Source organism: Clostridium sp. OM05-9, assembly GCF_003481465.1.
Taxonomy (GTDB): domain Bacteria; phylum Bacillota; class Clostridia; order Lachnospirales; family Lachnospiraceae; genus Coprococcus; species Coprococcus ammoniilyticus.
In genome coordinates, this window is sequence record NZ_QULF01000001.1 from 57,672 (window position 1) to 115,342 (window position 57,671).

Sequence of the window (57,671 nt, forward strand, 5' to 3'; positions counted from 1 at the left end):
TAAAAGAATATGGAATGATCAAAACATTTTTACCGGAAGCTACAGCGTGGGAACGTGCGGTAACTTACCGGGATAAGAAAATAAAACCATTGTTTATAGAAATGAAAAATAAGATCGGTGCGATGGCTGCACAGGTGAAAGAGCTTACAAGAGAAAGAGATAACTGGAAAAATAAGTTTCAGAAGAAAAAGCAGGAGCATGAGAACACAAAAAAGGAACTGGCAGAAGTTAAGAAGGATTATCAGAAATTATCCGGTGAGAAAGAAATGTTGCAGGGACTTGCGGACAGATATAATCTGCTTTTACGCATATTGGGGAAAGATATGGTAGAAAGATTGGTACAGGACGATATCCGGATGCAGACGGAACTTGAAGCGAAAAAACAGAAAGAGCAAATGCCGAAAAAAATAGGTGACCGCATACAATGGGCGAAAGAACGAAGTGAAGAACACAATGCACAAATTAAGAAGAATAAAGCAAAGTACAGAGGAATGGAGTTGTAAGTAGTGAAAAATATTTACAGAAACATAAAGGCAAAAATTGGCAAAAATGTTAAAAAGATTGATAAATATATTTTATGGATTTATAATTAATAAATAAGAATTTATCTGACAGGAGGCTCAAAATGAGTACATATTTATCGCGAGTTGAACATATTGGAGATTATTATAATGTTAGACCTATTTTAGAAATGATGGATGGTGGTTTTGTTGAAGTAGATAGCCAGAAATTTGGACAATATGGAACTATTACTATTGCTGCTATATATGGACAGTATAGTGAGTCACCGTTTATTCAGGATAGAAAATATGTTATGTTTTCATTGGAGGATGAAGAACTATCCCAATTAGAAAAAACATATTCTGGATATAAAATTAAAGCAGTTGATTTTATATCTAGATGTAAAACATTGGAATCTTATAGATTAAGAGAAGTTATTTATTTAGAAAAGAATTATAGCTTTGATACGTTTTACGAATGGAAGAATGAGATAATTGCGGATATATTAGAGCCAATGACAGCTCTAATATATTTAGCTAATGAAGGTCGGATTATAGGACCTTTTTCGCATGATAAAATAGAAGACAATAAATATAAATTTAGACCGGCTACAAATTGTGAAGATCCATATATTGTCAAGGAATATAGTATTGATGAATTTGATGAACCGATTTATGAATTTGATGAAAAATATTTCGGAAAGCAAAGACATTTGGTATTTGTAGAAGAATTGCCTAAGAGCATAGGAAGGATAGATTGTATTGATGACGAAAGTTTAAAAGAAATTGCAAGTAAATGTATGGCATTAACATCGGGGACAAAGCAAGCTCAAAAAGAGGTTAAGCTGGCAGTAATGGGATTGCCAGAAACTGAATTAACTGAAGAAAGAAAAAAGAGATTATTAAAATTGTTTGAAAATGGTGAAATGACCAATCAGGTTATTTCTGCTATGCCTCAAACTATATTAGATGACCCGAAAGCAATGGAAAAAATTGCGGAAAGTATTTTGAGTAATAGTAACTATACTGATAAAATTTATTCAATAGTAAAATCACAAGAGCATTTTGGAGATATTTTTTCAAAACTAGATACGGAGAAAAAAGAAAAAGTAGCAGAAGTAGATGCGTTACAAAAGAAAATTGAAATATTAAACAGTCAAATTGAAGATGAAAAAAACGGTATTAGTACAGAAGAAGTAAAGAAACTTACGGAAGAAAATGAGCATTTAAAGGATGAACTAAATAGACATCAGGTATATTTGAAGTTACAGGACAATGTTGATAATTTAAAACAAGAAAAGAGTGAATTGGAGAATGAGTATGCTCAGCTAATAAAAATGAAAGATTCCGTTTCTGTGGAGATTGCAAAAAAAGTTAATGAAGTATATACCAATGTAGCATTTGATGGGGCTTTATCTAGTATGATGTTACGTGAAGCGGCAAAATTTGAAGAAAGTGAAAAGGTAAAAAATACTCAAAAATACATTTTAAGTAAAGAAACATGCAATAATAAATCGACAATTAAAAATGTGAAAGAATTAGTTGAGTTTATATATGATGAACTTAACAACACTGCCAAAAGGGAAGTATCGTATAATGATGTTGCAAATATATTATTGTGCTGGTCACAGTCATTTTTATCGATTTTTGCAGGGGAGCCAGGAAGTGGAAAAACGTCATTGGTTTCGTTAATGGCAAATATTATGGGTCTTACGAGTAAAGATCAAAAAAGATATGCGGAAATTGCGGTTGAAAAGGGATGGACTTCAAGGCGTGATTTCATAGGATATTATAATCCTTTGACTAAGACACTTGATGCGGCTAATGGCGATATGCTTAAAGTTTTAGAAGTTATGAAGGCAGAAGAGCAAGAAAAGATAATTGATTTTCCATACTTGGTATTATTGGATGAAGCAAATCTTAGTCAGATGGAACACTATTGGGCAGATTTTATGGGTTTATGTGATATGAATAAACCTCAAAGGAGTGTATCATTGGGAGAAAATTATGTATACCCTATAGGAGATACATTGCGTTTTGTTGCAACAATAAATTTGGATCATACGACAGAGATGCTTTCACCTAGGTTAATAGATAGAGCTTGGATTATTTTAATACAGTCATCTGATATATTAATTGATGAAATAGAAGAGCCAGATTATTCTAAAGAGTATCCTATTGTTGAATATGAAAATTTAAAACAATTGTGTGACTCAACATATTGGAAATCGAAGAGTTTAGAAACAGCGATTATTGATAAGTTTAATAATATAAGAACGTGTTTTCAATATATAGGTATTAATTTTAGTCCTAGGATTATTGGAATGATAAAGAAATATTGTTTGGCAAGTAAGATGATAATGGATTTTAGTGGAAATGCTTATGTGGCATTAGATTATGCGGTGGCTCAAAAAATATTACCAATGATTAATGGATATGGGGAACAATATCAAGAGTTTTTAAAAAAATTATTATTGGAATGTGATCCGAATACAATGCCAAAATGTAATGAGATTATACAAACAATATTGAAAAAGGGTAATGTTAATATGCAATACTATCAATTCTTTACAAGATAGGTGGTGCAATAGATGATGATGCCTATAATTGAGTTGTATTATGAAGATAAGGATATAGTCCTTAAATTAGATGATACAACAAAATTAACAGATTTAAATCAAACCGCATATATAGTATACCAAGATAAGAAATATTCGCACCTTATTTTAAAGAATATTGAAAATGTAGATGAAATAGAACTTTTGGTAAATAATGAAACTATAGACATAGAATGGAAACAAACATCAGAAGGGTATCTACTAATTATTCAACGAAATAGTCCCTTGTTTTTATTAACATATGGACTTACTGAAATTGCTATAAGGATTAGCCTTATTGATGGAACAGATAAAATATATTTTTCTCCTCCGTTATCAGTTGCAATCAATAAAAAATATGAAGAAAATATAGATGCATTATTTCAAATGCTGGATATTATCTATGAAAAAAGTAATGTGTTATTACTTAAAAATAAAGATATAAATAAACAGATTAGTACAGGAAGAAGTGGATATCAAAACAAAATTGAAAAAGAAATTGAAAATTTAATATCTATAATGCGTAATTTGAATAAGAATTATGTTTATTTTATTAATAATGCAAATGTATTAACTGAGACTCAATATTCTGTAGATTCAATAGAAAAGTTGAAGAATGTTGGTGCATCCAGTATTCAGTATATAATAATGCATCCAGAAGAATTACAGAAGTCCTACAATCATCAGGGAATACAAATTTCAAGGCAAAGATATATTCCTAAAAAGACATTGGTTTCAACAAGTAGATATACTAGTGATACTTATGAAAATAGAATGATTATGGCTTTTATTTGGACTTTATATGTAGAAGCTTGTAATAAAGAAGAAAAATTGAAATGTTTTTTACGTCAAAATAGAATTGAAATGAAAACAAATCAAGAAACAGGGGAAGATTATGTATTATGTACTAGAATAATAGATCAATATATAAGATCATCATATGAACTATACGAGAAAAAATATAGAAGTATAAAAGGTGAATTGCTAGAATTGTATAATAAATACAGTAAAGTTTTGATTGAATACCCAGTTATCTTAAATAAAGTTCCAGAGCCTACGGCTGTTTTTTTGGAGATACATCATTATAGAAATACCTTTCAAAGTATGAATTTATGGTTTGGAAGGGAAAAAGATAATATCCCACATCATAATATGGTATTGCAATTTTCAAATGCAGATAAAATATATGAATACTACTGTCTATTAGGAATAGTTGATATTTTATTAGAACTAGGATTTAATGAAGAGTTGGAGAAAAGAGATACTTATAAATATAATGTCAAATATACGAAATTTTGTAATACTGAAGAGGCGAATACATTTTATTTTTATAAAGAGCAAATGAAAATAACATTGTATTATCAGCCAGTGATATATTCAGATTCAAATAAATTTGATAATAATATTGGGTTATTTAGAGTAGATAAGAGTTTTTACACACCAGATTTTATTTTAAAAAAAGAAAAAGATGGAGAAACCACATATTGTATTTTAGATGCCAAATGGAGAAACCGTAATGCCTTGCTAAAGAAAGAAAACGAAGGTGGGCTGAGAGACTTGGTTTATAAATACTCGTATTCGGTTGTAGATAAGTATTCACGACATTGCATTGATAATCTGTGGCTTCTTCAAGGTAAGGATGATTCGACTAATAGTAATTGGTATATTCATAGAAGAAGTCCGATAAGCAAACAGAAGGGTGAAAAATTTCAGATGGCAAGTGGAATTGTAAAATATACACCCCAAACTGGTAGTCTAGGATTGAGACGAGTTGTTAATAGTTTTTTAAGTGAATGAATATAAAAGACCAATAAAAATATTTATTTGAGAAGGGAAAATATAACAATTAATATGGAATTTGAATTACTAGCAGACAGCATAAAGAAAATAAATAATAAAGCTGGCAATGCAGCTAAAAGTGCAGTAAATCAATTGCTTACATTAAGAAATTGGGCAATAGGATATTATATTGTTGAGTATGAACAGGGTGGTAGTGATCGAGCTGAATATGGAACACGTCTTCTTAGAAATTTAGAAAATGAAATTTCTGAGAGAGGGATGAATGTAACATTATTTAAGGCGTGTCGGCAGTTTTATTTGCAGTATCCGCAAATTGGTTCGACAGTGTCGAACCAATTTAACTTGCCTAATTTTGAAAAAAGTTCGACAGCGTCGAACCTTTTTGTAACAGATCCAGAACAGTTAATAAATAACTTATCATTTTCACATATTCGAGAAATTATGGTGCTTGAAGATTCATTTGAAAGATTTTTTTATGAAACAGAATGCATAAAATGTAACTGGAGTGTTCGGGAACTACGTAGACAGATAAAAACAAATTTGTATGTCCGTGCAGGTATAAGTAGAAATCCAGAAGCGTTATTAAAGCAAACAGCGATTAATTCAAAGGAAAGCAATACGTTAACAATTAAAGATCCATTTACATTTGAGTTTCTTGGACTTGATGCAAAAGATGCTGTTTCAGAATCAGATTTAGAACAAGCACTTATGGATCATTTACAGGAATTTATGCTTGAACTGGGACAAGGATTTTGTTTTGAAGCAAGACAGAAACGAATAGTTATTGACGATAAATATTATTTTATTGATTTGGTGTTTTATAATCGACTGTTACATTGCAATGTAATTATAGAGTTGAAAAACGATGAATTTAAGCATGAGGATTTGGGACAGTTAAATGCATATGTTGGTTATTATAAAAAGAATGAGATGATGGCAGGAGATAATCCACCTGTAGGAATTTTACTTTGTACAGATAAAGGTTCACAAATGGTAGAATACGCTCTGTCGGGAATGGACAATCAATTGTTTGTTTCAACATATATGTTACATTTGCCAGATAAGAAGAAACTGGAAGAGTTTATGTTGAAAGAAATGGCAGAGATGGGGATGGATGTGTAATAATAAAATTTTCAAAAATCTCAGAGAAATATGGGACTATATGATACACTTGAATGATAACAGATTCATGTGATTGAAATAAGGAGAAAAAGTAATGCTATGTAAGATCGTGTATTTTGATGAAGATTCTGTGACTGATTTTGTACAAATAGTGGCAGGAGGTCAATTAGAAAAGACTACGGAATTACTTAATCAAAGTCAGGTAAATGGAAAAACAGAATTAGGGGCGAAAGCTGGAATTGGTTTGAGTGGAGTCTTTAGAGCTCTAATGGGATTTGAGGGATCGGCATCAGTAGGAGCGTCGATAGGAGCGTCATTTAATTCTAATGAGATGGCTAAAAATATTGTGAAAAATACAATATTAACAGATTTTATAGATTTGGTGGAGCAGTATTCAGCAGAAGAACAAACAGAGCCAGAGAAAAAAATAATTGAAAATTTTTCGGGGTATACAATTAGTGCCCCAAAAGATTCTTTATCATATATTGCATTGATTTCACCGTATTTATCAATGCTCAAAAGCGGATCATCAGTACCAGCAGGTGAATTTAATATTGCCATGGACAAATTGGATAATGCGATGAAGAATGCAAAAGGATATTATGAATTTTTAGGAGAAAAAGAGAGCAAAAAAGTAATTTTTAGATTTAATATTAAAGCCTTTAAAAATAATTATAAAGCTCCAGATCTTTTGAAAATGGACATGTCTATTTATGGTATTAGAGTAGGAAAAAGCAATTTAGCTAAATTAAATTTTAATGGGGAATTTGAGATGGACGAAAATTCAACATTAAAAGATAATCCGGAATATACAAAGGATAATAAAGAAAAATTGCCGGATGAGTATTATAAGGAACTAGATGTTTATGATGTGTTATTAGCAGGTGTTGAGATAAATGGTTGATAGAATTATTATTTTTTATGGTTCTAGAAGGGATTTTGAAGAGATTGTTGAACAAGAAACAGAAGATTTTGAAGAAGTAATTCCGTTTATGGAATTGATTCAACATTATAATGCACGTTTGAGACCAAATGAATCAGGAGTGGGTGAGGATGGACTGTATCATAGAATAGACGTAGAAGCATGTGTTGTACGTGCAGATGATTATGCGTCAGTTCTTGAACATGTATTATCAAATTTTAGTAACATAGTGAGTTTAAATCATGATATAGAACTTTTGTTAATACAAAATCCTCCTAAAAGAGTACGAGCATCTTTGGAAGCTTATTATGACAATATTGAATACAAGAGTTCAAAATATCCTATTTTGGACAGAAAGATGTTAAAAAAAGTTTATGGTGATCTTTGTGAAAATGTGTTGGGACAGAAAAATTGTAAACAGCAAATAATTAGTGGATTATATAGACTAACAGCTGAAAAGAAAGAAAAGCCAGTTGTTTTAATGTTATATGGACCATCTGGCGTAGGAAAAACAGAGTCAGCAAAAAGTATTAGTAGAAGTTTAGGTGGAGAACTTCTTAGGGTTCAATTTTCCATGATGCAGACAGAAGAAGCTCATAATTATGTTTTTGGTGCAGGACATGCGAAAAGTAGCTTAGCAAAAGATATGCTTGGAAGAGAATCTAATGTAATATTAATTGACGAGTTCGATAAGGTGAATCCTATTTTTTATAATGCATTTTATGAATTATTTGATGAAGGAAAATACGTGGATTCAAATTATAATGTAGATTTGGAAGATACCATATTTTTGTGTACATGTAATTTTAACAGTGAGGAAGAGATAAAGCGTATACTAGGTCCGGCTATGTATTCGAGAATAGGTTGTTGCATTGAATTCGAACAGTTAGAAAAAGCACAGAAAGAAATAATTATTAGAGCATGGTATGATAAGGTTATTGAAAGACTTGAAGAAGATGAAAAAAAGGCAATAGAAGATACGGATATATTAGAGTGGTTTTTAAAGAATGTAGACCGATATGACAATATTCGTCTATTAAAAACAAAGTTAGAAAATGCTATATATAATGAATTGACAAATAAATTTATTATAGAAGCAACGGAATGATACCACCATGATAACAAAATCTCCAAAAACCACACGGACACAACGGAAAATCCGGATTTTTCCCCACAAATCACACGGAAAACCACCATTTGCACACCGCAATACACTGGTCTGATATCGTGAAGGTGGTAGAACAGTAGGTTCAGGACGTGTTGCTACAATCATCGAGTAATCTACGCGTAAGTAACGAGAAGATTAGATAAATAAAAAATATCCGGAGAGTGTTTACACTCTTCCGGGTATTTTTTTGTTTATCGATTAGCAGCAATATTGACAATGAAATTACCGGTATGTTACTTTGTAGATGCAAACAATTGGGTGGGCTTATAAGCAAGCCCTGTGCAGTAGAAAAGGAGATATCAATGAAGAAAATCTTGATTACCGGTGGAACCACATTTGTCAGTAAGTATGCAGCAAAGTATTTTGTAGAGCATGGATATGATGTCTATGTAGTGAACCGTAATTCAAAACCGCAGGTTAAGGGCGTGACGCTGATTGAAAGCGACAGGCATAATTTAGGGGATAAGCTGAAGAATCTGCATTTTGATGTTGTTGCCGACATAACCGCTTATGATGCACAAGACATAATTGATTTACATAATTCGCTGGACTCTTTTGGTCAATATATAATGATTAGTTCCAGTGCGGTATATCCGGAGTATGGTGTACAGCCATTTCCTGAGGATTCTGAAAGAGCAGTAAATAAATTCTGGGGAAAATATGGAACAGATAAGATCGAAGCAGAAAATGCACTGTTGGAGAGAGTCCCGGATGGTTATATTTTAAGACCGCCATATTTATATGGTTCTATGGACAACGTCTATCGGGAGGCGTTTGTATTTGACTGTGCAATGGCAGACAGAAAATTTTATTTGCCGGAAGACGGTGAGATGAAATTACAGTTTTTCCATGTGGAAGATTTGTGCAGGCTGATGGAAGTAATAATTACAAAGTGCCCAACAGATCATATTTTGAATGTCGGAAATGAAAAGGCAATATCGATAAGAGACTGGGTTATCAAATGTTATGCCTGCTTTGATAAAGTACCGGAATTCGTATCGGTACCGGAAACAGTAGAGCAGAGAAATTATTTCAGCTTTTATAATTATGAATACTGTCTTGATGTGACCCGGCAGAAGAAGATATATCCGGAGACGATGTCAATGGATGCCGGGTTACAGGAGGCTGCAAATTGGTATATAGAGCATGAAGGTGAGGTAAACAAGAAGCCATATTGGAAGTATATCGATGCCAATTTGGTATAAAGGTAATTGACATAATAAAATGACAAGCGTGTGTATCAGGAAGAAATTATGATGGAGATAATAGAAGTAGCGGATCTGAATCGATCGGAGCTGGTGGTTTATGCGGAACTCTCGGAACGGCAGCTTGCAACAATCTATGAACCGGCGGAAGGGCTGTTTATTGCTGAGAGTCCGAAGGTGATCGGGCGGGCGTTAGATGGTGGATATGAACCGGTGTCTTTTCTGGCAGAAAAGGGACAGCTTGCAGAGGCCGAGGAGATTCTGAATTGGATGGAGGATGTTCCAATCTATGTTGCACCGGATGAGATATTGACGAAGCTTACCGGTTATCATCTGACAAGGGGGCTCTGGTGCGCGATGCGCCGCAGGACATTGCCAACGATAGAGGAGGTATGTCAGGGAGCGAAGCGGATCGCTATTTTGGAAGAAGTGGTCAATCCGACAAATGTGGGAGCATTGTTCCGCTGTGCCGCAGCACTTGGTATGGATGCAGTGATATTGACCGGTGGCTGCAGTGATCCTCTTTACAGGCGTGCAAGCCGTGTGAGTATGGGAACGGTATTCCAGATTCCGTGGACAATGTTGTCAAAGAAGGATGGTGTCTGGCCGGAGCAGGCAATGAAGACATTGAAAGAAATGGGCTTTAAGACGGCGGCAATGGCACTCCGAGAAGATAGTGTAGGAATTGATGATCCGCAGTTAAATAGTGAGGAAAAGCTGGCAATTGTGCTCGGTACAGAGGGCGATGGGCTGGCCGGAGATACGATAGCTGACTGCGATTATACGGTTATGATTCCGATGGCACATGGCGTAGATTCACTTAACGTAGCGGCGGCAGGAGCGGTAGCTTTCTGGCAGCTGGGACATCAGCGGCAGGAGTAGTATCCGTTTGTAAAGATTGTGCGTCGACGGCAGGAAAGGGTGGTCTTCTGGCAGTTGAGATACCGCTGACAGGAATAAATAGTATTCATCTGGAAAGTTATAGCATCAGTCGCAGAAAGGAGCAGCCCGCAAGAAAACATGCTGGGAATATATTGATGACGATTTGGTAAAATAATAAATTGACAAATAATAAGATGGCAGTATAATGATTGGTAGCACTGAATTGGTGCTACCAATTTCTTTTATATGAAAAAGTATAGTTCAAACGAAAAAGGATAAAAAATGTAGAGAGGATATTTGAATGAAGTATATTAGACAGTTTTTAATCATTCTTGCAATTTCATTTATCGGGGAACTGCTCAAATATGTATTACCTTTGCCGATTCCTGCCAGTATTTATGGAATGGCGATTTTATTTGTATGCCTGATGACTGGATGGATCAAGTTAGAAGCAGTGAAGGAGACAGGGAAATTTTTAATTGAGATCATGCCATTGATGTTCATTCCTGCCGGTGTTGGTCTGTTGGTTAGCTGGGGAACGCTGAAGCCGGTGCTGATTCCGGTATGTGTGATCACGGTCGTTACAATCATTACGGTTATGGCAATGACAGGCAGACTGTCACAGTGGATCATCAGAAAGGATAGGAAGAAAGAGGAACAAGAGGATGCATGATTTTTTTGAAAACTCCCTGTTTGCGGGAGTTACACTTAGCCTGATCTCATATTTGATCGGGTCAATATTAAAGAAAAAATTCAAACTGGGAATATTTAATCCGTTGCTGATCTCGATTGTAGTTACCATCCTGGTACTGGTTGTGAGCAGGGTGGATTATGATACTTATAATGAGGGCGCCCAATATTTAAGCTGGCTGTTGACCCCTGCAACTGTATGCCTGGCGATCCCACTCTATGAACAGTGGGAACTGCTGAAGCATAACTGTAAGGCGGTTATGGCAGGTCTTGTTGCCGGTGTGGTGACAAGTCTTTGTACGGTGTTTGTATTGTCAAAGATCATGGGACTTACACATGAGGAGTATGTAACGATGCTTCCGAAGTCTATTACGACTGCGATCGGTATGGGTGTTTCAGAAGAACTGGGTGGATATGTAACGATTACGGTTGCGGTTATTATCGTAACGGGTGTTCTTGGAAATATATTTGGTGAATTAGTGTGCAAGATTTTTCGAATCACCGAACCGATATCAAAGGGTCTGGCATTTGGATCTGCATCTCATGCGATCGGAACGGCAAAGGCGATCGAGATCGGTGAAGTGGAAGGTGCAATGAGCAGTCTGGCGATTGCGGTTTCCGGTATTCTTACGGTTGTGCTTTCGTCGTTATTTGCGCATTTTATGTAGTTATATACGCCGCATTATAAAATGCAGGGGTTTATTTCAAATTTATAGATCAGATATCAAAATATAGAAATAACGAAATTTATTGATAGTCAGGGAGACGAGTATGGAAAAACAACATGTTACATCAGAATATGAAAAAGCAATTCAATATATTTACAGCCTGATGCAGGACGGAACCTTGCAGAACGGAAGCAAGCTTCCAACCGAACGTACGATAGCGGAGACGTTAGGAATCGGAAGAAATTCGACTAGGGAGGCACTCAGTATCCTGCATGGCATGGGAATGATCGAACGCGTACAGGGATCGGGAAATTATATATCAAAAAATGCCGGAGAGTCGATCCGTCAGATGCTTATGATGATGCTGGCACTTGGCAGTATCACGAAATCCGAGGTCTGTGAGTTCCGTTGTACAATGGAAAAGTCTGTATGCAGTATGCTGATCGAGAAAGGAATACCATTTGAGTGTCAGGTGCTTCTGGAGGATAATTTGGCAAGGATGGAGCAGGCGGATGGTTCCGAACTGGTTAGCGTGGATAAGGAATTTCATGAATTGCTGATCCGGGCAACAGAGAATGAACTATTTTCGATGATCATGGAGGCGGTTATGATCGTTTATCGGGAATGGATCGATCTGGTGCTGCGACGTGTGAATACAAAAGAAAAGACAAACTTGCTTAATTATCACAAGCAGATCTATAATAGTGTATTGGAACGTGATGAAGCAGCCATGAAAGCGGCGGTAGACGGGCATTATCATTTGATCAGCCAGATGCTTGCATTGTAGGTGAATAGAGGTAATATATAAGAAGGAGGTAAGAGAGTATGATCGTAACACTTGGAAGACAATGTGGATGTGCCGGAGATGAAGTTGGAAAAAAATTATCGGAGCTGTTAGGGATTCCCTTTTATACGAAGCCAGAACTGATCGCGCTTGCAAAAGAAAAGAAAATTTATGAAAAGTATCCAATGTATTTTGGTGAGCAGCCGGTAAATGCGATGATCAGTTCGGTTGCGGATGATTTCTGTCCGAAGAATCAGTATGATACACCGAAACGGGCATTGTCAGCAATGTTTGGCGGACAGAGTTTTATTATTATAGGACGTGCTTCGAATTATGCCTACCGGGATGATAAGGATGCTGTCCGGGTGTTTCTGTGCGGAGATAAGAAGCAGCGGGCGTATCATATCGCAGGAAAGCATAAAATCTCGGAGCGAAAGGCTATAGCGCTTGTTGAAAAGACAGATGAGAAACGGCGTGGTTATCACAGATATTATACCGGAGAAGAATGGGGCTATGCAGAGAATTATGATCTGTGTATAGACGCGGTACGACTGGGTGTTGATAAGACGGCGGAATTGATCGCAGACTATGTAAAGCATGTCGGAGGAAGATAAATGACAACGAGAGAAGAAGCGCTGGCATATGGACTGTCTTTTCCTGATACATATCAGCAGGCGCCATTTCATGATCCGAACTGGCAACTGGTGCGTGTGAAAGGAAGCAAGAAGGCATTCCTGTGGACATATGAGAGAGACGGATATATTAATCTGAATGTAAAGGTCGATCCGGAATGGCGGGATTTCTGGCGGAGCGCATTTGACTCGGTGATACCGGGCTGGCATCAGAATAAGGAGCATTGGAATACGATCGTTCTGGATGGAAGCATTCCGGATCAGGATGTGAAACGGATGATTGCAGAGAGTTATGATCTGGTGACAACCAGTCCATCAAAGAGAATCTATGAGGCTGTGAAAAAGATTCCAGCCGGAAAGGTTGCAACCTATGGTCAGATCGCGGAGCTTGCCGGGGATAAGAAGATGGCGCGTGCAGTGGGAAACGCGCTTCATAAGAATCCGGATCCGGAGCACATTCCCTGCTTTCGTGTGGTAAATGCAAAGGGTGAATTATCCGGAGCATTTGCATTTGGCGGAAAGAATGTACAGGCAGATCGATTGACGGCAGATGGAGTTACAGTTGTCGATGGACGGGTGGATATGGAGAGATTTGGAATAAAGATCTTAGATGGAGAAATCATATAAAAATATATAAGTGAAAAATGATTTATATGCAGGAAATGACCGTTCAAATACAAAGGTTATTTGAAACAGAAAACAAGTCATTTTTGCAAGACTACTGTACAGGCAGGGGGAGGCAGTATATAATATATCCGTAATTCCAACATGGGGATTTAAATGAGGTTTGGGATACATATATAACCAGAGACTTGTCGGGGGCGATAGTCTCTGGTTTTTTTGTTTGGAATGCATATTTTACGGAGTGGAAGTTAATTATTTTGTAATTCCGTTTGAATGTGTAAGATTTGCAGGCAATTCTTTATTTGAAAGGAAATAAAAATGTCAGAATATCAGTATGTAGAGCATGAATTTGCTCCGGTATATAATGAAGAATCACAGGTGCTGGTTCTTGGCAGTCTGCCCTCGGTGAAATCCAGAGAGCAGGGCTTCTACTACGGACATCCGAGAAACCGTTTTTGGAAGGTTGTGGCAGCTGTACTTGGTGTACCGGAACCCTTGACGATAGAAGAGAAAAAACGGATGCTGCTTGCCGGTCATGTGGCGGTCTATGATGTGATCCGGGCTTGTGAGATCATCGGTTCCAGTGACAGCAGTATCCGAAATGTTGTTCCTGCAGATATTAAAAGCATTGTAGCACATACTCCGATCCGGGCAGTTTTTACAAATGGTAAGACTGCCGGCAGATTATACAAAAAATATCAGGCAGAACATATCGCTCTTCCGATGATCGAGCTGCCATCGACAAGTCCGGCAAATGCAACGTTTTCACTGGAACGACTGGAAGAAATATGGAAGCAGGAGTTAGGAAAATATTTGTAAAAGTATTTTACATTAATTATACACAACTTTACAGATTCATCAGATGGTTTTACCTGTGTATGATAGCGGGCGTTTTTTTGTATGATATACTGCATTCAGACCAGAATTTTCTCATGCCATTAGCTTATTTTTAATTTTACAAAATTCTGGTGGGTATGGTATAGTAAGGATAACTTTTTTTCTGATGAACAATAGACGCGGAGGTTACAAGGAAATGTCTCAGATAACGAAACGTGCGTTGGAAGCATCACTGAAGAAGCTTCTTACAAAGAAACCGCTTGATAAGATAACGATAACGGATATCACGGAAGACTGCGGCATCAACCGAATGACATTTTACTATCATTTTAAAGATATCTATGATCTGGTAGAGTGGGTGTGTGTGGAGGATGCAACGAGGATACTGGGTGAGAATAAAACCTATGATACCTGGCAGGAAGGCTTCCTTCGTATCTTTGAAGCGGTGAGCGAGAATAAGACATTTATGATGAATGCATATCATTCGATCAGCAGAGATCAGGTAGAAAAATATCTGTACAGTCTGACGTACGATCTGATGATCAAGGTTATTGATGATAAGGCAAAGGACATGCAGGTTCGTGAAGAAGATAAGAAGTTCATAGCTGATTTTTACAAATGCTCCTTTGTCGGCGTATTGCTTGAGTGGATTGAGAATGGCATGAAGCAGGATCCGCATGTGATCGTAGATAAGATAGGACTGGTGATGCATGATAATATTACTAGGGCACTGGAAGCATTTCGGACAGATGCCTTTCACAAAAAAACAGAGAGCTGACAGATACATTGAAAAAACAATGTATCTTATTTTTCAGACCGGTTATCCCATCAAAACAGGGGAAATGATAAAATTTTAGACAGAACAAGTACCGTGAATATATTTTTATCACGGTACTTTTTTTGTTTATTGAGGGCAAAAACGGGGCATCTTATAATAAAGACAGTTTTTGAAATAACTGGTCTGTTTGCGGGCAGGCTGTATAGATTGGAGGTAATTCGTATGTATTATGCAAGTGGAAATTATGAAGCATTTGCCAGACCAAAGAAGCCGGCGGGTGTGGATCAGAAATCGGCATATATTATAGGTTCGGGACTTGGTGCATTGGCGGCAGCCTGTTTTCTGGTAAGAGATGGACAGATGAAAGGCTCACATGTACACATTCTGGAGAAAGACCCGATTCCGGGCGGTGCATGTGATGGTTATCAGTACAGCGATATTGGCTATGTTATGCGTGGCGGACGTGAGATGGATAACCATTTTGAGTGTATGTGGGATCTGTTCCGTTCGATTCCGTCCATTGAGACAGAGGGTATCAGTGTACTGGATGAGTATTACTGGCTGAATAAAGCAGATCCAAACTATTCTTTGTGTCGGGCAACTGAGAATCAGGGACAGGATGCACATACCGATAAGAAATTCGGATTATCCGATAAGGGTGCAATGGAGATCATGAAGCTGTTCTTTACCCCGGATGAAGAATTATATAATAAACGGATCGATGAGTATTTTGATGAAGAAGTGCTCAACTCTAACTTCTGGATGTACTGGCGGACGATGTTTGCATTTGAGAACTGGCATTCTGCACTTGAGATGAAGCTCTATATTAAGCGTTTTATCCATCATGTCGGAGGACTGCCGGATTTCACGGCACTTCGTTTTACCAAATATAACCAGTATGAGTCCATGATTCTTCCGATGGTAAAATATCTGGAATCATTCGGTGTGGTGTTCCATTATAATACCAAGGTTATAAATGTGGAATTCGAGATCGAAGCAGGAAGAAAGCTGGCAAAGAAGATTGATATTATCCGTGACGGTGAAGCAGATGCGATCGACTTGACCGAGAATGATCTGGTATTTATCACAAATGGCGGCTGCGTGGAGAATTCTTCATACGGAAGCCAGAACAAACCGGCTGAGTTCAAGACCGAGATCCGCGAAGGCGGCGGATGGGATATGTGGCGGAAGATCGCTGCACAGGATCCGTCTTTCGGACATCCGGACAAATTCTGTTACGATCCGGAGCAGTCAAACTGGATGAGTGCAACGGTAACGACTTTGGATGAAAAGATCCTTCCGTATATTAAGAATATATGCAAGAGGGATCCACTTTCCGGCAAGGTAGTTACAGGTGGTATCGTGACTGCAAGAGATTCCGAATGGCTGCTCTCCTGGACGATCAATCGCCAGCCACAGTTTCGTAATCAGCCAAAGGGTCAGGTGCTTGTATGGGTATATGCCTTATTCTCGAATAAACCGGGTGATTATGTAAAGAAGACCATGCGGGAATGTACCGGTAAGGAGATCTGCGAAGAATGGCTCTACCATATCGGAGTACCGGAGGAGAAAATACCGGAGCTTGCTGAGCACAGCGCAAACACAGTGCCGGTTATGATGCCGTATATTACAGCATTTTTCATGCCGCGTGAGAAGGGCGACCGTCCGGATGTCGTACCGGAGGGAGCGGTCAATTTTGCATTCCTTGGACAGTTTGCTGAGACAGCAAGAGATACGATATTTACAACCGAGTATTCGATCCGGACAGGTATGGAAGCAGTATATACTTTGTTGAATATCGATCGTGGTGTGCCGGAGGTCTGGGGCAGTGTCTATGATGTCCGCGACCTGTTAAATGCGACAGTAGCGATCCGGGATGGAAGAAAGATTACAGATATGAAGCTTGGTCTGAAAGAAAAGATCGCGATGAAAGAGCTTTTAAAGGCGGTAGAAGGAACCGATGTCGAGAAACTGCTGCGGGAGCATGGAGCGATATAGGAACAAGACCTGCGCAAAGAAAGTATTACGAGAATAGAATGAAAAAGTAGCAAAAAGCATCTGCCGGAGCATGGATGATAGAAATTCATGACGGGTGGATGCTTTTATTTATATATAGTGATATAATATTAATATCCATAACACTTGCATATGTAAGGAAAATAAGAGGAGGAAGGCGAATGAAAAATCTATTCAAAAAAACATTGTTAGCAATTACTGCGATCCTGTTGTGTGGAATGTTATATGTGACAGGCTCCAGTGTGAGTCTGGCGGCGACGGATGCTGAATCAGCACAGGAAACAGGAGAAAATGCAGAGCTGACAGGAGCGGCATCAGGTGTCAGACACGTTGCTGCAAGGGGAATGTATCATTCAGGTGATTTTATTTATTTTAAATCATCGAAAGGAATACTTGCTTATAATCTAAAAAAGCATGCTGCCCGCTATGTGGTAAAGGGTGAAGGTATAGGCAGTTTTTTGGTAAACAAGGGTTATCTGTATTACAATGTGAATAAAAAAGCTGACTGGGGCATTTACAAAATAAAAACAACCGGAAGTTCCAAACAAAAGCGGTTATGTAAAGATGGAAATTTAGGCTTTATCCGGAACAATCGTCTTTATTATGGACATTCCGGTTTATGTTCCATGAAGCTGGACGGAACAGATAAGAAGTGCCATATGAGAGTAAAGGATAATGCAAATGGAATGGTGTTCTATTATAAAGGCAATTATTATTACAGCGTATTTCCGTATTTAACTGAGTCGTACTCAGTTGATACAAAATTTAAACATAAAAAGAAATATAAGCCCGGAAATGACAAGGTGAACGCTGCATTTGTCAGAGCCTTTGATGATATGCAGTATAATGAGAGCCTGACTGTGCGGGGATATCAGTATGGAACCTTGATTAAAAATGGAAAAAGCTCAAATTCCATTTACAAATATGCAGATTCTTATTATGGAAAAAGTACAGGAAAACGAAATAAAAAGATCTATCAGTCATCCAAAAAGAAGCTGCGTGTATTGTCGGCGTGTCCGGGATATATCATGATCGCAGAAGGTAATAAGGATGCATCATATGAAAAAGGAACCGTAAAGATCATAAATGAGAAGGGAAAAGTCCTTGCAACATTAAAAAAGAGTCAGAAATAAATATAAAATATGTAAAATAATAAAATGCTCTGGCAGAGGTGTGGTTTGCCAGAGCATTTTTGTGACCAACGGTCAGTATAAACATTTGTGTGAAGAAAGCTGACTGTTGTCACATTTGTCAGAGAATCCAGAAAAGAATCCTCGTAGCTGGAAGGACTGCCACATGGCAGATTCCTGTGTTTTGGTTGTGTTTAGAGATGTGTATTATTATTTATTAAACAAGTGCTTCGCCAAGTGCAGTACAATCAGCAAGACCTGCTTCATCCGGTGTTTCATGGCAGATCAGTGGAGCTGCTGCAAATACAGCACCGTCAGCCTGGCACTGAGCTTCCCATGTATCCATCCATTCGCCGCTTCCCCAGCCATATGAACCGAAGATGGCGATCTTCTTACCGTTTAATGCCGGTTCACATTCAGCGAACATTGGCTCAAACTCGCTTTCTTCTAAGACTTCAGCACCCATAGCAGGGCAGCCAAATGCGATTGCATCATAGTTATCTACCATATCTGCAGTAAATTCTGCGGATGTTAAAAGATCACATTCTGCACCTTTTGCTTTTACACCTTCTGCAACAGCCTGTGCCATTAATGCTGTATTACCTGTGCCACTCCAATATACAACTGCAACCTTACTCATAGTAGGTTCCTCCTTATAATTCATGTATTTTATATTTAGAGATCTCCGCACGAAAATGCTTACGGGAATCCCCTATATTCATTTTGTTATGTGAACGTCATTTGCATAAATACTTATTTTGTTATGCAGATGCAATAATTATGCAGCAACCGTCAACTGCCAGATGGTTCGTCCCTGATGCCAGAGATTTGCATAGATCTCACGGCATTTTTTAAATTTGGCAAATGTTTTCTGGGCCTCACCCAGATCTCCGTATACCTTCCAGTCGCCCATGCCCTTGCAGTTGCTCCCGTGGTATTTGATAAATCCGAGAACATCATTTAACGGGTAGCCAAGGAAGACACCGATCTCATGCGGAAACTCTTCCGAACCATGAAGACGTGTACGAAGCTGTTCAAGCATTTGATCGATCGTTCCTGCCTGATATCCTGTGCTTACAAGAAAAGAGAGGATCTCCGGTCTTGATAATTCGCGAACCATAGCATCCGGTCTGTAGACATAGATCAGGGCAGTTTCAGCATTTTCCCGCAGGATCGTGATCCGGATCCCTTTTTTCTGAAATTGTGCATCCCAGACAGCCACACTTTCGTATAATTCTTCTCCGGAAGAAAAACGATAAAGAAACAGGCTGGCAGGTTTTAAGGACGCCAATGTAGGCGAACAATGTGTGATCAAATATTCTTCAAACATAATCTGAAACTCCTGTAACATTAAATTATCAAATGCGACAGTATTAGTATGTGTCATTTCAGAACCGTTCATGCAATGGTTAGACACATCTAACTCATGGCTGCATTATACGGTGTGTTCTTGTAAAAATCAAGCGAAATATGTGATAGAAATTCTCAATTAATTCGACGTATTTTTGTTGACGACAGAGGTTATAACATGCTATTTTTTAGTTGGTTAGAAAAAACTAACTAAAATCTTGTGAATAGAGGAATTGGATAATGATGAATTATTTAGAAATCGAAAAAGTAATTGGACGAGAGATTATTGACTCAAGAGGAAATCCTACAGTAGAAGCAGAAGTTATTCTTGCAGATGGTACTGTTGGACGTGGAGCAGCTCCAAGTGGTGCATCAACAGGTGAGTTTGAAGCATTAGAGCTTCGTGATGGCGATAAGAATCGTTTTGGCGGTAAGGGCGTTCGGAAAGCTGTTGAAAATATCAACACAACAATTAATGACGTATTAGTTGGAATGGACGCATCTGATACATATGCGGTAGATCAGGCAATGATCCAGGCAGACGGAACAAAGGACAAGTCAAATCTGGGTGCAAATGCAATCCTTGCTGTATCAATCGCAGCTGCAAGAGCAGCAGCTATTTCACTGGATGTACCTTTATATCGTTTCTTAGGTGGTGTAAGCGGAAACAGACTTCCGGTTCCTATGATGAACATTATCAATGGTGGATGTCATGCATTATCATCCGGTCTGGATGTTCAGGAGTTCATGATCATGCCGGTTGGTGCTCCTTCATTCAAAGAGTGTCTCAGATGGTGTGCAGAAGTATTCCATGCACTTCAGGCAATCTTAAAGGAAAGAGGACTTGCTACATCAGTTGGTGATGAAGGTGGATTTGCACCTGCACTTGCATCTGATGAAGAAGCAATCGAGACAATTCTCGAAGCAGTAAAGAAAGCCGGATATGAACCGGGTAAGGACTTCAAGATCGCTATGGATGCAGCTTCATCCGAGTGGAAGACAGGCAAGGTTGGCGAGTACAAGCTGCCAAAGACCGGTACAGTATATACATCAGAGGAGCTGATCGCTCACTGGAAGAGACTGGTTGAGAAGTACCCGATCATCTCCATCGAAGATGGTCTGGACGAAGAAGACTGGGAAGGCTGGAAGAAGCTTACAGCAGAGCTTGGTGACAAGGTTCAGTTAGTTGGTGACGACCTTTTCGTTACAAATACAGAGAGACTTGCAAAGGGTATCGAACTTGGCTGTGGTAACAGTATCCTGATCAAATTAAACCAGATCGGTTCTGTATCAGAGACACTGGAAGCAATCAAGATGGCTCACAAGGCCGGATACACAGCTATCTCATCGCACAGATCCGGTGAGACGGCAGATACAACGATCGCAGATCTTGCAGTTGCTTTAAATACCTGCCAGATCAAGACCGGCGCACCATCCAGATCCGAGCGTGTAGCTAAGTACAACCAGCTCTTAAGAATTGAAGAAGAGCTCGGTGCTTCAGCCGTATATCCGGGTATGAAAGCCTTCAATGTAAAATAATTATTGTCATATATTTTCCTCAAAAAAATATGAATAAAAGGTATGGGAGACGTAAGCAATACGCCTCCCATATTTTATATGTAAAATAAGACCTGTAAGTAGAGTTTTTCACTGCCGGGTGGTATAATTTTAAACAAGTCATATTATGTTGAAAAGATTCGATGGTTGTGATTACAGACATCGGATCAGGATAATGGGAGGGCATATGAGTCGAATACTGATCATAATAGCAGTCTTACCGGCATTGATCCTGCTGGGTTTTATATATATGAGAGACCGGAAAGAGAAGCCGCCGGTCAAATTAATGGTATTGCTTCTGGCACTTGGTGCAGGTACGATCATTCCGGCAGCGATTGCAGAATTTATCGGGCAGTTAATCGTTGCACAGACAGATACGGATCATCAGACGATGCTGCTGGTGCTCTGCTTTCTGGTGATCGGAATTGTGGAGGAGCTTGGAAAATATCTGGTAACGGTCTGCACTACATGGAAAAGCAGAGAATTTCAGCACAGCTATGATGGAGTTATTTATATGGTCTGTGCATCTCTTGGCTTTGCTATATTGGAAAATATCTTATATGTTGCTTCCGGCGGAATCGGAACGGGCATCCTCCGGGCATTTACCGCTATTCCACTTCATTGTACGGTAGGTGTTATCATGGGTGCACTTTATGCGAAGGGAAGAGAAGCGGCATATGCAGGTGACCGTGCGGGTATGATCGGATTTATGGCATGGGCATATATCGTGCCGGTATTTATTCATGGCTTATATGACTATCTTGTGATGGCGGCATCGTATGAATATATTTCGGAGGCATGGGTATTCCTGATCCTTGGAGTGATGTATGTACTTTCAATTTTTCTGATCTTTTACTGTTCAGCACATGACCGCAGAATTGACGGCAGACCGGAGACTGCAGATTATGGGATGTACCGGATGGATTTTCGCAGACCGGGCAGAGGATATTATTATCCAGATCAACCGGATTACCGGGCGGGTTATCCGGGCTATCCGGGTGGTGATGCGTATGGTCAGGCCGGAGGATATATGCAGAATACAAATTACAACCCATACAATGGTGGTTATACACAGGGGATGAATGCCAATGCAGGTCAATCAGCCTACGGCACAAATTCCGGGTATGAGGTAAAGGATGATTATAATCGAGGCAGCGCATATCCGACTAATATGGAGTACATGCAAAATACTGGTTATAACCCTCAAAACGGTTATACTGTGAATAGAGCATATATGCAAAATGGCGGCTACATGGGAAATGTAACATATCCGCAAACTGGAGTGAATCCATATCGGCAGCAGGAGAATCCCGGATCACAGAATTATCCACAGAGTTATACGTCGAATGGCACTGGTACGGATTATGGCATGACAGGGTACAACGGACAAGGACGGAAATAAGACAGGAATTGTGGCAGAAACGCTGAATATGCCTCACGTTTTGATGGAAGAGACATATGATGAATATATAGGAATCCATATAGCAGGAACATTTGCCAGGGGGTGAAATGATGAGATTTCACAACATACCGGTCCGCGATATCATGCAGGAAGCAGTCCGCTATGGCGGGGTGATCGTGGACATTCGTACAGAAGAAGAATTTCTGAGAGGGCACATACCGATGGCAGTCAATGTACCATTGTCGGATATACAGTATGGTAATTATAATCTTCCTAAAAATAAAGTGCTGCTCACATATTGTCAGTATGGAGGCGGCAGTGCACTGGCAGCGAGACTGCTGTCGCAGGCAGGATATAAGGTGATCAATACCGTTGGGGGAATCGTACAGTATAAAGGAGCATTGACGAAAAACCGCTGACAGAGGGTGTAACTAGCCATTATGAAAGAGAAGAAAATGTGGTTTGAAAATGAGAATAACAGAATAGATCGATCCCGGACATGACAGAACCTGTTAAGGAAGTGCATGACCGGGATTTTTTTGTTTAATTTACTTGTGGTGGCAGGGGGAAGTATGTATAATATGGACAGGGTAATTGGCGGGTATCCCAGGATATTCCGGAGGTACTTATTTTTTTAGAAAAGAAAGGATATAGGGTAAATGAGAAAAAGAATTTTAGGAACGATCATTGCGGCAGGTTTTTTTGCTGTAGCAGCATTTGCAGGGGCAAATGGACTGGCAGAGACACAGGCGGCATGTGAACATTCACAGGTGAAGGATGGAGCCTGTGTGGATTGTAATGATCCGGTAGAATGCATCGAGGTAGAGGATGCAAGTGGAACAGCAAAGGGCACTTATTCTAAACTAGAAGATGCAGCGGCGGCTGCCGGAAACGGTGATATACTGAAGCTTCTATATAATTGTGAGAGTACATCAACATATATTGATGCTGGGAATAAGAATCTTACGATTGATCTGAATAAGAAGGAGTTAAAGGCTGTTCATTTCGATATCATGGGTTCGCTTGTGATAGAAAATGGAGAATATAGTGGCTATATAAGGAATGCAGCGACAGGGAATGAACATACATTAACATTTGAAAATGTGAGAGCAGATCTTACGCAGCTTGGATGGTATGCAAAGGGTGGCATTAAACTGGTAAACAGTAATATAGAACAGCAACATGATGGTGCAGCATTTACAGAATGGTGGCTTGAAAAGCTGCAGATGGATCAGACATCTGTTTATAAGATTACAAATTCGCCAAGCGGACTAAGCAATTATGGGTTGCTTTCATTAGATGAAGCTGTGGGCGGTATTGAGGAATTTCTTCCGGCTGGATACACATTGGATGGACAGCCGAATTCCTATAATACGATATTAGATGAAACAGGCACAAAGGCGAGAAGCGTAGAGCTTCGTTATCGCCGGCTGACAGATGCGACAGTTTCTGTATCCATTGCCCCGACTTCTTATGTATATGATGGAAAAGCAAAAGAGCCAACAGTGACTGTCACATACGATGGAAGAGATCTGACAGAAGGAACGGATTATACCTGTACATTTACAGATAATATCAATGCAGGAACAGCAAATGTAAAAATAACAGCAAAGGGTAAGACTTATCACGGAGAAACCGTAAAGAATTATACGATCGATAAAGCACCACAGACAGCACCAACCGGTCTTACGACAGAAAATGAAAGTGCAAAAGGGAAAAAGGACGGTTCCATTAAAAATGTTGATATATCCATGGAATATTCCGTTGACCAGAATGTATGGAAGCCGATCACAGCAAATACGATCACAGGCATTTCTGCCGGTGATTATTACGTCAGATATAAGGAAACAGCAAATTATTATGCATCGGGAGCAACAAAAGTAACGGTTAAAATGTCTGTCCCGGATGGTGGAACAACAGAAAATGTGACAACAGAAGACGTGACAACGGAAGCTTCTACAGATGCAACGACAGAGGATACAACGGAAGCTACAACTACGACAGAAGATAGTACCGATGATACAACGGAAGATGTAACGACAGAGTCAACGGATGATACTCAGGATGAAACGGAAGATGTGACAACAGAATCCGAAGAAGTTGTATCAACGGAGGACCAAACAACAGAGAAAACAGATGCCGATAAGCCGGATGACCAGAAGAACACCGGAGTAAAGACAGGAGATGATTTTGCTATGAAGACAGCAGTTGCAGGTATGATCATTTCACTGGGGCTTGCCGGAATCGTTGTTATAAATAAACGCAGAAAATAAAATCAGAAACAAAGATATAAGAGAAAAGGAGTGCTGGATTTGGACAGAAATGTCTGAATCTGGCACTTGTGATTGAAAGGAAGTATATGAGCAGAATCGAATTGATCGCTCCATGTCATTTTGGATTGGAGTCAGTATTGAAAAAAGAAATCCTGGATCTTGGATATGAGATCGTTCAGGTAGAAGACGGAAGAATTACATTTGCAGGAGAAGAAGATGCGGTTGCAAGAGCAAATATGTTTATTCGTACAGCTGAACGTATCATGATCAAGTGCGGAAGCTTTAAGGCTGTAACATTTGATGAATTATTTGAAGGAACCAAGAGTATTCCATGGGAGCGGTATCTGACCCGTGATGCAAAATTCTGGGTATCCAAGGCTACATCAAATAAGAGCGCACTGTTCAGCCCATCTGATATCCAGTCCATCGTGAAGAAAGCTATGGTAGAGCGTTTGAAACAGACCTACCATGTATCATGGTTCACGGAAGATGGAGCAGAATATCCGGTTCGTGTATTTATATTTAAGGATATTGTTACAATAGGGTTAGATACATCAGGAGTATCTCTTCATAAACGTGGCTACAGAAAGCTGGTTGGTAAGGCCCCGATATCAGAAACCCTGGCATCGGCACTGATCATGCTGACACCGTGGAACAAGGATCGTGTACTGGTCGACCCATTCTGTGGAAGCGGAACATTTCCAATCGAGGCTGCTATGATCGGAGCAAGGATCGCACCGGGCATCGATCGGGATTTCCTGGCTTCCGAGTGGGCGAAGGTCGGAGATAAGAAGATGTGGTACAATGCGATCGATGAAGCAAATGACATGATCGACCATGATGTGAAGATGAATATTCAGGGCTACGATCTGGATAATGAAATGGTGAAGTGTGCGATGGAGAATGCCAGAGCAGCGGGAGTGGATGAACATATCCATTTCCAACAGAGAGATGTAAAGGATCTCAGGCATCCGAAAAAATATGGCTTTATCATCACGAATCCGCCATATGGTGAACGTCTCGAGGATCGGGAGGATCTTCCTGAATTATATAAGACGATCGGGGAAAGCTTCAGACGACTGGATGACTGGTCGATGTTCCTGATCACGTCATACAGTGAGGCGGAGAAATATATAGGAAGAAAGGCGGATAAGAATCGTAAGATCTACAATGGTATGATCAAATCATATTTCTATCAGTTCATGGGACCGAAGCCGCCAAAGAGAAAGTGAGACCAAATTGAAAAAGTTTTTGATAGCGGTAGCAGTTGCAATCTTGAGTGTATTGCTCTATCTGGGCTTCTTCCGGCATCCGGATGTGAGCGTGGAAAAGACCGACGGTTCGGAGGCTGCGGCCGAGGCAATGATGAAAGAGATCGTAACAAGTGCAAATGAAAAGGGTGTTACGTTATATATCAATGACAATAAGATCACAGAGGCGGAATATCAGGCATATTTCAGTGATCGGTTACAGTTGATGATCCCAATCGCAGCATTTACCGATAAACTGGATTGTCTGGTAAATGTATATGAAAACGGAACGATCACACTGGCAAAAGGTGACAGCCTTGTTAAAGTTTATGGTGATTCGGATGTGGTAAATATCAATGGAAATGCAATACAGGCAATCGACAAGCCGGAGAAAAAGGATGATATCATCTATGTGCCGGTGAATGAGATCTGCGAGGCATTAAACTACAGCTGTAATATCAATCTGGAGACAAATGCTGCGGTGTTAAAAAAGATTGCCGAGGAAGAAAAGCTTCCGGCTGCATATGACATGAGAGAACATGATCGTGTATCTCTTGTAAGAGATCAGGGTATCTATGGAACCTGCTGGGCATTTGCATCACTTGCGGCACTGGAAAGTACGATCCGTCCGGCTGAAAATCTGGTGTTTTCTGTTGATCATATGGCAATGAATAACAGCTTTAATGTCAGCCCATTTGACGGTGGCGAATATTATATGAGTATAGCCTATCTTGCAGCATGGCAGGGACCGGTGCTTGAGGAAGATGATCCGTATGGTGATAACCAGACGGTAAATGGATTGTCGGCGGTAAAGCATCTGGAAGAAGCCATCATCCTGAAGGACAAGAATTACGAGGCGATCAAATCATCCGTATACAAATATGGCGGTGTGGAAACGGTTATCTACTGTGATATGAAGAATGCAACGAGTAGTTCTTATTACTATAACAGAAACCGTAGTTCCTATTATTATGATGGAGATCAGACGCCGAATCATGACGTAGTGATCGTTGGCTGGGATGACAACTATCCGAAGGAATATTTTAATACAGAACCGGCGGGAGATGGCGCATTTATCTGCAAGAATAGCTGGGGGCAGGATTTTGGTGACGAGGGATTCTTTTATATCTCTTATTATGATACCAATATCGGTATGAACAGCGTAGTATATACGAAGCTTGGAAATAGTGACAACTACGACAAGATCTATCAGTCAGATCTGATGGGCGAGGTCGGAACGATGGGATTTGATGACAGGCCGGAGGCCTATTTTGCAAATGTCTATACGACTGGAAAGAACGAGACATTAAAGGCAGTTTCTTTTTATGCAACAGGCCCGAAAACGACATATGATGTGTATGTTGTGACGGATTTTACCGATGTATCCGACTTGCAGCAGCGGACAAAGGTGGCATCCGGTGAAATGCAGTACGAGGGTTATTATACGATCAATCTAAATGAGGCAGTACCGCTTCCGGATGATCGGAAATTTGCGGTGGTTGTGCATGTGAACACACAGGATTCCACAATGCCGATCGCAATCGAATATAATAATGATGAGAAAACGGCGAACTTCGATATCACGGATGGCGAGGGCTATATCAGCCTGTATGGCACGAAGTGGTCGAGTGCGGAGCTGGAGAATGACTGTAATGTCTGTTTGAAAGCCTTCACGGATGTGGGGGATTGAATAGAAAAGGAGAAGACAAGATGAAGAAATTGATTTTTGCTACGGGTAATGAGAATAAGATGAAAGAAATCCGCATGATCCTTGCGGATTGTGGATATGAGATCCTGTCGATGAAGGAAGCCGGAATTCAGGCTGACATCGTAGAAGATGGAAAAACATTTGAAGAAAATGCCATCATCAAGGCAGAGGCGATCCGTAAGAAGACAAACTGTCTGGTGCTTGCAGATGATTCCGGTCTGGAGGTAGACTATCTCGATAAAGCACCGGGAATCTACTCTGCAAGATTTATGGGTGAAGATACTTCATACCGGATCAAGAATAAAGCGATCATTGACAAGCTTGCCGGTGTACCGGATGAGAAGCGTACAGCAAGATTCGTATGCGCGATCGCGGCTGCATTTCCGGATGGAAAGACCATTACCAGACGTGGCACGATCGAAGGAATCATTGGATACGAAGAACGCGGCGAGAATGGATTTGGCTATGATCCTATTTTCTTCCTGCCGGAGTATGGTAAGTCCACAGCAGAGTTGTCACCGGAAGAAAAGAATACGATCAGCCACAGAGGAAACGCACTTCGTTTGATAAAGGAAGTTATAAATGAGAATACTGATAATTAGTGATACACATGGAAGAACCAATACGATTCGGGATGTCTTAGATACGGTGGGTGACATCGATATGTTTATCCATTTGGGAGATGTCTGCGGAGATGAAGAATATATTTATGATAACGTAACCTGTCCGATACACATGGTTGCCGGGAATAACGACTGGGATTCCGATCTTCCGATGCAGGAGGAATTCATGATCGGCCGGTATAAGGTATTTATCACGCACGGACACCGATACAGTGTCCATTATGGAACGGACCGCTTACAGGAGCTGGTCAAATATGATGGTTACGATATTGTGATGTATGGACACACGCATGTCCAGAATCTGGAACGATATGGCGGTGCTTATATCGTAAATCCGGGCAGTCTGGCATATCCGCGTGATGGCATGAATGGCAAATACATGCTGCTGGAATTTGATCAGCATGGAACACCATTTTTTGCAGAAAATGAACTGAAACCGAAACGTCGGATGCGCAGCATATTTGAAGATATGTGGGGCGACCGGGAAGAGTAGAGATTATTAGAGACAAGAAAGAGGTCGGCTGTGAAGAAACGAGAGATTATAGAAGGTGTTATAAAAGACTATGATTTCCCAAATAAGGGAAGCTTTGAACTGGATGGCAAAAAAGTGATCGTGAAGGGAGCACTGCCCGGACAAAAGGTGTCCTGTATGGTATCCAAGGTGCGGAAGGATAAGGCAGAAGCACGTCTGTTGGATGTGCTGGAACGCTCCGAGATCGAAGATGCAGTACCACCATGTCCACAGTTTGGCATTTGCGGCGGCTGTGCATACCAGACCATGAGCTATGAGCATCAGTTGGAATTAAAGGCAGGACAGGTGAAGAAGCTGTTAGATGGTGTGATCGATTCAGAGGCACATCCATATGACTGGGAGGGCATCATCGGCTCGCCTGTTACAACTGCATACCGGAATAAGATGGAGTATTCATTTGGCGACGAATATAAGGATGGCCCGTTGGTGCTGGGGCTTCATAAGAAAAACAGCATGTATGATATCGTTCCTGTCTGTAATTGCGTGATCGTAAGCGAAGATTATAACAGGATCGTTTCTTATACGATGGAATTCGCAAGGGCGAATGGACTGTCTTATCATAAGAAAATGCAGCATGTAGGACTGCTTCGTCATCTGGTGCTTCGCCAGTCCAAGACAAATGGCGGACTTCTGGTAAATCTTGTAACCAGCACGGACGGATTAGAGAATCTGGATCTGAATGCATATGTAGAAGGGCTTCTGGCACTTCCGCTTGACGGAACGATCGTTGGTATTCTCCATACGGCAAATGATTCTCTGGCGGATGCTGTTGTGCCGGAGAAGGTAACGCTGTTATACGGAAGAGATTATATCGAGGAAGAGGTGCTGGGACTGCATTTCCAGATCTCGCCGTTCTCATTTTTCCAGACAAATACAAAGAGTGCGGAACGACTGTACAGCAAAGCCCGTGAATATGCCGGAGATACCAAGGACAAGCTGATCTTCGACTTATACAGCGGAACCGGAACGATCGCACAGATGTTATCCCCGGTTGCATCCAAGGTTATTGGTGTCGAGATCGTGGAAGAAGCAGTCGAAGCTGCAAGAGAAAATGCAAAGAGCAATGGACTTGATAACTGCGAATTCATCGCAGGCGATGTCTTAAAGGTCATCGACACGATTGAGGAAAAACCGGATCTTATCATCCTCGATCCACCGAGAGATGGCATCAATCCAAAGGCGCTCCTTAAGATCATCAACTACGGTGTAGATGAGATCGTCTATATCAGCTGCAAGCCAACCTCCCTCGCAAGAGATCTTATGACTTTGCAGGAGCATGGATATTATGTGAAAAAGGCATGTGCAGTGGATCAGTTTGTGAATACCGGGCATGTGGAGACGGTTGTTCTTTTGTCCCAACAAAAAGCGGATGATTATGTTGAGGTGGAATTGGAGTTGGACGAACTGGATGTGACGACCGCAGAGAGTAAGGCGACTTATGCGGAGATTAAGGATTATGTCTTGAAAAAGCATGGGTTGAAGGTTTCTAATCTGTATATTTCACAGGTAAAAAGAAAATGTGGAATAGAGGTTGGGGAGAATTATAACTTGCCTAAGTCGGAGGATAGCAGACAACCTCAGTGTCCGGAAGAGAAGGAAAAAGCGATAAAGGATGCGCTGGAGCATTTTGGGATGGTTTAGACATCAAGAAATTATGATACAAAAATTGGTCATGCAAAGGAGGAGATAATATGCTTGCTTTTAATGAAAATGGTAAATTGACAGAGTATGAAGAAACAAATTTTTTAAAAGTATGTGACTCATGTCACCATATATACAAGCAAAGGGTTGAACAACAACTAGAAGGAATGCGTGAAAGAGAATATGATATTTGTCCTTTGTGTGGTGAAGAAAATGATAGTAGTATGCAAGTTGATTTCTATAATTCTCGATTAACAGAAGAAGAAATATCTAAATTAAGGAAAAAAGCATTGATAAAAACAATAATAGGATACTGCCACAAGCAGTACAAGCAAACAGATTGTTTAGTATGTGATCATCAAAATGGTTGCCCAGGAGAATGTGAAGGTAACTGCAAAAAATGTTTGGAGGAGGTACATTTTCCCAGTAAATAGCCAAATGGAAAAAAGGATTACGACTGCAATAGGATGCTTAATTTTTATGTATGCGATTATTCTGCTAAATATACTTCTGAACTTTTGTATTTGATGAGAAAAAGTCAGGCGCTCGAAGAAATTGATGATTACCATGTCTTGTCCATTGGTTGTGGTGGATGTCCGGATTTGATGGCATTTGAACAATATTGTCATGAAAAATCATATGATAAATCTGTAAGTTATATCGGTATAGATGTTAATGAAAAGTGGAGACCGATTCATGAGCAAATTAAACTATATAGAACAAAAACTTTAAGAAAAACTCAATTTAAATATTTGGATGCTGTGACAGAAGAATACAACATTTCTAATGCAAATGTTATTGTATTGCAATATGTTATTTCACATTTTTATAATACAGGGCAAATAGGTGAAATAGAGAGTTTTTTTGAAAAATTGGTTCAGAATATAATTTTACATAAGGAACAAGGAAAACCACTAGTAGTTCTTATTAACGACGTAAATAGTAATAATAGAGGGCGCGAAAATTTTCAGAAATTGGTTGAAAAGTTAGATGGCAAGGGTTTTACAGAAAACAGTCAAGGATATTATTTTGATTACAATATTAAAAATGAATTTCAGAGATATGGTATAAAACACGAATCAAATAAAATTTTGTATAATATTCCTGATGGACTTTCTATATATCAGCCGTGGGAAGAGTGTTCAAGTGCACAGCTTTTAATTGAAGTGTTATAGTAGGAGGTGATTTGATGATAATTAGTGCAAGTAGACGTACAGATATACCGTCTTACTACTCGGAATGGTTGGTTAATAGATTAAAAGAGAAATATGTATTGGTTAGAAATCCGATGAATATACATCAGGTAAGTAAGATAGATTTATCTCCAGATGTTGTTGATGCAATCGTATTTTGGACAAAAAATCCAACGCCGATGTTGCCATATTTAGAGCAAATTAAAGATTATACATATTATTTTCAATTTACTTTGAGTGCATATGGTCCAGATGTTGAAAGAAATTTACCATCAAAAAATAAAATTATTATTCCGACATTTCAAAAGTTATCCAAAGAAATCGGAAAAGAAAAAGTTATATGGAGATATGATCCGATATTCTTTAATGGGCAGTACTCAATGGAGTACCACTGTAAGTATTTTGAAGTGTTAGCCTCAAAATTGGCTGATTATACAGAGAAGTGTACTGTGAGTTTTATGGATTTGTATAGAAATACAGAACGAAATGTAAAGACCTTAAATATTGTCAAAGATACATATGAAATGCAAGTAGAATTATTACAAAGATTTGTAGAAATAGCAAAGGAGCATGGTTTATATATTGATACTTGTGCTGAAATTGGAGATTTTCATAATATAGGGGTTGAACACGCCCATTGTATTGATAGGGAACGAATAGAGAGAATTGGTGAATTTAAACTTAATGTTGATAAAGATACAAATCAAAGAGCAGAATGTGGATGCGTGGCAAGTATTGATATAGGGGCTTATAATACATGTAAAAATGGATGTCTGTATTGTTATGCAAATTATAGTTCAAACACAGTAGAAAAGAATTTTGGTATGCACAATCCAAAATCTCCTTTATTATTTGGCGAAATAGATGATACAGATGTTATTAAGGAAAGAAAAGTAAAATCGCTTATAGATAATCAAATGAATTTATTTGATATTTAGGAAGAAAAGAAAAATTTTATGAAATACAATTTGTATTTTTACAATGCTAAGAGAAATGTGGTGGTTATGACAGATATGGATGGAAAGAAACTTGTGATTGACTGCGATAAGGCAGAAGCACAGGTTGTGTTGGAGGAGCCGGACGATGCAGGATGTTTGGCAAGATTTGCATGGGAAGAACCGGTGAACTATATAAGCTTTGCCATGCGTCCGGGCGGACCGCAGGATTATGTGGATGTGTGGAATGAGTTGAATTAAAGGGAGATACGCATATGTGTGGAATGACATCTGATCAGTAATGCAAATTGATTGGAGGAAGAATATGAATATAAATATTAGAAAAATAAATGGCAATGAATATAAGTTGATGAACGACTTTTTGTATGAGGCAATTTTTATTCCTGAGGGAGTGGAAGCACCACTGAGAGAGATTATTAATGCACCGGAATTACAGGTTTATGTGCAGGATTTTGGAACACAGAAAGATGATATTTGTTTTGTTGCAGAAGTAGAAGGGAAAATAGTTGGAGCAGTTTGGGTTCGCATCATGGATGACTATGGACATGTGGAAGATGGTGTTCCGTCCTTTGCCATATCTCTATATAAAGAATATCGCAGACATGGTATCGGAACAGCAATGATGAAACAAATGCTTACAGAGTTGAAAAGCAGGGGATATAAGAAAACTTCTTTAGCAGTACAGAAGGAAAACTATGCTTTGAAGATGTATAAAAACGTTGGATTTGAGATTGTTGATGAAAACGATGAAGAATATATCATGGTGTGTGTATTATAATTGTGCAACAGATTGTTAAACAACAGGAGCTACTGGATATGAATAATAGAATAATTTACCATCCATTAACGGCAACTCCGCTTAAAAGAAATATTGCTTATACAGAGTTGACCCCTTGTAAAGAGTTGCGTTCTTATATCAGATGTTATTGGGGATCAGAAAATCCACTTATACAAATCGAAAACAATGACTCACCGAAATTGGTAATCCCGGATACTTGCGTGGATATTATTTACCATATAGATTATACCGATAATGTGGTAACAGGTGGATTCTGCGGAATAAATGATTGCAGTTTCCACACAAATAGCAACGGAACTATTGGGCACATGGCATCGACATTTGCTATTCGTTTTTATGCGTGGAGTGCATATGCATTTGCCGATGACTCTTTGAAATCTTCCATAAATAGCTATTTTGATGTGGGATCAAAATTTGAATGGCTGGACAAGATTATCCGCCCTAAACTGTTGGAACTAAAGTCCATACAGGAAAAGGCTTCTTTTACAGAGCAAGTATTACTGAAAAGATTATCCGATGTGAAAGAAAATACAGTTGTTAACGGTGCGATACATAACATTTTGACAAATAAAGGTTCTATGGATGTATCAAAATTAGCAAAGGAGGCTTTTGTAAGTACAAGACAGTTGGAACGATTATTTCATGAATATATTGGTATTACGCCTAAGAAGTTAAGCAATTTGATACGGTATCAGTTTTTGTGGAGAGATATTTTATGTGAGCCGGATTTTGATGTGCTAAGTGCAGTTCATAAATATGGATATACAGACCAATCTCATTTATTGCGGGAATTTAAAAGGTATCATTCTATGGATATACATGAGGCGAGAACTATTGCGTTAAAAGATGTCGAAAATATACAAGCTGTTTCTTATTAATTTATAGTAAAATAGTTTCAAATTCTGATAAGAAGGAAAGGATGAGAAACAATGAGAGAAAATATAAGTGTCTGTGGTATGGATTGTAGTGTGTGTTATTGTTTCGGTAAAATGTGTAATGGCTGCAATTCGTGTGAGGGAAAAGTGTTTCATGCACCGGAAGGAAAAGCTTGTCCGATTTATGACTGTGTTAGAAACAGTAAATGTATGCAAAACTGTGGAGAATGTAGTGATGTGCCTTGTAAGATATGGTTTGATACCAGAGACCCGAAGTTTTCAGATGAAGAATTTAGTGAAAATGTAACAATGAGAGTACAGACATTGAAAAGGGAATAGGTAATTATGTCAAATAATAAAGAACTTGCAGATTATATAATGGACCAACTATCTGATTTGGGAGACATACGAAATATTCCTATGATGGGCGGATATATTTTTACTATAAAGAACGGATATTTGGCGGAATTTATGGAAATGGTTTTTTGGTAAAGATTACAGAGGCAAGTAAGAAGTATATGCCGGACAGTCTACCAGAACCACCGTATGAAGGTGCAAAACTTATGTTGCCGGTAACAATTTTGGATGATAAAGATGCGTTGCAGATAATGGTAGAAGAGATGTATCCGGAGTTGCCGGAAAGGAAAACAAAAAAGAAAAATAAGTAACGATACAGGGAAATAGGTGAGTCAAAAAATGGAGCACCTTTTCAAAAAGTGAGTCAAAAAGTGGAGTACTTTTCCGAAAAGTGAGTCAAAAAGTGACGCACCTATATAAATATCTGGGGTTTTAGGGAATTTTGCCCTTAACTAGATGCATTTTGCAATGGATATACAAAATGCGTATCTAGCAGAAGACACCATGAGAAATTTTCAATATGAATTTTGAACAGGACTATGGGGAGGCAATAGTATGTCCCAGGGCAGATTAAGTCTTGTAAAGAAGTTTCGATTGAGTCCGGAGGTGGCCGCAGAACTGGCAGAAAAAGCAGAAAAGATGAATATGTCAGAGTCGGAGTATCTGAGGTTTATGATTTCGCAGAAACCTATTGATTATCCGGAGATGAGGATTTTATTGAGGGAGCTTATCAATGAAGTAAATCATATTGGTACGAATATTAACCAGATTGTACATAATAATAATTCCGTTTTATATTCAGAGACGGATAAAGAACAACTGGTGGCATATATGAGAAAGCTGAATGTAGAAGTGAATAAAGTTTACGAAGTGATAAGTGAAAGAAAGTCCGGAAATATGTAAGTAGATTTTTTTTGAATCAAAAATATTGCCTTTTCCGTAGCGAGGCTGTATCATCAAGAAAAAAATTATCGGTATTATTTTGAAAAGATGCAGAAGCGACTAAGGAAGGAGGGAAGCTTTGAATAAGGAATTTGAACGCTGCTGCACATTTCTTGCTGAGATGATGGAGAAGTACGGTCTGGAAGTTTTGCGTGATATAGCTGTAGAACTTCAGTTTGATCCGGAAACTTGGCATGATGATGCAGAAGGAAAAAGACTTCGGTATGAGGCTTATGCGAGGAGATTTCTGGAGCAGTTTCTGGAAGTAGCATAAGGATTACCGGCATCCTGCGAGAGTGGGATGTATACATATGAAAGAGCGTTCAAAAAAGTATCTGAATAAAGAATTGAAAATAATGATACGGATTAAACAATGAGGAATCACTTGATTTGTACAATATGCAAATTAAGTGATTTTTTAATACCTCAAATAGGAATACACAAAAATGAGAAAAAATCACATTTAGATGTTGATTTTTGAGAAAAATTGTATATAATAGAAAGTAGAAAAGAAGGTGAGGTAGCAATCATGTTAATTCAATTTATTTTTAAAAATTTCAAATCATTTAGAGAAGAGGCTACTTTGGATTTGTCTGCGGCGAAGATGACTGAGTTCTCAGACAGAGTTGTGACTGTTGGTGGCGAGAAGATTTTGCCGGTTGCTGCCATTTATGGTGCAAATGCAAGCGGAAAGTCTAATATATATAATGCTTTTGAATATATGTCTGATTATGTTGTAGATTCCTTTAAGTATGGAGACGAAGAGGAAAAGTTTGAGGAGTTCAGACCGACTCCGTTCTTGTTTGATTCCACATCTGCCGATGCAGAATCCAGCTTTGAGGTGTATTTCACATTGCCCGGTGATAAATCTGAGAGAAGCTATAACTACGGTTTTTGCATCAATAAGGAAGGTGTAACTGAGGAGTGGCTCAATTCTAAGGCAAAGACTGCAAGAAAGTACAGCACTGTATTTTATCGTGGAACTACAGATGAGGAGCTTGATTTATCAGGATTTCCTAAGAGTAGCAGGGATAATATTCATGTGGCATTGGAAAAGCAGGTGCTTATTATATCATTGGGAGCAAAGCTGAAAATTGGTAAGTGTAAGGCAATCAGAGATTGGTTCCTTGCAAACGAGTTTGCTGATTTTGGAGACCCTTTTACCAATTTCTTTATGTCTCGCAGATTGCCTAAGGGATTTGTGGAAGATAAGGATGTGCAGCAGAAGGTTGTAGAATATTTCGCATCTTTTGATGAGCATATCAAGGATTTCAGAATTGAAAAGGTTCCTCAGGAGGCTGAAAGTAAGGAAGAAAGATACAAGATTAACGCACTCCACAAGATGATAGATTCGGATGAAATGGCAGAAATTCCTCTGGGACTGGAGTCTGCCGGAACCTTGAAGATGTTCGCATTATATCCGGAATTGCAGGAAGTGTTGGAGAAGGGCAGTGTGTTCTTTATTGATGAATTAAATGCTCGTTTGCATCCGTTACTTGTAAGAAATTTCTTGCTTACATTCTTAAATCCGGAAATTAACACCAATCACGCTCAGATTGTATTTACAACCCATGATACATGGCAGTTATCGAACCAATTGTTGCGCCGTGATGAAATTTGGTTTGTAGAAAAGGATGAAAGAGGTGTATCCACACTTTACTCACTGGCTGACTTTGTGGATGAGGATGGTTCCCGTATTCGTAAGGATGAAAGCTATGAGAAAAATTACCTGATTGGAAAGTATGGTGCAATTCCTATCTTAAAGAGTATTGATATTTTTAAGGAGGATTGAGTATGGCGAAAAAGGAAAGAACAGGTAATAGAAAAACGAGAGACCAGAGAAAACAATTCAAGGTGCCGGAATTGGGCTACTACTTGATTGTTACAGATACAGAGGCTACAGAACGCTGCTTCTTTACCGGTCTTCATCAGGCATTGCCGGAGGATGTAAGAAATAAGCTTGTAATAAAGGTTGTAGAAACCAAGACTCGTACCATGATTGATAAATGTCTGGAACTCACTGCTTATGATGCACAATATCGTATTCCTTGGATTGTGTTTGACAGGGATCAAGTGCAAGGTTTTGATGAGATTATAAAAGAGGCTGAGGATAAAGGGATTCAAGTGGGCTGGTCCAATCCATGCTTTGAAATATGGATGTATGCCTACTTTGGTTCTATGCCGGCAATTAGGGACTCTTGGACTTGTTGCTCGGAATTTGGACGAGTATATGAAGCTAAGACCGGACAGAAGTATTCCAAGGCTGATGAGCAAATGTATGGAAAACTCTGCAAAGCCGGTAACGAAGAAAAGGCAATTCAGATAGCACAGCAGAAGCTGGAGCAGTGTATTAGAGAAGGTAAAACCAAACCATCAGAGATGTGCCCGTGTACAACGGTGCATGAGCTGGTGAGAGAGATTAAAGGAAAGGTTAAATAAGGTGAATTGATATGGCAAATTATGTGACATTTTTTCCAGTTGGAAACGGAGATATGACACTTTTTAGTACAGAAGACAAAGTTAATTTTTTAATTGACTGCAATATAAGAAAAGAATCTGAAGATGATGAAAGTGAGATGTATGATTGTAATAAGTATTTTCATGATAATTTAGAAGCTGATGGAAAACAGGTATATTTGGATGCTTTTTTCTTGACACATTCTGATCATGATCACTGTCGCGGCATTGAAGAATATTTCAATTTATGTGCTCCGAGTGACTGTGAGATAGATAAAATTAGAATAAATGAATTATGTGTTCCGGCAAGGCTTTTGGTAGATGATAATTTGACAAATGATGATGCGAAAGCATTAAAAGTCGAAGCTGAAAGAAGATTGGATTTATATGGAAAAGATGATTTTGATGTCAATGGCAACAGACTTAAAATTATTGGATATAGTGAGGATTTAGCAGATTATGCAGATATTATGACCGTTGCAGGAGAAACAATTAGTGAACTTAACGGTGAAAGTGATTTTGGCTGTGAAATTTTTGTGTTGCGTCCAGTAAAGAAGAGTACAGATGACGAAGATGCTAGTGTAAATGAATGTACAGCTTCATTTTACATTTCTTTTGCTATGGGAGATAATACCTATTCTGTTATGATTATGGGTGATATTGAATGTGAAAATTGGAAGGAAGTAATTTCATTAAACGAAGATAAAGAATATGATGTTTTATTGGCTCCACATCATTGCTCATGGAATGCGATTAGTATAGAAGATACCTCTACAGGTAGTATTGATGCTTCAATTGAAGAGTATTTGCAGAAATCCAAGGAAAAAGCATATATTATTGCATCAAGTAAGAAGATAAGGCGGAATGCGGATAATCCACCGAGTTATAGGGCAATGAATGCTTATAAGAATTGCATAAAGAATGATAATAGATTTATTTGCACTGCGGATGAATTATATAACGATGAGCCGATTCCAGTAAGATTAAAGATTACAAAACAAGGAGTAACTAAAGATAGCATAAAAACAGATATAAAAAAACATAGTACTACATATACACCTAAGTCATATGGGGAGTATTGATATGGAGTTTGAAATTTATAAGCGTTTGGAGTTACAGGAGATAGTACAAAATACAGAAAAATTTGATTTAGTATTGGCAATAGAACAGAATCCGTACATCAGTATTGTACAAATTTGTAATTCTAAGAAATATCCAGGAATATTTCTTGTTGCAACTATAGATATTTGTATACCTACAAATGGAGTATACAAAGGTCTTGATATAAGAGATAAAGAGGAGATTGTGTTTTATGTGCCAAAAAATTATCCATTATCTGCTCCGAGTGTAATTCCTGCGAGGGACGATTTCCCCACAAACTTGATACCTCATCTGAATACAAGTGTGAGCGGAACAGAAATAAAAGAACTCAATTTATGCCTTTATAGGGGAGATGTAAGTGAATGGTTCTTTCAATGTGGAGTTTATGCATTTTGCGATAGAGTTGTTGGGTGGTTTTCAGATTTGGTTAATGGAGAATTAATTCATAACGATGGCTTTGAAAATGTGAGAATAACGGACCAAAGAGATATTCTGTTTATGGATTATAAGGCTATGACGAATTATATTAAATCATCAAAAGATAACCAATGTTTTGAAATTTTTAATATAAAAAGGGAAGGTTTATATTGGGAATTAACAACGCAGAAATTTGATTATGCACAACATAATAATAAGAATTTTCCTTGTATCTTTGCTTTTGATAGAATAATGCCTGAAACGGATTATATAGTAAACGAGTTTAATGTATTTTCAGATGTGGAAATATTTAATAGTGCTACTCAAGTGAAAAAAGGAATTAGAAGATATAGATCACAATACTTAAGGTATATTAAGAATGCTAAAAAGATTCCCAAAGCAATAATGGTAGTTATGGCAATCAAGAGACCTATGCAGGTTCTTGGTACATTTGACAAGTTTGACTTTATTGCATTTTTACTTAATTTCGATTTCGAAAGTAATCCGGCTGAATTTGGAGATTCTACTGTATATAATTATGCAACCATAGGATTGGTCAATAAGGAGTTGGCAGAGAAAATATCAGGTACTGAATTTGAAAAACCTGATATTTCAATGATTGGAGTCGGAGCGATTGGTTCTAAAGTATCAATGCATTTAGCTAAAATGGGATATGTTAATCAAAAAATCTATGATAATGATTGTTTGCTCCCGCACAACTTAATCAGGCATGAAGAAAAATCTCCGTTTATGATTGGGGCTCCCAAGGCATTTGTTGCCCAGGGAAACATAAAAGCATTATTTAGAGAAGATACAAAAAGTAGTATGGAAAAAGTTGATATTTTGGAAGATGATGTGGACTTTAATAATGAAATAATTATTGATGCTACAGCATCAGAGCGTTGTCTAAATTATCTGAGTAGTAAGGAAAAAATCACGGGATGTGTGGTTAGAACGGAAATTTTTGCTGGTGGAATTGTAGGAGCAACATTTGTTGAAGGAAGTAACAGGAATCCTGATATTTATGATTTAAGGGTGACTCTGTGGCATAAAGCAATAGAATCACAAGGAGTTCGTGATTGGTTGTTATCGAATGAGCAAGAGACAAACAAAGAACTTTATATTGGGATAGGATGTAGTTCGGATACATTTGTTCTAGATGATGCTACAATCAGCAATCATGCGAGTATTGTACCTCATATTGTAAATAAATATGTTGGTTGTAATGAGGGAACGATAGTGCTGAATTACTTTGATAAGAACAGTCTTATAGAAAATCATATACAACTTTTTGAAATCGAATCCTTCGAAATATTTGAAGAAAATGATTGGTGTATTCATATTAAGAAGGATGTTTGGGATAATGTAAAGATTTACTTGAATGATTCTATTGAAAATATGGGTATATGGCTAGGAACTATCAATTTATATTTGAAGCGAATTGTAATTACCGATACCCATATTCCGAATGATAATAGGAGAAGCTCAGGTGAAGTTATAGCTGGAACTCAAGGTGTTGATGAAATAATTAATAAATACGAAGAAGTGACAAATGGATTAATCGGATATGTTGGAGAATGGCATACACATACAGGAGATTCGGCATGTCCGAGTAGTAAAGATTTAGTTGCATTTTCTCAGGTCGAACTCGGAAGAATTATATTAATGACAATACTTGGGAAAAAGGAAGTGAAAAATTTTATTTTGGATAAGAGGTGATAAGCATATGAACGACATAAAAGATTATCGCGGCAATGAGTTGAAATATTTTGTTATTGCAAATATTTTTGCTCTTTTGTATTTAGGGAAGGTTATAAATTTGCAGTTGGTAAACAGTGAGGGTACATATTCTAATTTGATTGTAACGGTTATAAATTCCGCGTTATTTTCAAGCATTGTTTACATTCTTGTTTTGATATCGGATGCGTTGGTGCCAACAAGAATAAAAAATGTTGTAGTATACTGGTTTTTTCCTCTTCCAGGGGAAGTTGTATTTTCTAACTGGAAACGAAAATGTCAAGATGAAAGAATAAGTCAAAAGGATTTTTTAAAATGTTATGAAAAAGTATATGAAAATATGCCGTCAAAAGAGAACATTCGTCAATATGAAAATATAGAATGGTATAAGTTGTATACAAAATATGAGAAAGAGGATAAAGTCTTTTCTTCACATAGAGATTATCTTATGTTTAGAGATATGGCCACATCTACGATAGTAATGCTGATTCTGTACATTGTGATAGGAAGTATTGTGGATTTTGTTCCAGTATGTAAAAATGGCTTTATATATTTGTTTGTAATGTATACAATTGTAAATGTTGCAACACATATTAGAGGAAATCGATTTGTTAATAATGTTTTTGCGTGTGATATATATGCCCAAAATAAAGAAAGAACCGAATAGTTTTTTGCATGCTCATGTTGTATTAACAAGGAGATAGTTAGAAAAGTTTTGATTACTTATTATTCTGTTGAATATAGTTGGAACAAGTGTATAATTTTATTGGGACAATATAAATGTAATATTTTAGATAGACAACAGAAAGGTTGTAAGACCATGAAAAAACAACTCAAATGCTACATTTACAAACGTGTATCCACCATCATGCAGGTAGAGGGTTACAGCTTAGATGCGCAAAAAGATAAATTATATAAATATGCTGACTATCAAGATATGATTATCGCCGGGGAATACTCCGACGAAGGAAAATCAGGTAAAAGTGTGGAAGGCAGACCACAATTTCAGCAGATGCTTTCTGACATAGAAAGTGGTAAGGATAATGTGGATTACGTACTTGTATTCAAATTATCCCGATTTGGTCGAAATGCTGCGGATGTCTTATCTTCTCTCCAGCGGATGCAGGACTTTGGTGTTAATCTTATCTGTGTGGAAGATGGTATTGACAGCTCCAAGGATGCCGGAAAGCTGATGATTTCTGTCTTATCTGCGGTGGCTGAAATTGAGCGTGAGAATATATTGGTGCAGACCATGGAAGGACGCAGGCAGAAAGCCAGAGAAGGTAAGTGGAATGGTGGTTTTGCTCCTTATGGTTATCAGCTAATTAACGGTGAACTGCACATCGCCGAGGACGAGGCTAAGATTATCCGAATTATTTATGATAAGTTTGTTAATACCACCATGGGAATTGCCGCTATTGCCACATTTCTAAATAATAGCGGATACAAGAAAAAGCTTCGCCAGAACAATACAATAGAAGGCTTTTCTACATCATTTGTCAAAGGTGTTTTGGATAATCCTGTGTATTGTGGCAAAATGGCATTTGGCAGAAGAAAGAATGAGAAGATTCCGGGAACAAGAAATGAGTATCATGTAGTAAAGCAGGACAGCTATATGTTAAATGATGGTATTCATGAAGCTATTGTGTCAGAAGAGTTGTGGAATCAGGCGCATAAAAAGAGGCAGGAAACCGGTGTGGAAAACGTAAAAACCCACAGTCTGGATCATGAGCATATTTTATCCGGTATTATCAAATGTCCGATTTGTGGAAGTGGTATGTACGGCAATGTCAATCGGAAGAAGCATCCGGATGGTGGGTATTACAGGGATTATTTTTACTATGCCTGCAAACACAGAACTTTTGTGAACGTGAATAATGTTTCAACTTTTTTCGATAATGTTGGAACAGATAAATATAAACGTGTGTATGCAGAAGTATCAAGAAAGAAAAAGGATTCTGGTAAGAAACCAAGTAACGTTATGCAGGTAGAAGAAAAATGCCACTATGTAGGAAGAGGCATGGTGATTCGATAGAAATGGAGGTACAGACTTGAAAGTACAGGAGGGATACCGACTTGGCAGCATTGTTCGCAGAGATTTTTGCCCTGCGTTACAAATAGATGCAGATTCCGAGCAGGTTGTAACTTCAATGCTGAATCAGAATTTTGTCCCCATCGTTGATGGCCGGAATGCTCTATGCGGGATTCTGACAAGGAAACGGCTGATTGAATTTCTGGCACAAGCTCGTGATAAAAAAGAATAAGTCCTGCATCTTTAGACGGTCTTAATACAGATACGCATTCTCTTTTACCTTCTTTACTCCTTTTGATTTATGATTAAGGACACGTAAAGGAGTATAAAGAAGTATAAAGGAGGATTGCAGTTATGAGGACAGTGTTGTTAAAAAGGAAGTTGACTTCGTTTCAAATTATCATCCTCGGGTTTTCCGGTGTGATCCTTTTCGGCACCTTCCTTTTAATGTTGCCGTTTTCCAGCCGAAGCGGACTGGCAACGCCTTTCTCGGATGCATTGTTTACTTCTACCTCAGCAGTTTGTGTAACCGGACTCATTATACATGATACGGCAACATACTGGTCGGCCTTCGGCCAGTTTGTCATTTTACTGCTGATTCAGATTGGAGGCATGGGGGTTATTACCATAGCCGCATCCTTTGCAATGATTTCCGGTCGGAAGATTTCTTTGATGCAGCGCTGTACCATGCAGGAGGCGATTTCAGCGCCAAAGGTAGGGGGAATCGTTCGCTTGACTGGCTTTATCGTCAGGGTGACACTGGTGATGGAACTGCTGTGTGCAGCCGTGATGGCGCCGGTGTTTTGCCGTGATTTCGGGAAAAAGGGACTTTGGATGGCACTGTTTCATTCCGTGTCCGCTTTTTGTAACGCAGGCTTTGATCTATTGGGTGTGCGCACTCCCTTTTCCTCCCTGACCAGCTATGCAGCAAATCCAGTCATAAACTTTACTATTATGTTCTTAATTGTGTTTGGAGGCATTGGCTTTCTGACTTGGGATGATATTCGGACAAATCGATTGCATTTGCGCAAATATCGGATGCAGAGCAAGGTGATTCTTTGTACCACAGCGGTTTTATTGATCGCTCCGGCAATGTACTTTTATTTTTTTGAGTTTGCTGATCTTACCCGAAAGGAACGGCTTTTATCTTCTCTTTTTCAAGCTGTGACACCACGAACGGCGGGTTTTAATACGGTGGATTTAACTGATTTGAGTGAGGCCGGACAATTTATCACCATTGCGCTGATGCTGATCGGCGGTAGTCCCGGGTCTACCGCAGGCGGTTTGAAAACAACAACCATTGCTGTTTTGCTTACTACTGCGATTTCTACCTTTCGGCGCAGAGAAAATGCCAACCTCTTTGGACGTCGCATTGATGATGATGTCGTAAAAAATGCAGCGACAATTTCGCTTATGTATATCACGCTATGTTGTACCGGTGGCCTTATCATCAGCGTTTCCGAAGGACTTCCCATGCTTACCTGCCTTTTTGAAACTGCCTCAGCTGTTGGTACAGTCGGCCTGTCCCTGGGAATTACGCCGGAACTGAATCTGCTCTCACGGAGTGTTTTGATTCTGCTGATGTTTTTTGGACGAGTCGGTGGCCTTACATTAATTTTTGCGGCCTTGTCCAGTGCACAAAAGAAAGTTTCAAAACTACCAAAGGAAAAAATAACAGTAGGATAAAGGAGACATTATGAAATCAATTCTTCTAATTGGTCTGGGGCGATTTGGAAAGCATATTGCCCTGCACTTAAATCATTTGGGCCATCAAGTGATGGCGGTAGATACTTCGGAGGAACGTGTAGAGGCTGTTCTGCCCCTTGTTACCAATGCACAGATTGGAGACAGTACGAATGCCGATTTCTTGGAATCTCTCGGTGTTCGCAACTATGATGTATGCATTGTGGCCATCGGCAACAACTTTCAAAGTTCACTGGAAACAACTTCTCTGCTCAGTGAATTAGGAGCGAGGTTTGTAGTTTCCAGAGCTGCAACTGATGTTCAGGAAAAATTTTTGCTGCGTAACGGTGCAAATGAAGTAGTCTACCCGGAAAAACAGCTCGCAAAGTGGACAGCAATCCGTTACAGTGCGGATCACATTCTCGATTACATAGAACTGGATGAAAATCATGCCATGTTTGAGATTCCCATTCCCAAAGATTGGGCGGACCATTCGATTGGAGAGCTTGATATTCGTAAAAAATTCAATATTAACATTATGGGAATCAAGAAAAGCGGCAAGCTGGAGTTATCTATTTCTTCAGACACAGTGCTGAAAGCAGGAGATACCATGTTGGCGTTGGGAAGTAACAGAAATTTGCAAAAGTGCTTTCATACTTGATTTTAAGAAAAATCAAAGGAATTGGGGGGTGAATCCATGCAGGATGTTATTTTACTTGTAAGTACATCAGCCATATTTATTTTTGGGTATTTTCTGATGAATAAACTGGATGTTTTTCTGGAAAACAATTTTGAGCCGATTACCCAGAATCAAATCACACAAATAGCACTATGGAGGGATTCCAAAAAATCACCTGCCGTCGATTTTTTCATTGGATGCCTGAACAAATTTGCCGTGGATCAGTCGCAGATGTAGGTTTTGACGTTGTGTGTTATAATATTGAAAAAGGAAATCGCTTTTACTTGAGTGACAGATAGGAGGGTTAAAATGGAACTGCCAAGACAAGATTCGGATCAGCTTCTTCGTGCGATCCGTAACGATGCATCCACTAAGAAAAGCGGAAAACTCAAAATCTTTTTCGGTTATGCCGCAGGTGTCGGAAAGACCTATGCCATGCTTCAGGCGGCTCATCAGGCTAAGGAGCGTGGCATCGATGTGGTTGCTGGATACATAGAACCCCATGCCCGACCCCAGACGATGGCACTTCTGGACGGCTTGGAGCAGCTTCCTGTGAAACAAGTTGCTTACGAAGGAATGACCCTTCGTGAATTTGATATTGATGCTGCGCTCAAGCGAAATCCCCAGCTCATACTGGTGGATGAGTTGGCCCATACCAACGCCGAAAGCAGTCGGCACACGAAGCGGTATCAGGATGTTCAGGAACTGCTAAATACTGGAATTGATGTCTATACGACTGTAAATGTCCAACATATTGAGAGTCTCAACGATACGGTAGCCTCTATCACCGGAATTCTTGTGCGGGAGCGCATTCCGGATTCCACCTTTGATCAAGCAGATCAGGTAGAACTGGTGGATATTGAGCCTGCGGAGTTGCTGGAACGACTGGCAAGTGGAAATGTGTACCGGGAAGATCAGGCGCAGCGGGCAACAGTTAATTTTTTCACGCTGGAAAATCTCACCGCATTGCGGGAAATCGCCCTCCGTCGGTGCGCTGACCGGGTGAACTTACTGACGGAAAGCGCCAGAGTACAGAGCCGAGGCGATTACCATACAGACGAGCGCATTCTGGCATGTCTTTCCTCGTCGCCATCCAACGCAAAAATCATTCGGACTGCTGCAAGGATGGCAAGAGCCTTTCGGGGAACATTTACCGCTCTTTATGTGGAAACGCCAAATACAGCGGCGATGAGTGACGATGATAAAAAACGTTTGCAGGATAATAAGCGTCTGGCCCAGCAACTTGGCGCTGCGATTGAGACAAGTTATGGCGATGACGTGCCTTATCAGATTGCGGAATTTGCCCGTCTTTCCGGCATCTCAAAAATCGTAATTGGACGAAGTACCATTGCACGAAAGAATATTTTCAGCAAGCCCACCTTGACGGAACGCCTGATTTCCAGCGTACCTAATCTGGATATTCATGTGATACCGGATGCCAGCACAGGAACCAGCTATCAGGAAAAAAAGAGTAAGGCGCAGGTAGATGCGATGCCCCTGCGTGATGTTCTGAAGAGTATAGCCGTATTGCTGGTAGCTACACTAATTGGCTGTGGCTTTGACGCTCTTGGGTTCACGGAGAGTAATATTATCGCAGTTTATATATTAGGCGTACTTGTGACCGCTGTGATCACAACCAATCGACTGTGCGGGATTCTGACCTCGGTTGTCAGTGTGCTGGTTTTCAATTTCTTTTTTACCACTCCGAGACTGACATTCCATTTTGACGATCCGAACTATATTGTTACCTTTACCATTATGTTTATAGTAACACTGCTTTCCGGATCTCTCGCTACCCGGCTGAAAGAAAATGCGAAACAATCTGCCCATACAGCTTACCGTACAAAGATTCTTTTTGAAACCAACCAGCTTCTGCAAAAAGAGCAGGATGAGAATGCGGTAATCACCGCTACGGCAGGGCAGCTCATGAAGCTACTGAAAAAAGATATTGTCGTCTACCTGTCTGATGGTAAAGAACTTGCCACCCCTAACGTTTTTCGTGCTGTTAATAGCATTCAGGAAGATTTAATTTCTGAGAACGAGAAAGCAGTCGCCGATTGGGCCTTCCGAAACAATAAACACGCCGGTGCCACAACAGATACATTATCCAGTGCAAAGTGTTTATACCTTGCGATTCGGGTTAACCAGAATGTATATGGAGTAGCTGGTATTGCTGTGAACGGTACTCCATTGGACTCTTTTGAAAATAGCGTGCTTCTTTCCATTCTTGGCGAGTGCGCATTGGCGCTGGAAAACATCAAAAATGCCAAGGAGAAGGAGGAAGCGGCTGTCCTGGCACAAAATGAACAACTTCGTGCCAACCTGCTGCGGGCAATCTCCCATGATCTTCGGACACCTTTGACAGCGATTTCCGGCAGCGCAGACAATTTGCTTGCAAATTATAAAAAAATGGACGATGCACTACGGGAGCAGACCTTTACTGATATTTATGACGATTCCATGTGGCTAATCAATCTGGTTGAAAATTTGTTAGCAGTCACACGAATTGAGGGCGGACAGGTCAATCTAACTCGGAGTATCGAACTCATGGATGAGGTCGTTTCTGAAGCGCTGAAGCACATCAACAGAAAAAGTAAAGAACACACCATTCGTGTGACCAGCGGTAAAGACTTTATCCTTGCCCACATTGACGCGAAGCTGATCGTTCAGGTGATTATCAATTTGGTTGACAACGCCATCAAATATACCCCTGTCGGTTCAGTAATTGAAATACACACCGATCAAAAAGAGCAATGGGTCACGGTTTCCGTTTCCGACAACGGCCCTGGGATTCCCGATGAGCAGAAACCCCGTATTTTCGATATGTTTTATAGTGGGGCCAATAAAGTGGTCGACAGCCGCAGAAGCCTTGGATTGGGGCTGTCCCTCTGTAAGTCCATTGTGACCGCCCACGGCGGCACGATTTCCGTATCAGACAATCAGCCAAATGGCACTGTTTTTAAATTTACATTACCTGCAGAGGAGGTAGAACTTCATGAATAAACCTTTGATATTAGTGGTTGAGGATGACCCGTCTGTACGAAATCTCATTACGACCACTTTAAAAACAAATGATTATCGTTATGTGGTAGCACCTAATGGCTCGGCAGCCATTATGGAGGCCACATCGCACAATCCTGAAATCATCTTACTGGATTTGGGCTTGCCGGATATGGATGGCATTCAAGTCATTCAAACGGTTCGCTCTTGGTCCAATGTTCCGATTATTGTAATCAGCGCCCGAAGCGAGGATAACGATAAAATCAAGGCGCTGGATGCCGGAGCGGACGATTATTTGACAAAGCCCTTTTCGGTAGAAGAACTGCTGGCACGACTTCGGGTGACGCAGCGAAGACTCTCTCTGATGACGGCAGAGATGTTTACTGCCAGTTCTGTATTTGTGAATGGTAAGTTGAAAGTGGATTATGCCGGGGGATGCGCTTATCTGGATGAAAACGAACTTCACCTGACACCCATTGAGTATAAGCTGTTGTGTCTGCTGTCCAAGAATGTCGGCAAGGTACTGACCCATACCTTTATCACACAAAATATCTGGGGCCGCAGTTGGGATAACGATGTGGCTTCGCTGCGGGTATTTATGGCAACATTGCGAAAAAAACTGGAGCCAACAGAGGAGTCTCCACAATATATTCAAACACATATTGGTGTGGGCTACCGCATGATGAAAATAGAATAACGCTATGAGGACGGCCAGTGTTCTCTATGAAAAATAGACGATTGAGTTTCGGATTGCCCTAATCATTTTTTGTTATTTGGAAAGAGCCAGACGCAAAGACGCAGAGCCGATAATCGATGAGATATTCTCACGGTTATCGGCTCTTTCTTTTTTGATTTTTAGGAATAAGCACTCCAAACACAAAACCGTTGCTATTTAACAGCGATGATTTGCGCTTGAGATGTCGCGGCGGTTGAAACCAAACATTTCTGCCGCCCGCCTCCTCCGGGCAAGTATAATATTGCATCGGCATTATCGTTCCATGTATTTCAGTATAATAATGGCTGTTCTTGGCGCGCCAGTTTTCCCTCACGGAAATCTGGCGTTTTTTGTTGCCATTTTTTCGGAGATGACCCGGTTGCCTGCCGGTGTCAGTCTCCGCCTCCATTCGATTCACCCGTCAATCACCCGTGAATCGAAATGGAGGTACATAATGAAGAAAATTAACCTTCGGGAACTTTATCCTGATGTTTATACAAGTAGGAGAAGAAGTTTATATCAGTATGATAAATAAAGCTGAAAAATATTGTTGGTTTATGACTCCATATCTAATCATAACAGATGAAATGACGCATGAAAAATAAATTTTGTTGAGGTTAAATTGAGATTGACTTTGTATTGTATAAGTATGAAATAAAAAGGAATCAGGTGATGTACAATGATAAAGCATAAAATATGTAAAATCCTTCTTGTTATACTGGCAATTTTTTTATGTGTGGCTTTTTATGAATTGCTCGGAATCTGCGTTGCATATAAAAAGCAGCCGGAAGTGTCCAATACAACCAAAAAAGAAACAAAAAATGGGTCATGGAACGAATGCAGTGAAAATACAGAACGGGCAGTAATCATAGAAAAGAATCCAGAAGCGCTTTTACAAAGAGTGCGTTTGATCAAGAATGCAAAAAAGGAAATTATTCTTTCTACTTTTGCATTTCAATCCGATGAAAGTGGAAAATTGATTTTAGGAGCACTGCATGATGCGGCAGACAGAGGTGTACATATTCGTCTGTTAGTAGATGGAATGGAGAGCTGGATTGATATGGAAGGAAATCCGTATTTTTATGGATTATCTTCCCATGAGAATGTTGAAATTAAACTGTATAATAAGGCCAATCCATTGAAACCGTGGAAAATGATGGGTAGAATGCATGATAAATATTTGATTGCAGATGGAAAGAGATATATTCTTGGGGGAAGAAATATACACAATTATTTCCTGGGTGATTTTCCGGGACATAAGAACTATGACAGAGACGTGTTAGTGGTTTGCGATGAACCTGAGAAAGAAAATTCAGTTAACCAGTTGTCAGAGTATTTTGAAACCATATGGAATCAGGAAGACAGTGGTTATTTTCATAACAATAAAAAACTGGCAAATAGAAAATCTGTAAAGAACGCAGTTTTAGAGCTGCAGAACAGTTATCAGAAATATTTTGAGGAGAATAAGGAAAGAATCTGCGAGACCGATTATACGGACGAAACTTTTGAGACAGAAAAGATTACATTAGTGTCAAATCCTATTCACACAGGTTCCAAAGAACCGGTAGTGTGGTATCAGTTGGGAGAATTGATGAAAAATGCAAAAAATCGTGTGAAGATCCACACGCCATATATTATCTGTAATGATATGATGTATAATACATGGGAGGAGATTGCAGAGAACGTTTCAGATTTTTCTATCATGACAAATTCAGTTGCGAATAATAGGAATCCATTTGGGTCTGCCGATTATGCGAAAAACAGAAATAGAATCTTAAGTACAGGAATTAATATCTGGGAATATGAAGGCGGTTATTCATACCACGGAAAAAGTATTCTGATTGACGATGATCTGTCTGTAATAGGTTCCTTTAATATGGACATGAGAAGTGCATATCTGGATACGGAACTGATGCTTGTAATACGCAGTAAAGATATTAATAAACAGTTGGAAGAGGGCATGATGGAATATGAAAAAGTGTCCCGCCAGATATTAGAAGGCGGAACTTATAATGATCCATATCATGTAGAGCCAATCGAATTAACAAAGAAACGTCAGAGAAAAATATTTTTGGTACAGCATCTGCTTGGATGGGCAAGGTATCTGTTTTAATAAGGAGGAAGGAAAACGTGTTTCAAATATTGATTGTAGAAGATGATAAAGAATTAAGCCAGCTATTCCAAAAAGTGCTTGAGAAGAATGGATATCAAGTCAAAAGTGCATCGGATGGAGCACAGGCATTAGAAGTATTGGATAAGGAATATATTGATCTGATCATTTCTGATATTATGATGCCGGTTATGGATGGCTATGAACTGGTGTCAGAACTTCGTTCAGCAGGATATCAGATACCAGTGCTTATGATCACTGCGAAAGGTTCCTTTGATGATATGCGTCAGGGATTTTTTTCGGGAAGTGATGATTATATGGTAAAACCGGTAAATGTGAATGAAATGGTTTTAAGAGTCGGAGCACTGCTTCGCCGTGCACAGATATTGAATGAACACAAAATTGTGATCGGTTCAACAGAGTTTGATTATGATGCAATGACGGTTACAACTGATAAGGAAAGTCTTGTTTTACCTAAAAAACAATTCCTGCTTTTATATAAGCTTGCAGCTTCGCTAGGCAGAACATTTACAAAACAACAGTTGATGGATGAAGTATGGGGGTACGAGACGGAGGCAGACCCACATACAATAGAGGTACATATAGGAAGACTCAGAGAGCGTTTTAAAGATAACCCGGATTTTGAAATCGTAACAATGCGTGGAATTGGATACAAGGTGGTGAAAAAATAATGGAACAAAAGAAAAAAAAAGGATTGCGGATCCGATCCTGTCTGACTGGTGCAATCTGGCTGGCACTTGTATTTTCAACAGTCATATCTGCTTTATTATTTGCTTTTTTGAATCATTTTTTTAATCTGCCGGGCAGCATACCTGTGCTTGGCTGGCTTTTGATTTTCAATACATTGATTGCAGGGCTGATCACTTCCTTTATCAATGCAAAGTTACTGGAACCAATTACCAGACTTAGTAAAGCAATGAAGGAAGTTTCTCAGGGAGATTTTGAACAGCATTTGGAAACGAACAGCCGTATAGCAGAAGTTGGAGAATCTTATCAAAGTTTTAACGTTATGACAAAAGAGCTTCGTGCAACAGAGGTGCTGCAGATGGATTTTGTATCTAATGTTTCTCATGAGTTTAAGACCCCGATTAATGCCATTGAAGGATATACAATGCTGCTTCAGGGAGAAGAACTGTCTCCGGATCAAGAGGAATATGTAGAAAAAATCTTATTTAACACCCAAAGGCTTTCCGGATTGGTTGGTAATATTTTGCTGTTATCCAAGTTAGAGAATCAGAATATACCAATGAAAAAAACAGAATATCGTCTGGATGAACAGATCCGCCAGGCATTTCTTTCATTGGAAACAAAATGGACAGAAAAAGAAATTGGTTTTCAGGTAGAATTGGAGGAAGTTAAATATACTGGGAATGAAGGACTTTTTATGCATATCTGGATAAATCTTTTGGATAATGCGATTAAGTTCAGCCCTTCAAAGGGGACAATTTCGATGTTCCTGAAACAAGAACAGGATTCTGTTAAGTTCATTCTGGAAGATGAAGGACCAGGAATAGAGGATGATGTAAAATCCAGAATATTTGACAAGTTCTATCAGGTAGATGGATCTCATAAAGCAGAAGGAAATGGCCTAGGTCTCGCACTTGTAAAACGGATTGTAGATAGTGCCGGAGGAACAATCAAAGCAGAAAATCGTGAATATGGTGGATGCAGATTTGTTATAGAGCTGCCAAAGCAGAAAGATGAGATTATATAGTTTTAAGATAAATTAGAAGATAGGAGGATTTATATGACATTTTATCAGGAGTTGCAGTTAAATCAGGCAGGTTCTAAAAAACTGTTGAAAAAGAGTGAAACACTAAAAGAAAAATTATATCATATGTGGGTATATCTGGTGAAGATAGCTGTTACAATGGCATTTTGTTTTTTCTTTGTTAGTATTTTCAGCACCCTATTTGGAAATGAGAACAGCATTGTAGGTGTAGTAGTCTTATTATGTCTCATGGTGTTTAGAAATGCGGATTTGGGGATTCACACCGGACAATCTACGATGCTTTTGGCTTTGTTCTTTGTAATTATGACTGTATGTCCGCATTTAGCAAATCAGTTTTCACCGGTATTGGGAATGCTGTTAAATATTGCGGCACTGGCTGTGTTGATTCTGTTCGGATGCCATAATCCACTCATGTTTAATCAATCTACATTGGTTCTTGGGTATCTGCTGCTATATGGTTATGATGTTACGGGAAAAAGCTATCAGATGCGATTAGTCGGAATGGCTTTAGGTGCAGCACTTACCTGCTTCGTATTTTATCGAAATCATAAAAACAGAACTTATAAAAGAAATCTGAAAGATCTGATACAAGAATTTGATATCACTTCTTCCAGAACAAAATGGCAGATATGTCAGATTTTATGCGTACCGATTGTCCTTTGCATTGCAGAACTTTGTAATATGCCACGTGCAATGTGGGCTGGTATTGCGGCCATGTCCGTGATTTTGCCGTTTATGGAAGATATGCACTACAGAGTCCGTAAAAGGATTGTCGGAAATATTGCAGGTGTTATATGTTTTACAGTATTATATTTTCTGCTTCCTTCGTCAATCTATGCATATATAGGAATTCTTGGTGGAATCGGTGTAGGATTTTCAGCACAATATGGCTGGCAGGCAGTATTTAACACATTTGGTGCTTTAGCCATTGCTGCAGAGACTTATGGACTACAAGGAGCGGTTAGTCTTAGAGTGATTCAAAATGTTTTTGGTGTTGTGTTTGCTTTAGCATTTTGTGTTATATTTTATTGGTTTATGTCTAAAAAAAAGGAAAGTGAGGTGACCGTACATGCAGAGTGAAGTGAATCAGGAAGAAAATTTGAATAGAATTATTACGGTTCCTAATCTTCTTTCTTTTTTTCGGCTTTGTCTGATTCCGGTAATTATATGGAGTTATTGTGTAAAGAATGCCCTTAAAGGTGTGAATGGACAGATCAAGTCCACCCAGTCGAAGCTGAAGGATGTTAACAAACTGCTGAAACTGGATCCGGGCAATACGGAACTTCTGGCACAAAAACATAAACTGCTTGCTGAGGCCGTTGGTGAAACGAAAGAAAAACTGGCAACCTTAAAGACGGCAGCAGAACAGGCAAATACAGCACTTGCCAATGGAGAAATCTCACAGGAACAGTATGATGCCCTTCAAAGGGAAATCGTAGAGACGGAGCAGAATTTGAAGAACCTTGAAACACAGGCAAATCAGTCAGCTACGGCAGTCCAGAAGATAGCCACAGCCGGAGAAAAGTTAAAGACCACAGGAGATAACATTTCCTCTGCCGGACAGAAACTATTACCCGTTACAGCAGGGGTGACTGCTCTTGGAACAGCATCGGTTACTACGGCTGCCAATTTTGAATCTTCCATGTCACAGGTACAGGCAACAATGGGAATCACAAAAGATTCTATGTCAAAGGTAAACGGTCAGTCAGTGAATACAATGGATACCCTTTCTAAACTGGCAAAGAAGATGGGTGCAGAAACTGCATTCTCTGCATCAGAGTGTGCAGAGGCTCTTAATTATCTGGCTCTTGTAGGATATGACACACAGCAGATCTAGAAGGTTGGTTAGGTTTCCAACATTGACCTTGTGGTAACTTTGGACAGGAAAAGAAAACATAACAAGTAAAAATATCTGTTAATATAAAGGATAATACAGAATAAATTTAAACAGGTTTTATCGACAATGAAATGTTGGTAGAACCTGTTTTCAGTTTTGAGATGACCTGTGTTATAATGAATATTAATTTATTTATAGTTGCAAAAGAAAAAGGAGATGTATAATATGTGGTCTGTGACCAGAATAGATGAAGCAGATTATGGCTGCGAGGAGCGGATGCCCGGTGAACCGCTTCTGGTGCTGGTAACAATCGAGAGTGACGATGGCAGAATGTGCCGGTTTGAGTGTGCGGAGAACTGGCTCCTGCAGCAGGGCATAGATGAGGGTGATGAATGGCCGGAGGATATTGAGCAGGTGGAAGCGGACAGAGAGCATATCGATCGGATGTCGGAGTGGATGGATAAATATTACGAAGCTGTAGAGGAAATGGAAGATCTGTTTGATGCGGAGTGAAGGATGATCTGGTGCTTACCGGATTTAAAGAAACTGAATGGATGGAGAAGCTGTAAAAATAATGGCTATTAGTAATAGAATGTGCTAATATAAAGAAAAATAGGGGGGATGAAGACGTGACAGACAAAGAATTTCAAAGATTATTACAGATTGAAAAAATATTTAAAAAGTATCCTGTTGAATTGCCTAATAATGGGAAAAGTGAGACTTATGACTTAGAGAGTAAAAACTTTAAGGATAAGTTTTATCTGGATGTAGATAGAAGTGGGAGAATTGAATTATTAAAATTCAAAATACAAAATAGATATGCAATCACCAGATTACCACTTGTCAGAATAGATATTGATTCACCACCGCATATAAATCCAGATGGGACGAAGACATCCAGAAATTATATACATATCTTTAGAGAAACAGATAATGACACAGGAAATCTTCCATGGGCATATGATTTAGAAAATTTTGAAGGAATAAATTTTGATAAGAACAATATTAATTTTATGAATGTTTTTTCCGATTTTTGCGGATATTGTAATATAAATATAGAAAATGTGCAGGGTGTGATATGATGAGTGTGCAACATGATATAGATTTTGGAAAACAGTATTTGGACTGGTTAAAACAAAATATTGATCAATATAAGGTGAATAGTACTACTTATAGAATAACATTGCCTTTTTTAGATAGAAATAATGATTGTATAGAATTATATATCATTGAACAGGGGGATGGCACATTTTATATTACAGATGATGGAGCGACGATTAGAGATCTACAGTTGGGTGGATTTGATCTGGATAGTGGTGTCAGGAGAATGACAATACTTAATTCTATTATTTCCTCATATGGTGTAACAAAAACAGAAACAAATGAATTAACAGTGAACTGTACAACCAGTGATCTGCCATTAAAGAAACATATGCTGGCGCAATGTATGGTAAAAATAAGTGATATGTTTTACTTATCAAGAAATAATGTTCAATCTGTTTTTTTAGATGATGTTCAGAAGTTTTTTGATGCAAATGATGTAAGATATATTGATAATATATGTCTGACAGGAAAAAGCAAATTGACAACGCATTATGATTTTGCAATAGCTCGTTCTAAAAAATCTACAGAAAGATTTATTAAGGTTGTTAATAATATGGATCTGAATGCAGCCAGAAATATTATTTTTGCGTGGAATGATACGAAGGATATGCGTCAGCGGGAAGCAAAATTATATGCATTTATTCAGAATACAGATAGAAAAGTATCAGATGATGCGATAGGCGCTTTGAAAGAATATGGAATAAATCCAGCGTTATGGACAGAAAAGGATCATTATATTCAGGAATTGACAGCATGAGTTGAGAACGAAGAAAGACAGAAAAGAGAGGACTTACCATGCAGATAATGAATGCAACAGAAGAAGATAAAGATGAACTGCTGGCTTTATACCATGCGATGATCGGGGGACCATGTGAGTGGAGCGAGACATACCCGGATGAGAACACGATCGCATTTGACCTTAAGAATGAAGACCTGTTTGTGATGAAGAACGATGCAGGAGAGATCATTGCGACGATCTCAATCGACCATGACGATGCCGTGGAGTCACTGACCTGCTGGCATGAAGATCAGGCACCGTCGGGAGAATTGTCCAGACTCTGTGTAAGAAAGGATATGCAGGGACAGGGAATCGCAAAGCAGATGATGAATTATGCCGGTGATGTGTTGAAGAACAGGGGCATGAAAGGAATCCATATTCTGGTTCGGGAAGGCCATGTGGTAGCACTTTCGACATATGCAAAGATCGGATTTAGAACTGTCGGGGAATGTGAT

General features: G+C 39.1%; 60 protein-coding genes and 2 pseudogenes (2 of these 62 cut by a window edge). 59 read left to right on the plus strand and 3 right to left on the minus strand.

All coding sequences use genetic code 11. The annotated features are described in order from the left end of the window. From DXB77_RS00230 to DXB77_RS00310, 17 genes are all read left to right on the plus strand, one after another. Positions 1–503: the 3' portion of a plasmid recombination protein gene (locus DXB77_RS00230; protein ID WP_347559457.1), read on the plus strand. The gene continues 913 nt to the left of window position 1, outside the view; 503 of the gene's 1,416 nt are visible here — the last part of the coding sequence; the start codon falls outside the window, past its left edge; its stop codon occupies positions 501–503. A 122-nt stretch (positions 504–625) separates the two neighbouring features. Beyond that, the gene (locus DXB77_RS00235) at positions 626–3,079 is read left to right on the plus strand and encodes a hypothetical protein (protein ID WP_118662393.1); all 2,454 of its coding nucleotides are present in this window, start codon (positions 626–628) and stop codon (positions 3,077–3,079) included. Positions 3,080–3,091: 12 nt separating this feature from the next. Next, positions 3,092–4,894: a DUF2357 domain-containing protein gene (locus DXB77_RS00240; RefSeq protein ID WP_118662394.1), complete on the plus strand. Its 1,803-nt coding sequence runs from the start codon at positions 3,092–3,094 to the stop codon at positions 4,892–4,894. A 54-nt stretch (positions 4,895–4,948) separates the two neighbouring features. Beyond that, positions 4,949–6,019 carry a PDDEXK nuclease domain-containing protein gene (locus DXB77_RS00245; RefSeq protein WP_118662395.1) on the plus strand — a complete coding sequence of 357 codons (1,071 nt, stop codon included), beginning with the start codon at positions 4,949–4,951 and terminating at the stop codon, positions 6,017–6,019. A gap of 94 nt (positions 6,020–6,113) precedes the next feature. After that, the gene (locus DXB77_RS00250; RefSeq protein ID WP_118662396.1) at positions 6,114–6,923 is read left to right on the plus strand and encodes a DUF6414 family protein; all 810 of its coding nucleotides are present in this window, start codon (positions 6,114–6,116) and stop codon (positions 6,921–6,923) included. After that, a complete protein-coding gene (locus DXB77_RS00255; RefSeq protein WP_118662397.1) occupies positions 6,916–8,049 on the plus strand; it encodes an AAA family ATPase in 1,134 nt (377 codons plus the stop codon). The genes DXB77_RS00250 and DXB77_RS00255 overlap by 8 nt, the downstream gene beginning before the upstream one ends. 362 nt (positions 8,050–8,411) lie before the next feature. Then, positions 8,412–9,314 (plus strand): NAD-dependent epimerase/dehydratase family protein, encoded by a 903-nt coding sequence (locus DXB77_RS00260; protein ID WP_118662398.1) that lies wholly within the window; start codon positions 8,412–8,414, stop codon positions 9,312–9,314. 48 nt (positions 9,315–9,362) lie between these two features. After that, a complete protein-coding gene (locus tag DXB77_RS00265; RefSeq protein ID WP_118662399.1) occupies positions 9,363–10,196 on the plus strand; it encodes an RNA methyltransferase in 834 nt (277 codons plus the stop codon). A 301-nt stretch (positions 10,197–10,497) separates the two neighbouring features. Then, entirely contained in the window at positions 10,498–10,869 is a 372-nt protein-coding gene (locus DXB77_RS00270) for a CidA/LrgA family protein (RefSeq protein WP_117808180.1), read from the plus strand. Next, complete coding sequence (locus DXB77_RS00275; RefSeq protein ID WP_117808181.1) at positions 10,862–11,554, plus strand: LrgB family protein; 693 nt, start codon at positions 10,862–10,864, stop codon at positions 11,552–11,554. Before DXB77_RS00270 ends, DXB77_RS00275 begins: the two co-directional genes overlap by 8 nt. 103 nt (positions 11,555–11,657) lie before the next feature. Then, the gene (locus DXB77_RS00280) at positions 11,658–12,341 is read left to right on the plus strand and encodes an FCD domain-containing protein (protein ID WP_118662400.1); all 684 of its coding nucleotides are present in this window, start codon (positions 11,658–11,660) and stop codon (positions 12,339–12,341) included. A 38-nt stretch (positions 12,342–12,379) separates the two neighbouring features. Then, complete coding sequence (locus tag DXB77_RS00285) at positions 12,380–12,952, plus strand: cytidylate kinase-like family protein (protein WP_021943650.1); 573 nt, start codon at positions 12,380–12,382, stop codon at positions 12,950–12,952. Further along, positions 12,953–13,597, plus strand: a complete 645-nt coding sequence (locus DXB77_RS00290; RefSeq protein WP_118662401.1) for a methylated-DNA--[protein]-cysteine S-methyltransferase — start codon at positions 12,953–12,955, stop codon at positions 13,595–13,597. A gap of 315 nt (positions 13,598–13,912) precedes the next feature. Next, positions 13,913–14,413 (plus strand): DNA-deoxyinosine glycosylase, encoded by a 501-nt coding sequence (locus DXB77_RS00295; protein WP_118662402.1) that lies wholly within the window; start codon positions 13,913–13,915, stop codon positions 14,411–14,413. Between the two features lie 214 nt (positions 14,414–14,627). Next, positions 14,628–15,209: a TetR-like C-terminal domain-containing protein gene (locus DXB77_RS00300; protein WP_182439408.1), complete on the plus strand. Its 582-nt coding sequence runs from the start codon at positions 14,628–14,630 to the stop codon at positions 15,207–15,209. Between the two features lie 222 nt (positions 15,210–15,431). Next, the gene (locus DXB77_RS00305; protein WP_118662404.1) at positions 15,432–17,207 is read left to right on the plus strand and encodes an oleate hydratase; all 1,776 of its coding nucleotides are present in this window, start codon (positions 15,432–15,434) and stop codon (positions 17,205–17,207) included. Positions 17,208–17,386: 179 nt separating this feature from the next. Further along, positions 17,387–18,358 (plus strand): hypothetical protein, encoded by a 972-nt coding sequence (locus DXB77_RS00310; RefSeq protein ID WP_118662405.1) that lies wholly within the window; start codon positions 17,387–17,389, stop codon positions 18,356–18,358. Positions 18,359–18,572: 214 nt separating this feature from the next. On the opposite strand, the gene DXB77_RS00315 is transcribed toward DXB77_RS00310, so the two are convergent. Next, positions 18,573–18,995 carry a flavodoxin gene (locus tag DXB77_RS00315; protein WP_118662406.1) on the minus strand — a complete coding sequence of 141 codons (423 nt, stop codon included), beginning with the start codon at positions 18,993–18,995 and terminating at the stop codon, positions 18,573–18,575. 138 nt (positions 18,996–19,133) lie between these two features. After that, a complete protein-coding gene (locus DXB77_RS00320; RefSeq protein ID WP_118662407.1) occupies positions 19,134–19,685 on the minus strand; it encodes a DUF3793 family protein in 552 nt (183 codons plus the stop codon). Positions 19,686–19,948: 263 nt separating this feature from the next. On the opposite strand from DXB77_RS00320, the gene eno reads away from it, so the two are divergent. From eno to DXB77_RS00475, 32 genes and pseudogenes are all read left to right on the plus strand, one after another. Next, positions 19,949–21,244 carry a phosphopyruvate hydratase gene (gene eno, locus DXB77_RS00325; protein WP_118662622.1) on the plus strand — a complete coding sequence of 432 codons (1,296 nt, stop codon included), beginning with the start codon at positions 19,949–19,951 and terminating at the stop codon, positions 21,242–21,244. A gap of 205 nt (positions 21,245–21,449) precedes the next feature. Further along, a complete protein-coding gene (locus DXB77_RS00330) occupies positions 21,450–22,664 on the plus strand; it encodes a PrsW family glutamic-type intramembrane protease (RefSeq protein ID WP_182439409.1) in 1,215 nt (404 codons plus the stop codon). Between the two features lie 110 nt (positions 22,665–22,774). Then, positions 22,775–23,083 carry a rhodanese-like domain-containing protein gene (locus DXB77_RS00335; protein WP_118662409.1) on the plus strand — a complete coding sequence of 103 codons (309 nt, stop codon included), beginning with the start codon at positions 22,775–22,777 and terminating at the stop codon, positions 23,081–23,083. Between the two features lie 240 nt (positions 23,084–23,323). Continuing rightward, on the plus strand, positions 23,324–24,937 hold the full coding sequence (locus DXB77_RS00340) for a hypothetical protein (RefSeq protein WP_118662410.1): 1,614 nt from the start codon (positions 23,324–23,326) through the stop codon (positions 24,935–24,937). Between the two features lie 86 nt (positions 24,938–25,023). After that, on the plus strand, positions 25,024–26,169 hold the full coding sequence (locus DXB77_RS00345; protein ID WP_118615342.1) for a class I SAM-dependent RNA methyltransferase: 1,146 nt from the start codon (positions 25,024–25,026) through the stop codon (positions 26,167–26,169). Positions 26,170–26,176: 7 nt separating this feature from the next. Continuing rightward, on the plus strand, positions 26,177–27,877 hold the full coding sequence (locus tag DXB77_RS00350; protein ID WP_182439410.1) for a lectin like domain-containing protein: 1,701 nt from the start codon (positions 26,177–26,179) through the stop codon (positions 27,875–27,877). Between the two features lie 20 nt (positions 27,878–27,897). After that, on the plus strand, positions 27,898–28,497 hold the full coding sequence (locus DXB77_RS00355) for an XTP/dITP diphosphatase (protein WP_118662411.1): 600 nt from the start codon (positions 27,898–27,900) through the stop codon (positions 28,495–28,497). Then, the gene (locus DXB77_RS00360) at positions 28,478–29,011 is read left to right on the plus strand and encodes a metallophosphoesterase (RefSeq protein WP_118662412.1); all 534 of its coding nucleotides are present in this window, start codon (positions 28,478–28,480) and stop codon (positions 29,009–29,011) included. Before DXB77_RS00355 ends, DXB77_RS00360 begins: the two co-directional genes overlap by 20 nt. Before the next feature lie 30 nt (positions 29,012–29,041). After that, a complete protein-coding gene (gene rlmD, locus DXB77_RS00365; RefSeq protein ID WP_118662413.1) occupies positions 29,042–30,691 on the plus strand; it encodes a 23S rRNA (uracil(1939)-C(5))-methyltransferase RlmD in 1,650 nt (549 codons plus the stop codon). 50 nt (positions 30,692–30,741) lie between these two features. After that, complete coding sequence (locus DXB77_RS00370; protein WP_118662414.1) at positions 30,742–31,125, plus strand: hypothetical protein; 384 nt, start codon at positions 30,742–30,744, stop codon at positions 31,123–31,125. 33 nt (positions 31,126–31,158) lie between these two features. After that, positions 31,159–31,866, plus strand: a complete 708-nt coding sequence (locus DXB77_RS00375; RefSeq protein WP_118662415.1) for a hypothetical protein — start codon at positions 31,159–31,161, stop codon at positions 31,864–31,866. Positions 31,867–31,880: 14 nt separating this feature from the next. Further along, positions 31,881–32,822: a DUF1848 domain-containing protein gene (locus DXB77_RS00380; RefSeq protein ID WP_118662416.1), complete on the plus strand. Its 942-nt coding sequence runs from the start codon at positions 31,881–31,883 to the stop codon at positions 32,820–32,822. An 18-nt stretch (positions 32,823–32,840) separates the two neighbouring features. After that, complete coding sequence (locus DXB77_RS00385; protein WP_118662417.1) at positions 32,841–33,080, plus strand: hypothetical protein; 240 nt, start codon at positions 32,841–32,843, stop codon at positions 33,078–33,080. Positions 33,081–33,144: 64 nt separating this feature from the next. Next, the gene (locus DXB77_RS00390) at positions 33,145–33,618 is read left to right on the plus strand and encodes a GNAT family N-acetyltransferase (protein ID WP_118662418.1); all 474 of its coding nucleotides are present in this window, start codon (positions 33,145–33,147) and stop codon (positions 33,616–33,618) included. Positions 33,619–33,656: 38 nt separating this feature from the next. Beyond that, positions 33,657–34,517, plus strand: a complete 861-nt coding sequence (locus DXB77_RS00395) for a helix-turn-helix domain-containing protein (RefSeq protein WP_118662419.1) — start codon at positions 33,657–33,659, stop codon at positions 34,515–34,517. A gap of 51 nt (positions 34,518–34,568) precedes the next feature. Beyond that, positions 34,569–34,853: a hypothetical protein gene (locus DXB77_RS00400; RefSeq protein WP_118662420.1), complete on the plus strand. Its 285-nt coding sequence runs from the start codon at positions 34,569–34,571 to the stop codon at positions 34,851–34,853. Positions 34,854–34,859: 6 nt separating this feature from the next. Continuing rightward, positions 34,860–35,006: a hypothetical protein gene (locus DXB77_RS13155; RefSeq protein ID WP_243100114.1), complete on the plus strand. Its 147-nt coding sequence runs from the start codon at positions 34,860–34,862 to the stop codon at positions 35,004–35,006. After that, entirely contained in the window at positions 35,000–35,182 is a 183-nt protein-coding gene (locus DXB77_RS13160) for a hypothetical protein (RefSeq protein ID WP_243100115.1), read from the plus strand. The genes DXB77_RS13155 and DXB77_RS13160 overlap by 7 nt, the downstream gene beginning before the upstream one ends. Positions 35,183–35,426: 244 nt before the next feature. Continuing rightward, complete coding sequence (locus tag DXB77_RS00410) at positions 35,427–35,774, plus strand: MobC family plasmid mobilization relaxosome protein (RefSeq protein WP_118662421.1); 348 nt, start codon at positions 35,427–35,429, stop codon at positions 35,772–35,774. Positions 35,775–35,892: 118 nt separating this feature from the next. Beyond that, entirely contained in the window at positions 35,893–36,087 is a 195-nt protein-coding gene (locus DXB77_RS00415) for a hypothetical protein (protein WP_118662422.1), read from the plus strand. Between the two features lie 255 nt (positions 36,088–36,342). Further along, on the plus strand, positions 36,343–37,605 hold the full coding sequence (locus DXB77_RS00420) for an ATP-binding protein (RefSeq protein ID WP_118662423.1): 1,263 nt from the start codon (positions 36,343–36,345) through the stop codon (positions 37,603–37,605). 2 nt (positions 37,606–37,607) lie between these two features. After that, entirely contained in the window at positions 37,608–38,252 is a 645-nt protein-coding gene (locus DXB77_RS00425; RefSeq protein ID WP_118662424.1) for an RloB family protein, read from the plus strand. Between the two features lie 11 nt (positions 38,253–38,263). Further along, positions 38,264–39,352 (plus strand): hypothetical protein, encoded by a 1,089-nt coding sequence (locus DXB77_RS00430; RefSeq protein ID WP_118662425.1) that lies wholly within the window; start codon positions 38,264–38,266, stop codon positions 39,350–39,352. A 1-nt stretch (position 39,353) separates the two neighbouring features. Further along, on the plus strand, positions 39,354–41,507 hold the full coding sequence (locus DXB77_RS00435; protein ID WP_182439411.1) for a Mov34/MPN/PAD-1 family protein: 2,154 nt from the start codon (positions 39,354–39,356) through the stop codon (positions 41,505–41,507). Between the two features lie 7 nt (positions 41,508–41,514). Then, positions 41,515–42,192, plus strand: a complete 678-nt coding sequence (locus tag DXB77_RS00440) for a hypothetical protein (protein WP_118662427.1) — start codon at positions 41,515–41,517, stop codon at positions 42,190–42,192. A gap of 153 nt (positions 42,193–42,345) precedes the next feature. Next, positions 42,346–43,386, plus strand: a pseudogene (locus tag DXB77_RS00445) (recombinase family protein); the annotation flags it as partial. A 190-nt stretch (positions 43,387–43,576) separates the two neighbouring features. Beyond that, the gene (locus DXB77_RS00450; RefSeq protein WP_008402104.1) at positions 43,577–43,789 is read left to right on the plus strand and encodes a hypothetical protein; all 213 of its coding nucleotides are present in this window, start codon (positions 43,577–43,579) and stop codon (positions 43,787–43,789) included. A gap of 122 nt (positions 43,790–43,911) precedes the next feature. Next, on the plus strand, positions 43,912–45,243 hold the full coding sequence (locus DXB77_RS00455) for a TrkH family potassium uptake protein (RefSeq protein ID WP_118662428.1): 1,332 nt from the start codon (positions 43,912–43,914) through the stop codon (positions 45,241–45,243). A gap of 10 nt (positions 45,244–45,253) precedes the next feature. Continuing rightward, positions 45,254–45,901, plus strand: a complete 648-nt coding sequence (locus DXB77_RS00460; RefSeq protein ID WP_117785753.1) for a TrkA family potassium uptake protein — start codon at positions 45,254–45,256, stop codon at positions 45,899–45,901. Between the two features lie 36 nt (positions 45,902–45,937). Continuing rightward, entirely contained in the window at positions 45,938–46,156 is a 219-nt protein-coding gene (locus DXB77_RS00465; RefSeq protein WP_118615314.1) for a hypothetical protein, read from the plus strand. 72 nt (positions 46,157–46,228) lie between these two features. Beyond that, on the plus strand, positions 46,229–48,922 hold the full coding sequence (locus DXB77_RS00470) for a sensor histidine kinase KdpD (protein ID WP_118662429.1): 2,694 nt from the start codon (positions 46,229–46,231) through the stop codon (positions 48,920–48,922). Further along, entirely contained in the window at positions 48,915–49,616 is a 702-nt protein-coding gene (locus tag DXB77_RS00475) for a response regulator transcription factor (RefSeq protein ID WP_008402109.1), read from the plus strand. Before DXB77_RS00470 ends, DXB77_RS00475 begins: the two co-directional genes overlap by 8 nt. 133 nt (positions 49,617–49,749) lie before the next feature. On the opposite strand, the gene DXB77_RS00480 is transcribed toward DXB77_RS00475, so the two are convergent. After that, positions 49,750–50,043, minus strand: coding sequence for a hypothetical protein (locus DXB77_RS00480; RefSeq protein WP_118662430.1), 294 nt, complete (start codon positions 50,041–50,043; stop codon positions 49,750–49,752). Between the two features lie 270 nt (positions 50,044–50,313). On the opposite strand from DXB77_RS00480, the gene DXB77_RS00490 reads away from it, so the two are divergent. The 10 genes and pseudogenes from DXB77_RS00490 to DXB77_RS00530 form a co-directional block, all read left to right on the plus strand. Beyond that, positions 50,314–51,747: a phospholipase D family protein gene (locus DXB77_RS00490; RefSeq protein WP_117785756.1), complete on the plus strand. Its 1,434-nt coding sequence runs from the start codon at positions 50,314–50,316 to the stop codon at positions 51,745–51,747. After that, complete coding sequence (locus tag DXB77_RS00495) at positions 51,726–52,436, plus strand: response regulator transcription factor (protein ID WP_118662431.1); 711 nt, start codon at positions 51,726–51,728, stop codon at positions 52,434–52,436. Before DXB77_RS00490 ends, DXB77_RS00495 begins: the two co-directional genes overlap by 22 nt. Next, entirely contained in the window at positions 52,436–53,479 is a 1,044-nt protein-coding gene (locus DXB77_RS00500) for a HAMP domain-containing sensor histidine kinase (protein ID WP_118662432.1), read from the plus strand. Before DXB77_RS00495 ends, DXB77_RS00500 begins: the two co-directional genes overlap by 1 nt. Before the next feature lie 33 nt (positions 53,480–53,512). Then, entirely contained in the window at positions 53,513–54,577 is a 1,065-nt protein-coding gene (locus DXB77_RS00505) for an FUSC family protein (protein WP_117785758.1), read from the plus strand. After that, positions 54,567–54,683 (plus strand): annotated as a pseudogene (locus tag DXB77_RS13165) (CDP-alcohol phosphatidyltransferase family protein); the annotation flags it as partial. The gene DXB77_RS00505 and the pseudogene DXB77_RS13165, both read left to right, overlap by 11 nt. Before the next feature lie 402 nt (positions 54,684–55,085). Then, positions 55,086–55,334, plus strand: coding sequence for a phage tail tape measure protein (locus DXB77_RS13405; RefSeq protein WP_347559463.1), 249 nt, complete (start codon positions 55,086–55,088; stop codon positions 55,332–55,334). Between the two features lie 225 nt (positions 55,335–55,559). Further along, positions 55,560–55,847 (plus strand): hypothetical protein, encoded by a 288-nt coding sequence (locus DXB77_RS00515; RefSeq protein WP_243100116.1) that lies wholly within the window; start codon positions 55,560–55,562, stop codon positions 55,845–55,847. 116 nt (positions 55,848–55,963) lie between these two features. Next, the gene (locus DXB77_RS00520; RefSeq protein WP_118662434.1) at positions 55,964–56,416 is read left to right on the plus strand and encodes a hypothetical protein; all 453 of its coding nucleotides are present in this window, start codon (positions 55,964–55,966) and stop codon (positions 56,414–56,416) included. Beyond that, positions 56,413–57,195 (plus strand): DUF1828 domain-containing protein, encoded by a 783-nt coding sequence (locus DXB77_RS00525; RefSeq protein ID WP_118662435.1) that lies wholly within the window; start codon positions 56,413–56,415, stop codon positions 57,193–57,195. The genes DXB77_RS00520 and DXB77_RS00525 overlap by 4 nt, the downstream gene beginning before the upstream one ends. Before the next feature lie 38 nt (positions 57,196–57,233). Continuing rightward, positions 57,234–57,671: the 5' portion of a GNAT family N-acetyltransferase gene (locus tag DXB77_RS00530; protein ID WP_008402123.1), read on the plus strand. It continues 42 nt past the right edge of the window; only the first 438 of its 480 coding nucleotides appear in the window; it begins with the start codon at positions 57,234–57,236; the stop codon falls past the right edge of the window.

Excerpts from the sequence above, each read along its gene's own strand:
- DXB77_RS00235 (WP_118662393.1), top strand. The coding sequence starts at position 626 with ATGAGTACATATTTATCGCGAGTTGAACATATTGGAGATTATTATAAT.
- DXB77_RS00240 (WP_118662394.1), top strand. The coding sequence starts at position 3,092 with ATGATGATGCCTATAATTGAGTTGTATTATGAAGATAAGGATATAGTC.
- DXB77_RS00245 (WP_118662395.1), top strand. The coding sequence starts at position 4,949 with ATGGAATTTGAATTACTAGCAGACAGCATAAAGAAAATAAATAATAAA.
- DXB77_RS00250 (WP_118662396.1), top strand. The coding sequence starts at position 6,114 with ATGCTATGTAAGATCGTGTATTTTGATGAAGATTCTGTGACTGATTTT.
- DXB77_RS00255 (WP_118662397.1), top strand. The coding sequence starts at position 6,916 with ATGGTTGATAGAATTATTATTTTTTATGGTTCTAGAAGGGATTTTGAA.
- DXB77_RS00260 (WP_118662398.1), top strand. The coding sequence starts at position 8,412 with ATGAAGAAAATCTTGATTACCGGTGGAACCACATTTGTCAGTAAGTAT.
- DXB77_RS00265 (WP_118662399.1), top strand. The coding sequence starts at position 9,363 with ATGATGGAGATAATAGAAGTAGCGGATCTGAATCGATCGGAGCTGGTG.
- DXB77_RS00270 (WP_117808180.1), top strand. The coding sequence starts at position 10,498 with ATGAAGTATATTAGACAGTTTTTAATCATTCTTGCAATTTCATTTATC.
- DXB77_RS00275 (WP_117808181.1), top strand. The coding sequence starts at position 10,862 with ATGCATGATTTTTTTGAAAACTCCCTGTTTGCGGGAGTTACACTTAGC.
- DXB77_RS00280 (WP_118662400.1), top strand. The coding sequence starts at position 11,658 with ATGGAAAAACAACATGTTACATCAGAATATGAAAAAGCAATTCAATAT.
- DXB77_RS00285 (WP_021943650.1), top strand. The coding sequence starts at position 12,380 with ATGATCGTAACACTTGGAAGACAATGTGGATGTGCCGGAGATGAAGTT.
- DXB77_RS00290 (WP_118662401.1), top strand. The coding sequence starts at position 12,953 with ATGACAACGAGAGAAGAAGCGCTGGCATATGGACTGTCTTTTCCTGAT.
- DXB77_RS00295 (WP_118662402.1), top strand. The coding sequence starts at position 13,913 with ATGTCAGAATATCAGTATGTAGAGCATGAATTTGCTCCGGTATATAAT.
- DXB77_RS00300 (WP_182439408.1), top strand. The coding sequence starts at position 14,628 with ATGTCTCAGATAACGAAACGTGCGTTGGAAGCATCACTGAAGAAGCTT.
- DXB77_RS00305 (WP_118662404.1), top strand. The coding sequence starts at position 15,432 with ATGTATTATGCAAGTGGAAATTATGAAGCATTTGCCAGACCAAAGAAG.
- DXB77_RS00310 (WP_118662405.1), top strand. The coding sequence starts at position 17,387 with ATGAAAAATCTATTCAAAAAAACATTGTTAGCAATTACTGCGATCCTG.
- DXB77_RS00315 (WP_118662406.1), bottom strand. The coding sequence starts at position 18,995 with ATGAGTAAGGTTGCAGTTGTATATTGGAGTGGCACAGGTAATACAGCA.
- DXB77_RS00320 (WP_118662407.1), bottom strand. The coding sequence starts at position 19,685 with ATGTTTGAAGAATATTTGATCACACATTGTTCGCCTACATTGGCGTCC.
- eno (WP_118662622.1), top strand. The coding sequence starts at position 19,949 with ATGAATTATTTAGAAATCGAAAAAGTAATTGGACGAGAGATTATTGAC.
- DXB77_RS00330 (WP_182439409.1), top strand. The coding sequence starts at position 21,450 with ATGAGTCGAATACTGATCATAATAGCAGTCTTACCGGCATTGATCCTG.
- DXB77_RS00335 (WP_118662409.1), top strand. The coding sequence starts at position 22,775 with ATGAGATTTCACAACATACCGGTCCGCGATATCATGCAGGAAGCAGTC.
- DXB77_RS00340 (WP_118662410.1), top strand. The coding sequence starts at position 23,324 with ATGAGAAAAAGAATTTTAGGAACGATCATTGCGGCAGGTTTTTTTGCT.
- DXB77_RS00345 (WP_118615342.1), top strand. The coding sequence starts at position 25,024 with ATGAGCAGAATCGAATTGATCGCTCCATGTCATTTTGGATTGGAGTCA.
- DXB77_RS00355 (WP_118662411.1), top strand. The coding sequence starts at position 27,898 with ATGAAGAAATTGATTTTTGCTACGGGTAATGAGAATAAGATGAAAGAA.
- DXB77_RS00360 (WP_118662412.1), top strand. The coding sequence starts at position 28,478 with ATGAGAATACTGATAATTAGTGATACACATGGAAGAACCAATACGATT.
- DXB77_RS00370 (WP_118662414.1), top strand. The coding sequence starts at position 30,742 with ATGCTTGCTTTTAATGAAAATGGTAAATTGACAGAGTATGAAGAAACA.
- DXB77_RS00375 (WP_118662415.1), top strand. The coding sequence starts at position 31,159 with ATGCTTAATTTTTATGTATGCGATTATTCTGCTAAATATACTTCTGAA.
- DXB77_RS00380 (WP_118662416.1), top strand. The coding sequence starts at position 31,881 with ATGATAATTAGTGCAAGTAGACGTACAGATATACCGTCTTACTACTCG.
- DXB77_RS00385 (WP_118662417.1), top strand. The coding sequence starts at position 32,841 with ATGAAATACAATTTGTATTTTTACAATGCTAAGAGAAATGTGGTGGTT.
- DXB77_RS00390 (WP_118662418.1), top strand. The coding sequence starts at position 33,145 with ATGAATATAAATATTAGAAAAATAAATGGCAATGAATATAAGTTGATG.
- DXB77_RS00395 (WP_118662419.1), top strand. The coding sequence starts at position 33,657 with ATGAATAATAGAATAATTTACCATCCATTAACGGCAACTCCGCTTAAA.
- DXB77_RS00400 (WP_118662420.1), top strand. The coding sequence starts at position 34,569 with ATGAGAGAAAATATAAGTGTCTGTGGTATGGATTGTAGTGTGTGTTAT.
- DXB77_RS13155 (WP_243100114.1), top strand. The coding sequence starts at position 34,860 with ATGTCAAATAATAAAGAACTTGCAGATTATATAATGGACCAACTATCT.
- DXB77_RS00410 (WP_118662421.1), top strand. The coding sequence starts at position 35,427 with ATGTCCCAGGGCAGATTAAGTCTTGTAAAGAAGTTTCGATTGAGTCCG.
- DXB77_RS00420 (WP_118662423.1), top strand. The coding sequence starts at position 36,343 with ATGTTAATTCAATTTATTTTTAAAAATTTCAAATCATTTAGAGAAGAG.
- DXB77_RS00425 (WP_118662424.1), top strand. The coding sequence starts at position 37,608 with ATGGCGAAAAAGGAAAGAACAGGTAATAGAAAAACGAGAGACCAGAGA.
- DXB77_RS00430 (WP_118662425.1), top strand. The coding sequence starts at position 38,264 with ATGGCAAATTATGTGACATTTTTTCCAGTTGGAAACGGAGATATGACA.
- DXB77_RS00435 (WP_182439411.1), top strand. The coding sequence starts at position 39,354 with ATGGAGTTTGAAATTTATAAGCGTTTGGAGTTACAGGAGATAGTACAA.
- DXB77_RS00440 (WP_118662427.1), top strand. The coding sequence starts at position 41,515 with ATGAACGACATAAAAGATTATCGCGGCAATGAGTTGAAATATTTTGTT.
- DXB77_RS00455 (WP_118662428.1), top strand. The coding sequence starts at position 43,912 with ATGAGGACAGTGTTGTTAAAAAGGAAGTTGACTTCGTTTCAAATTATC.
- DXB77_RS00460 (WP_117785753.1), top strand. The coding sequence starts at position 45,254 with ATGAAATCAATTCTTCTAATTGGTCTGGGGCGATTTGGAAAGCATATT.
- DXB77_RS00465 (WP_118615314.1), top strand. The coding sequence starts at position 45,938 with ATGCAGGATGTTATTTTACTTGTAAGTACATCAGCCATATTTATTTTT.
- DXB77_RS00470 (WP_118662429.1), top strand. The coding sequence starts at position 46,229 with ATGGAACTGCCAAGACAAGATTCGGATCAGCTTCTTCGTGCGATCCGT.
- DXB77_RS00475 (WP_008402109.1), top strand. The coding sequence starts at position 48,915 with ATGAATAAACCTTTGATATTAGTGGTTGAGGATGACCCGTCTGTACGA.
- DXB77_RS00480 (WP_118662430.1), bottom strand. The coding sequence starts at position 50,043 with ATGGAGGCGGAGACTGACACCGGCAGGCAACCGGGTCATCTCCGAAAA.
- DXB77_RS00490 (WP_117785756.1), top strand. The coding sequence starts at position 50,314 with ATGATAAAGCATAAAATATGTAAAATCCTTCTTGTTATACTGGCAATT.
- DXB77_RS00495 (WP_118662431.1), top strand. The coding sequence starts at position 51,726 with ATGGGCAAGGTATCTGTTTTAATAAGGAGGAAGGAAAACGTGTTTCAA.
- DXB77_RS00500 (WP_118662432.1), top strand. The coding sequence starts at position 52,436 with ATGGAACAAAAGAAAAAAAAAGGATTGCGGATCCGATCCTGTCTGACT.
- DXB77_RS00505 (WP_117785758.1), top strand. The coding sequence starts at position 53,513 with ATGACATTTTATCAGGAGTTGCAGTTAAATCAGGCAGGTTCTAAAAAA.
- DXB77_RS00515 (WP_243100116.1), top strand. The coding sequence starts at position 55,560 with ATGTGGTCTGTGACCAGAATAGATGAAGCAGATTATGGCTGCGAGGAG.
- DXB77_RS00525 (WP_118662435.1), top strand. The coding sequence starts at position 56,413 with ATGATGAGTGTGCAACATGATATAGATTTTGGAAAACAGTATTTGGAC.